This is a genomic window from Aeromonas sp. FDAARGOS 1403 (assembly GCF_019047325.1).
In the GTDB taxonomy this organism is placed as follows: domain Bacteria; phylum Pseudomonadota; class Gammaproteobacteria; order Enterobacterales; family Aeromonadaceae; genus Aeromonas; species Aeromonas dhakensis.
Genome location: NZ_CP077249.1, coordinates 3,048,673 through 3,106,343 on the forward strand (window position 1 = coordinate 3,048,673; position 57,671 = coordinate 3,106,343).

45 protein-coding genes (2 of these 45 only partly in view) are annotated in these 57,671 nt (G+C 61.7%); 22 read left to right on the forward strand and 23 right to left on the reverse strand.

Going from position 1 to position 57,671, the window contains the following annotated elements; translation table 11 throughout:
- Together I6L33_RS14360 and I6L33_RS14365 are read left to right on the forward strand one after the other, a co-directional pair.
- On the forward strand, positions 1-466 hold the 3' portion of the coding sequence (locus tag I6L33_RS14360) for an FRG domain-containing protein (RefSeq protein ID WP_216972759.1). The gene continues 224 nt to the left of window position 1, outside the view; 466 of the gene's 690 nt are visible here — the last part of the coding sequence; its start codon lies off the left edge, out of view; the stop codon is at positions 464-466.
- 78 nt (positions 467-544) lie between these two features.
- Positions 545-1,678, forward strand: coding sequence for a PIN domain-containing protein (locus I6L33_RS14365; RefSeq protein ID WP_216972760.1), 1,134 nt, complete (start codon positions 545-547; stop codon positions 1,676-1,678).
- 462 nt (positions 1,679-2,140) lie between these two features.
- Here the strand turns inward: I6L33_RS14365 and I6L33_RS14370 are convergent, their stop codons facing one another.
- Entirely contained in the window at positions 2,141-2,968 is an 828-nt protein-coding gene (locus tag I6L33_RS14370; protein WP_216972761.1) for a bifunctional transcriptional activator/DNA repair enzyme AdaA, read from the reverse strand.
- A 51-nt stretch (positions 2,969-3,019) separates the two neighbouring features.
- A complete protein-coding gene (locus I6L33_RS14375) occupies positions 3,020-3,784 on the reverse strand; it encodes an SDR family oxidoreductase (protein WP_216972762.1) in 765 nt (254 codons plus the stop codon).
- 311 nt (positions 3,785-4,095) lie between these two features.
- Between I6L33_RS14375 and I6L33_RS14380 the strand changes: the two genes are divergently transcribed.
- Entirely contained in the window at positions 4,096-5,445 is a 1,350-nt protein-coding gene (locus I6L33_RS14380; protein WP_216972763.1) for a leucine-rich repeat-containing protein kinase family protein, read from the forward strand.
- 216 nt (positions 5,446-5,661) lie between these two features.
- Positions 5,662-6,315: a thiopurine S-methyltransferase gene (locus I6L33_RS14385; protein WP_019839998.1), complete on the forward strand. Its 654-nt coding sequence runs from the start codon at positions 5,662-5,664 to the stop codon at positions 6,313-6,315.
- Between the two features lie 308 nt (positions 6,316-6,623).
- Here I6L33_RS14385 and I6L33_RS14390 read toward each other — a convergent pair whose 3' ends face one another.
- Positions 6,624-9,398 carry an insulinase family protein gene (locus I6L33_RS14390; protein ID WP_216972764.1) on the reverse strand — a complete coding sequence of 925 codons (2,775 nt, stop codon included), beginning with the start codon at positions 9,396-9,398 and terminating at the stop codon, positions 6,624-6,626.
- Positions 9,399-9,560: 162 nt separating this feature from the next.
- On the opposite strand from I6L33_RS14390, the gene sixA reads away from it, so the two are divergent.
- The 3 genes from sixA (at position 9,561) to I6L33_RS14405 (ending at position 11,487) form a co-directional block, all read left to right on the forward strand.
- A complete protein-coding gene (gene sixA / locus I6L33_RS14395; protein WP_216972765.1) occupies positions 9,561-10,028 on the forward strand; it encodes a phosphohistidine phosphatase SixA in 468 nt (155 codons plus the stop codon).
- Positions 10,029-10,161: 133 nt separating this feature from the next.
- Positions 10,162-10,368, forward strand: a complete 207-nt coding sequence (locus tag I6L33_RS14400) for a DUF1107 domain-containing protein (RefSeq protein WP_005301545.1) — start codon at positions 10,162-10,164, stop codon at positions 10,366-10,368.
- A 201-nt stretch (positions 10,369-10,569) separates the two neighbouring features.
- Positions 10,570-11,487 carry a DMT family transporter gene (locus tag I6L33_RS14405; RefSeq protein ID WP_216972766.1) on the forward strand — a complete coding sequence of 306 codons (918 nt, stop codon included), beginning with the start codon at positions 10,570-10,572 and terminating at the stop codon, positions 11,485-11,487.
- A 47-nt stretch (positions 11,488-11,534) separates the two neighbouring features.
- Here I6L33_RS14405 and I6L33_RS14410 read toward each other — a convergent pair whose 3' ends face one another.
- On the reverse strand, positions 11,535-13,151 hold the full coding sequence (locus tag I6L33_RS14410) for a peptide ABC transporter substrate-binding protein (protein WP_216972767.1): 1,617 nt from the start codon (positions 13,149-13,151) through the stop codon (positions 11,535-11,537).
- Between the two features lie 384 nt (positions 13,152-13,535).
- Between I6L33_RS14410 and fbp the strand changes: the two genes are divergently transcribed.
- Entirely contained in the window at positions 13,536-14,570 is a 1,035-nt protein-coding gene (gene fbp / locus I6L33_RS14415; RefSeq protein ID WP_017764306.1) for a class 1 fructose-bisphosphatase, read from the forward strand.
- Between the two features lie 86 nt (positions 14,571-14,656).
- On the opposite strand, the gene mfd is transcribed toward fbp, so the two are convergent.
- Entirely contained in the window at positions 14,657-18,121 is a 3,465-nt protein-coding gene (mfd, locus tag I6L33_RS14420; protein ID WP_216972768.1) for a transcription-repair coupling factor, read from the reverse strand.
- 9 nt (positions 18,122-18,130) lie between these two features.
- Positions 18,131-18,706 carry a hypothetical protein gene (locus I6L33_RS14425; RefSeq protein WP_010633791.1) on the reverse strand — a complete coding sequence of 192 codons (576 nt, stop codon included), beginning with the start codon at positions 18,704-18,706 and terminating at the stop codon, positions 18,131-18,133.
- 76 nt (positions 18,707-18,782) lie between these two features.
- Between I6L33_RS14425 and I6L33_RS14430 the strand changes: the two genes are divergently transcribed.
- The 3 genes from I6L33_RS14430 to lolE are packed head-to-tail and all read left to right on the forward strand — an operon-like array spanning position 18,783 to position 21,998.
- Positions 18,783-20,018, forward strand: coding sequence for a lipoprotein-releasing ABC transporter permease subunit (locus I6L33_RS14430; protein WP_005301533.1), 1,236 nt, complete (start codon positions 18,783-18,785; stop codon positions 20,016-20,018).
- 40 nt (positions 20,019-20,058) lie between these two features.
- Positions 20,059-20,757 (forward strand): lipoprotein-releasing ABC transporter ATP-binding protein LolD, encoded by a 699-nt coding sequence (gene lolD, locus I6L33_RS14435; RefSeq protein ID WP_026141609.1) that lies wholly within the window; start codon positions 20,059-20,061, stop codon positions 20,755-20,757.
- Positions 20,757-21,998 (forward strand): lipoprotein-releasing ABC transporter permease subunit LolE, encoded by a 1,242-nt coding sequence (gene lolE, locus I6L33_RS14440; RefSeq protein ID WP_216972769.1) that lies wholly within the window; start codon positions 20,757-20,759, stop codon positions 21,996-21,998. Before lolD ends, lolE begins: the two co-directional genes overlap by 1 nt.
- 86 nt (positions 21,999-22,084) lie before the next feature.
- On the opposite strand, the gene yfbR is transcribed toward lolE, so the two are convergent.
- Both yfbR and I6L33_RS14450 read right to left on the reverse strand, forming a co-directional pair.
- A complete protein-coding gene (gene yfbR, locus I6L33_RS14445; protein ID WP_195878514.1) occupies positions 22,085-22,675 on the reverse strand; it encodes a 5'-deoxynucleotidase in 591 nt (196 codons plus the stop codon).
- A gap of 72 nt (positions 22,676-22,747) precedes the next feature.
- Positions 22,748-23,182 (reverse strand): YccF domain-containing protein, encoded by a 435-nt coding sequence (locus I6L33_RS14450; protein WP_017764310.1) that lies wholly within the window; start codon positions 23,180-23,182, stop codon positions 22,748-22,750.
- Between the two features lie 428 nt (positions 23,183-23,610).
- On the opposite strand from I6L33_RS14450, the gene tig reads away from it, so the two are divergent.
- The 6 genes from tig (at position 23,611) to ppiD (ending at position 32,126) form a co-directional block, all read left to right on the forward strand.
- Entirely contained in the window at positions 23,611-24,921 is a 1,311-nt protein-coding gene (gene tig / locus I6L33_RS14455) for a trigger factor (protein WP_017764311.1), read from the forward strand.
- Between the two features lie 86 nt (positions 24,922-25,007).
- The gene (gene clpP, locus I6L33_RS14460) at positions 25,008-25,631 is read left to right on the forward strand and encodes an ATP-dependent Clp endopeptidase proteolytic subunit ClpP (RefSeq protein WP_005301526.1); all 624 of its coding nucleotides are present in this window, start codon (positions 25,008-25,010) and stop codon (positions 25,629-25,631) included.
- A gap of 146 nt (positions 25,632-25,777) precedes the next feature.
- Entirely contained in the window at positions 25,778-27,052 is a 1,275-nt protein-coding gene (gene clpX, locus I6L33_RS14465) for an ATP-dependent protease ATP-binding subunit ClpX (RefSeq protein ID WP_005301524.1), read from the forward strand.
- 141 nt (positions 27,053-27,193) lie between these two features.
- The gene (gene lon / locus I6L33_RS14470) at positions 27,194-29,548 is read left to right on the forward strand and encodes an endopeptidase La (protein ID WP_005301522.1); all 2,355 of its coding nucleotides are present in this window, start codon (positions 27,194-27,196) and stop codon (positions 29,546-29,548) included.
- Positions 29,549-29,788: 240 nt separating this feature from the next.
- The gene (gene hupB / locus I6L33_RS14475; protein WP_005315375.1) at positions 29,789-30,061 is read left to right on the forward strand and encodes a nucleoid-associated protein HU-beta; all 273 of its coding nucleotides are present in this window, start codon (positions 29,789-29,791) and stop codon (positions 30,059-30,061) included.
- A 151-nt stretch (positions 30,062-30,212) separates the two neighbouring features.
- Positions 30,213-32,126, forward strand: a complete 1,914-nt coding sequence (gene ppiD, locus I6L33_RS14480; RefSeq protein ID WP_162518922.1) for a peptidylprolyl isomerase — start codon at positions 30,213-30,215, stop codon at positions 32,124-32,126.
- A gap of 249 nt (positions 32,127-32,375) precedes the next feature.
- On the opposite strand, the gene I6L33_RS14485 is transcribed toward ppiD, so the two are convergent.
- The 5 genes from I6L33_RS14485 to I6L33_RS14505 form a co-directional block, all read right to left on the reverse strand.
- Positions 32,376-33,968, reverse strand: a complete 1,593-nt coding sequence (locus I6L33_RS14485; protein WP_010633798.1) for an ABC-F family ATPase — start codon at positions 33,966-33,968, stop codon at positions 32,376-32,378.
- A gap of 235 nt (positions 33,969-34,203) precedes the next feature.
- Entirely contained in the window at positions 34,204-35,859 is a 1,656-nt protein-coding gene (locus I6L33_RS14490) for a cation acetate symporter (protein ID WP_216972770.1), read from the reverse strand.
- Positions 35,856-36,167, reverse strand: a complete 312-nt coding sequence (locus I6L33_RS14495) for a DUF485 domain-containing protein (protein ID WP_005301514.1) — start codon at positions 36,165-36,167, stop codon at positions 35,856-35,858. The genes I6L33_RS14490 and I6L33_RS14495 overlap by 4 nt, the downstream gene beginning before the upstream one ends.
- A gap of 109 nt (positions 36,168-36,276) precedes the next feature.
- On the reverse strand, positions 36,277-36,903 hold the full coding sequence (locus tag I6L33_RS14500) for a 3'-5' exonuclease (protein WP_216972771.1): 627 nt from the start codon (positions 36,901-36,903) through the stop codon (positions 36,277-36,279).
- 1 nt (position 36,904) lies between these two features.
- Positions 36,905-38,692: a putative nucleotidyltransferase substrate binding domain-containing protein gene (locus tag I6L33_RS14505; protein ID WP_216972772.1), complete on the reverse strand. Its 1,788-nt coding sequence runs from the start codon at positions 38,690-38,692 to the stop codon at positions 36,905-36,907.
- Positions 38,693-38,859: 167 nt separating this feature from the next.
- Between I6L33_RS14505 and I6L33_RS14510 the strand changes: the two genes are divergently transcribed.
- Complete coding sequence (locus tag I6L33_RS14510) at positions 38,860-39,666, forward strand: crotonase/enoyl-CoA hydratase family protein (RefSeq protein ID WP_216972773.1); 807 nt, start codon at positions 38,860-38,862, stop codon at positions 39,664-39,666.
- Positions 39,667-39,732: 66 nt separating this feature from the next.
- Here the strand turns inward: I6L33_RS14510 and I6L33_RS14515 are convergent, their stop codons facing one another.
- On the reverse strand, positions 39,733-41,232 hold the full coding sequence (locus tag I6L33_RS14515; RefSeq protein WP_017764317.1) for a sodium:alanine symporter family protein: 1,500 nt from the start codon (positions 41,230-41,232) through the stop codon (positions 39,733-39,735).
- Positions 41,233-41,548: 316 nt separating this feature from the next.
- Between I6L33_RS14515 and I6L33_RS14520 the strand changes: the two genes are divergently transcribed.
- Together I6L33_RS14520 and I6L33_RS14525 are read left to right on the forward strand one after the other, a co-directional pair.
- A complete protein-coding gene (locus I6L33_RS14520; RefSeq protein ID WP_042051650.1) occupies positions 41,549-41,986 on the forward strand; it encodes a GNAT family N-acetyltransferase in 438 nt (145 codons plus the stop codon).
- An 18-nt stretch (positions 41,987-42,004) separates the two neighbouring features.
- Positions 42,005-42,814: a zinc-dependent peptidase gene (locus I6L33_RS14525; RefSeq protein ID WP_042051652.1), complete on the forward strand. Its 810-nt coding sequence runs from the start codon at positions 42,005-42,007 to the stop codon at positions 42,812-42,814.
- 82 nt (positions 42,815-42,896) lie between these two features.
- Here I6L33_RS14525 and I6L33_RS14530 read toward each other — a convergent pair whose 3' ends face one another.
- From I6L33_RS14530 to I6L33_RS14570, 9 genes are all read right to left on the reverse strand, one after another.
- Positions 42,897-43,493, reverse strand: a complete 597-nt coding sequence (locus I6L33_RS14530) for a GPR1/FUN34/YaaH family transporter (protein ID WP_010633807.1) — start codon at positions 43,491-43,493, stop codon at positions 42,897-42,899.
- A gap of 661 nt (positions 43,494-44,154) precedes the next feature.
- On the reverse strand, positions 44,155-47,055 hold the full coding sequence (locus tag I6L33_RS14535; protein ID WP_216972774.1) for a DUF748 domain-containing protein: 2,901 nt from the start codon (positions 47,053-47,055) through the stop codon (positions 44,155-44,157).
- Positions 47,056-47,103: 48 nt separating this feature from the next.
- Positions 47,104-47,865 carry an ABC transporter substrate-binding protein gene (locus I6L33_RS14540; RefSeq protein WP_216972775.1) on the reverse strand — a complete coding sequence of 254 codons (762 nt, stop codon included), beginning with the start codon at positions 47,863-47,865 and terminating at the stop codon, positions 47,104-47,106.
- A gap of 38 nt (positions 47,866-47,903) precedes the next feature.
- Positions 47,904-48,326 carry a MerR family DNA-binding transcriptional regulator gene (locus I6L33_RS14545; RefSeq protein ID WP_005301493.1) on the reverse strand — a complete coding sequence of 141 codons (423 nt, stop codon included), beginning with the start codon at positions 48,324-48,326 and terminating at the stop codon, positions 47,904-47,906.
- 11 nt (positions 48,327-48,337) lie between these two features.
- Positions 48,338-49,306, reverse strand: coding sequence for a hydroxymethylglutaryl-CoA lyase (locus I6L33_RS14550; protein ID WP_216972776.1), 969 nt, complete (start codon positions 49,304-49,306; stop codon positions 48,338-48,340).
- Positions 49,303-51,267 carry a biotin carboxylase N-terminal domain-containing protein gene (locus I6L33_RS14555; protein ID WP_216972777.1) on the reverse strand — a complete coding sequence of 655 codons (1,965 nt, stop codon included), beginning with the start codon at positions 51,265-51,267 and terminating at the stop codon, positions 49,303-49,305. Before I6L33_RS14555 ends, I6L33_RS14550 begins: the two co-directional genes overlap by 4 nt.
- A complete protein-coding gene (locus tag I6L33_RS14560; RefSeq protein ID WP_216972778.1) occupies positions 51,264-52,103 on the reverse strand; it encodes an enoyl-CoA hydratase-related protein in 840 nt (279 codons plus the stop codon). The genes I6L33_RS14555 and I6L33_RS14560 overlap by 4 nt, the downstream gene beginning before the upstream one ends.
- Positions 52,104-52,112: 9 nt before the next feature.
- Positions 52,113-53,714: a carboxyl transferase domain-containing protein gene (locus tag I6L33_RS14565; RefSeq protein WP_216972779.1), complete on the reverse strand. Its 1,602-nt coding sequence runs from the start codon at positions 53,712-53,714 to the stop codon at positions 52,113-52,115.
- The gene (locus I6L33_RS14570; RefSeq protein WP_216972780.1) at positions 53,711-54,859 is read right to left on the reverse strand and encodes an isovaleryl-CoA dehydrogenase; all 1,149 of its coding nucleotides are present in this window, start codon (positions 54,857-54,859) and stop codon (positions 53,711-53,713) included. The genes I6L33_RS14565 and I6L33_RS14570 overlap by 4 nt, the downstream gene beginning before the upstream one ends.
- A 246-nt stretch (positions 54,860-55,105) precedes the next feature.
- Here I6L33_RS14570 and I6L33_RS14575 point away from each other — a divergent pair, with 246 nt between their 5' ends.
- Both I6L33_RS14575 and I6L33_RS14580 read left to right on the forward strand, forming a co-directional pair.
- The gene (locus I6L33_RS14575) at positions 55,106-56,617 is read left to right on the forward strand and encodes a CoA-acylating methylmalonate-semialdehyde dehydrogenase (RefSeq protein ID WP_211050209.1); all 1,512 of its coding nucleotides are present in this window, start codon (positions 55,106-55,108) and stop codon (positions 56,615-56,617) included.
- 65 nt (positions 56,618-56,682) lie between these two features.
- Positions 56,683-57,671, forward strand: partial view of an acyl-CoA dehydrogenase family protein gene (locus tag I6L33_RS14580; RefSeq protein WP_216972781.1) — the 5' portion only. It continues 169 nt past the right edge of the window; only the first 989 of its 1,158 coding nucleotides appear in the window; the start codon lies at positions 56,683-56,685; its stop codon lies off the right edge, out of view.

Sequence of the window (57,671 nt, forward strand, 5' to 3'; positions counted from 1 at the left end):
AGATTGGGATTTACTTGTGGTGGCTCAGCACTTTGGATTAAGAACCCGTTTGTTGGATTGGTCGAGTAACCCTTTAGCTGCTTTGTGGTTTGCTTGTTCAGACCCTAGAGAAGGGGATGTATATGTATATGTTCTGTATGCTGATAAATTTTTACAGAGTGCTAAAAAAGGGCCTTTCAATGCAGGGCCTACAAGAGTATTCAGACCAACATTGAACAATCCTCGTATTATTGCACAGCATGGATGGTTCACATGTCATAAGTATTCCTCGGAAAGTGAAATATTTGTTGCACTCGAAAAAAATAAAAAGATAAGAAATTATATTTTTGAAATTAATGTTCCAGAAGACACCAGAGGAACAATGCTCAAGGCGTTAGACAGACATGGTATAAATAGTCATACCTTGTTTCCAGATTTAGAGGGACTTTGTAAATATCTGAATTGGCGTCACAATATATCATTGTGAGGTATTGTTACGGACAACAGCCTTGCGAATATTCTTAATTTTTCACAGCGTACCATTATATTATTTAAAGAGAATGGAATGAAAATAAAATATATTGTATTAGATGCTAATATATTAATTAAAAATTATAATTTTGACTCTGAGGATTTAATTCAACTCATAAAAATGAAAGACTTTTTTGGAGCTAAATTATGCTTGCCTAAAGTTGTATATGATGAATGTATAGGTAACTACTCGAAAGATATTAACGAATGTCATAATTCATTGAAGTCAAGTCTTCTAAAATATAAAAATGTTTTAGTTGATATAAAGAAGACAAAGTTTGAAACCGAAAATATTTTAAATTCATTATCGAAGATGTCAGTTTATTACAAGACAGCCTTAGATCTATTTATTAAAAATAACAATATTGAGTTAATTGATTACCCAAATGTTTCCCATCAGGATGTCGTTAATAAAATATATAAAAGGACATTGCCTTTTGGAAAAGATAAATGTTCTGAAAAAGGTTATAAAGACTATCTTATTTTATGTTCTATTAAAAATCTTCAGGGAAAAACGTCTCCGGATGAAAGTGTTATTATCTATACGAAAAATCTATCTGACTTCCTTAATGGCAACGCAAAAAATATAAACGATAGAATGCCGCATATAGAAAGAGAATGTGAGTTAGAAAATGTATACGTTACATCTAAAGTTGATTTAATATTAAGTGAGTTCTCTAAAAACTTAAAATTAAAGAATCATAATGATTTGATTAAAGATACTCAGAAGCTAGCAGACTTGATTGGTGATGCTATATTGGGTGAGTCAATAATAAATGATGAAATTTATGGGGATACGCTTTTTCAGCCAAAAAATATTAGAAAAAAGATATCAACACTATCTGATTTCTGTGTCAACATTGATGAGGATGCAAATTTTTTGGAGCTGACAGGGAAATGTAAAATTCAATTTCTATGTGACTTTGAATTGAATAGTTTTTTTGATGTTCATAACAATGAAGAGTTTGTTTTTTATGATAAAGTTGCAAGTCTTATAAAAGGTAAAAATTATTTAGAAGATGATTTTTGGGAGTTTGAGTTCAGTGACTTTTCATATTGTCGTACATTCTATTTTACATATGCAGACTATGATTTCAAGAAAGATAAAGAACTTGATAATTTAAATGACGGATTGATTATGATAAGTAGAAGCGATATTGTTGAATAAGCTGAAAAATATTTTTTATATCATATGCAAACCTAGTTTGTACAGACCTGCTTATCACCTGACGCCGGCCTAAAACCGGTGTTTTTTTATTCTGTGGTAGAGCGCGGTTTGTTTGGCGTTAGTCTCAATCTTCTTCTGAATATAATATAGAGTGCCCTGCCTTCAAATTATCTTTGCTGACAATCGTGTGGCTGATATAGTTGTTTAAGCATGTATGTCATTGTTACACTAGCGCGTCTCTCCAAATATTGTCTCTATAATAGATTTTATATATATGTTGCAAATATCCTTGGGCATTTCCGTGAAGAAGGTATCAATCGTCATCAGTTTCCAGTCGTAGTTAACCTCTATCTACTATCTCTATATTGCTGAGTGGCTAATTAGATATAGTCTGATGTGTGTTGCATCGTAGCCAGGTTGGCTATGCTTTCCCTCTCAGGCCGAGGCAACACAGACCTTATCTCACTCATACCTCGCCGCTTCCCAGGCGTGTATCGCCTGTTTGCGGGTCTCGCCCCAGTGATAGCCGCCGAGCCTGCCGTTTTGCTGGATGACTCTGTGGCAGGGGATCATGAAGGCGACGGGGTTGGCGCCCACCGCCAGCCCCACGGCGCGGGCGGCCTTGGGGTTGCCGACGGCGCTCGCCACCTGGGCGTAGCTCACCACCTTGGCGGGGGGGATCTGCAGCAGCGCCCGCCAGACGCTGATCTGAAAGTTGGTACCGCTCACGTGCAAGGAGATGGGGCGATCCGGTGCCTTGCTGCTGTCGAACATGGTGTGGATGACCCCCCGGGTGCGTGATGGCGCCTCCCTCAGTTTTGCCTCTGGCCAGCTCTGGGCGAGGGCGCTCAGCGGCGTCTGTGGGGCCTGGTCATCGAGAAACGAGAAGTTGCATACCCCCCGCGGGGTCAGGGCGACGAATGCCTGACCGAAGGGGGTGTCGTGCACCCCGTGATCGATGACCAGCCCGGCCCCGCGCTGCTTGTACTCGCCCGGCGTCACCGCTTCGAGCTGCACAAAGTGATCGTAGAGCCGCGAGCCGCTGCTAAGGCCCAGGGTATCGGCCACCTCCAGCAGCGGGCGCGACTCCTGCAGCAGCGCCTTGGCCCGCTCCAGGGTCAGTACCTGCAGATAGCGTTTGGGCGTCACCCCGGCCCAGCGGCTGAACAGCCGCTGGAAGTGAAAGGGGCTCAAGTGAACGTGCGCCGCTATCTCGTCCAGAGTGGGCTGGCGCGTCACCTGGCTTGCGATAAAACGGATGGCATCGGCGATGCGGGCGTAATCGGACATAAGGCGCTCTCACGATAAGTTGGCTGCCGCAGGGTGTTGGGTGCGACAAGGTCATGTGCGACAAATAGATACCCCACCATCGGCCAGCAGGGCAATGCCGGTGGTAAAGCTGGATGCATCGGACGCGAGATAAAGGGCCGAGCGGGCGATCTCCTCCGGTTGGGCCAGCCGTTTGAGGGCATGCATATTCTGCACAAAGGCGAGACTCTCCGGCGTATTGGTAAAGGCCCGTCCCATGGGGGTGTCGGTGCCCCCCGGCAGCAGGGCGTTGACCCGCACCCCTTGTGCCCCATATTCGGCGGCCAGCACCTGGGTCAGGCCGATGAGGCCGGCCTTGCTCGCGGCATAGGCCGCCATGCCGGGTAACCCCAAGGTATGGCCGACGAAGGTGGAGGTAAAGATAAGCGAGCCACCGCCGCGTGCCTGCATGGCGGGGATCTGGTACTTGGCCCCCACAAAGGCGCTGGTGAGGTTGGTATCCAGGGTCTCTTGCCACTGCGCCAGTTCAAGCGCCGGCACGCTGCCCGGTGTCCCCGTGGTGCCGGCGTTGTTGAAGGCGATATCGAGCCCGCCGAAACGGGTCAGCGCGAGATCCACCAGGGCGCGGGCGTAAGATTCGCTTTTCACATCCCCCGCCAGGCTCACCGCCTGTCCCCCCTCGTGGCGGATCTCCTCTACCAGCAGATCCAGCTCGGGCTGGCGGCGGGCGCCGACGACGACGCTGGCTCCTTCCCGGGCAAACAGGATGGCGCTGGCGCGGCCGATGCCGGAGCTGGCGCCGGTGATGATGGCGACCTTGTTGGACAGTAATGACATGGCAGTTCCCTCGCAGGTGTGTTGTGCGGGCGCACAGGGTTGGTAATGGATTCGACCCTCAATAGGCTCGACCCCACTCTGGTTCGGCTCCACTATGGCAACCGGCCCTCGCAGACACGACCCGGATCTTGCTCTCTTTGCCCCCCTATCACGGCACCGTGCGCTGGTGCAGAGCCTCGCGGCAACAAAACAGGGGATCTTCGGCCGTCATTCTCTATAATGCCCCCTCTTTTTTGACTGCCGGTTTGACTGCGGGTCCATACCGACAGCGCCGTTGGCCGCGAGCCGGCCACCCCGATAGAGACGATGTCATGCATACCCTGGAACAGCTGCGCGCAGGTGAACTCTGCGGCGCTCGCCACCTCAAACTCGCCGAAAACCTGACGGAGTTCCCGCCCGAGATCCTGGCTCTCAAAGAGACGCTGGAGGTGCTGGATCTCACTGGCAACCAGTTGAGTCGGCTGCCCGACGAGCTGGCCGGGTTTAGCAAGCTGCGCATCATTTTCTGCTCCGAGAACCGCTTTACCGAGCTGCCCGAAGTGCTGGGACGCTGCCCGGCGCTCACCATGATGGGCTTCAAGGCCAACCGGATCGGCACGGTTCCCGCCAAGTCGCTGCCGGCGGGGCTGCGCTGGTTGATCCTGACCGACAACGCCATCGAGCAGCTGCCCGATGAGCTGGGTCAGTGCGAGGCCCTGCAAAAGCTGATGCTCTCGGGCAACCGCCTGCGCGAGCTGCCGGCAACCCTGGCCAACTGCCAGCGTCTGGAGCTGGTGCGCATCGCCGCCAACCGGCTCGACGCGCTCCCGCATTGGCTGGTGAGGCTGCCGCGCCTTGCCTGGCTGGCGTATGCAGGCAACCCCTTCAGCGACAGGCAGGAGCAGCGGCTGGGTCAGTGCGCCTCGGTGGCCGACATCCCGTGGGCTGAACTCAAGGTGGGCGAGCTGCTGGGGCAGGGGGCATCCGGTGTCATCCATCGCGCCGAGCTGGCAACGCCGGCGGGGCCGCGGGCGGTAGCGGTCAAGTGCTTCAAGGGGGCCGTGACCAGTGATGGGCTGCCCCGCTGCGAGCTGGCGGTGTCGCTGGCGGCCGGTCGTCATCCCCATCTGGTCGGGGTCGAGGGGCGGGTGGGCGATCACCCCTCCGGCATTCCGGCGCTGGTGATGGCGCTGATAGACCCTGATTTTATCAACCTGGCGGGGCCGCCGAGCCTGGACTCCTGTACACGTGACATCTACCCGGCCGATGTCCGCTTTACCCCGGCTGCGCTGCTGGCCATGGCGCAGGGGGTGGCGAGCGCCGCGCTGCATCTGCACGGGCGCGGCATCCTGCACGGCGATCTCTACGCCCACAACATGCTGCACTCCTTGCAAGATGAGGGGCGGTTGCTGCTCGGGGATTTCGGTGCCGCCTCCTGTTACGAGCGAACCGACGGTGAGCTGGCCGGCTTGCTGGAGCGACTGGAAGTGAGGGCCTTCGGCTGCCTGCTGGAAGAGCTGCTGGCCCGCTGTGCCCCCTGGGATGACAGGCTGGATGCCCTGCATGTGCTGGTGGATGACTGTCTTGCCGAGGAGGTAGCGGCGCGCCCAGATTTTACCGAGATTGCTGCCAGGCTTGCTGCGGTGGCGGCGGTCAGATGCGCCGAGCCAGTTTTGCTCTGATCCGGCTCGCCCTGACGTCGCGGTAGCAAGCGGGCGCAAAGCAGGCGAAGAAGAGCAGGAGTGGATGACAAAAAGATGTCAAAAGGGGGCCTTGGGGCCCTTTTTTGTTTTGCTGTGCTTTTTTGGGCAAAAGTTGCGGCTGCCGCCTTGTTGGTGCTTGCGTGTGCCGGGCTAAGTTGTGATATTGAGGCATCTTTACATGACAGGGGTTACTGGATGGAAGCGGCATTTTGGCATCAGCGTTGGGAAGAGAACCGGATCGGCTTTCATCAGGCGGATTTCAATCGCTGGCTGCAATCCTGGTGGTCGGCCCAGCAGCAGGGCGAGCCCGTGCTGGTGCCCCTGTGCGGCAAGTCCCGCGACATGCTCTGGCTGAGCGGGCAGGGCCATCCGGTCGACGGGTTCGAGCTCTCGTCCGTCGCCATCAACAGCTTTTTCAGCGAGAACAAACTGAGTGAAACTGTGAGTGCCGAGGGGCCCTATCAGAGCCATCAGCACGACAGCCTGCGCATCTATGAGGGGGATTTTTTCGCCGCCCCCGAACTTGGCCGTCGCTATCGGTTGGCTTACGACAGGGCCGCTCTCATTGCCCTGCCGACCGCCATGCGCCGTCAATATGCCGAGCTGATGAGCCGGCTTATCGAGGCGGGCGGTCAGATCCTGCTGGTGACTTTGGAGTATCAGCCGGAGCAGCAGCGCCAGCCGCCGTTCTCGGTGGGGGAGATGGAGGTGCGCACCCTGTTCGAGCGCCACTTCCAGGTCGAGGTGCTGGGGCGAGCGGCGGAGCTCGATCACCCCAGGGTGCTGTCGGGCCAGCTCTCCTACTTCGACGAGGTGGCCTACCGGCTGGTACGCCGTCCAGAGGCTTGACCAAAAGCGTGAGCTGAGGCCATAAAACTGGCCATAAAGCTGCAGCTGGTTGACTCTTTATTACCTCCTTTGACATAGATCAACGTGACAAGGGAGGGGAGTGCCTAAGATGAGCCTGTTTCTCAATCACTGTTGTCATCGGCAGGCGCGCTCTGGTTTGGGACTGCCCGCCGACCATCAACTCAGTGTCTGATTTTCACGCTCATGTTCACTTTTGGCGGCTCTGGTCGCAATTGATTATGGTTTTTCCAGCCGACCCCACGGGGTCGGCTTTTTATTGGCGGCAAGAAGGGGAACAGGAGGCCTGATCAGGCCTCGAAGGTGGCGGCGTTGAGCCGGAATGCCCGCGGGTCGTCGATGAACTGGCCGGTGATGCGCTCGTCGTGCTCGTGGCCTTGACCATAGCTGCAGAGGATCAGCCGATCCGATGTTCTCGATCTCAGCTGGGTGATAAAGCGTACCAGATCGGCGCGGCTCAGGTTGCCCACCTCCTCGCACACCCTTTCGCGCTGATCAAAGCCCAGATCCTTGTTGCCGATGCTGACCCACAGCCGCTGGCCCCGACTGCGCAGGTTGGCATCCCGCTCGCTCAGCTGGGCCTGCAGGCCCGCCTTGCTGTCCTGCCACTGCTGGGCGGTGAGCTCGAGCATGGCCAGCGGAAACAGGTCGATGAACTCCTCCACTGCATCCAGCAGGATCTGCGGCCCGGCCACCGGCGACTGGATATAGAAGATGAGGCCGGGATGGCGATTGAGGGGCAGGTTGCCGGCCCCCACCACATAGCCGAGCTGCTGACGAGTGCGCAGCTCGTGAAAGAAGGTGGAGGACATGATGTGGTTGGCCAGGGTGAAGCAGGCCAGATCCCGCGCCCGGGTGGTGCGCGACTGGTAGTAGACCAGCAGGGCCGAGTCTTCATGCTCGCAGCCCTGTTCGCGAATGAGGGTGCCCCTGTCCTGGATGGAGATGAGCGGGCGACGGGTCTCGGCACTGGGCTGGCTGTTGACGCCGAGGTGGCGCTCCAGCAGGGCGGCGAGCTCGAGGGCCTCGGCGGCGGTCCAGTCGCCGTGCACCAGGGTCTCTACGTGCACCTCGGCAAAGAGGCTCGCCACGAAGGCGGGCATTTCGCCGAGCTCGACACTGCGCAGGTGGCGCAGCAACTGCTCGAACGGCGGGTTGTTGGGCTGCAGCAGGCTGGTGAGCTGGTTGAACAGCTGGGAGATGGGGCGCGCCTTGGACTGGTTGTCCCAGTTGCGGATGAGCTGCTCCTTGATTTCGGCAAATCGGGCCGGATCCGGGTAACCCAGGGTGCGGTTGCCGAGGATCATGTCGAGCAGCAGCGGCTGCTTGTCGGCAAAGCCGCTCAGGTTGATGGTAAAGCCGCCCTGGTGGGCATAGATCTGATAGCCGAGCCCCGCCAGCTCCGCCGGGTAGGTGAGGGCGTTGAGGTGGTCGGTGAGCAGCTCCACCGCGAGGCGTGCCATGGCGATGTGGCGCGGGCTCTTGACCGCGTGCTCGCTGTCGATGGAGATGTAGAGGTTGCCCTTGGGCACGCTGAACTGATGCTCATGCAGGTGCCAGAGCCGAAAGCCGGGCCGATCGATGAGGCAGGCGGGCATGTCGGCGGCAAGCTCGGGCGTGCGCACGTCGAGCCGGTTGCTGATAAAGGGGTTGGGCTGCGGCAGGGCCAGCGCCGGATCCGGTTCGCTCTGCTGCCAGCGGATCTTCTCCGCCTCGGTGATGATGGAGACGCTATAAGGGGTCTGATACCAGCGGGCCAGCCGGTCCGTGCCGAGCTCCGGCGCCGTGACGGTCATGCGCAGGTTGTGGGGGGTGAGCTTGGCGAGCAGGCGGCGAATGAGCGGCTCGTCGTATGCGCGCATCATGTAGTCGCCGTAGAGCAGGTCGTCGGGAGCGTAGCTGAACAGGTTCAGCACCAGCCCGGAGACGGTGTCGAGTGCCCGGCCCCGCTCCTGGAAGCGGAAGGCTGATTCGAGCACGGTGCGCTTCTCGTCATAGCGCCAGGCTTCCACTCCGCCGCGCTCGATGAGCTTCAAGTAACCGAACAGGGCCGTCACTATCTCGTTGACGTGTTCGAGCCCGAGCGGGGTTAGCCCGAAGTTGACGCCAAAATCCTTGAAGTTGGCGCCGCTGATGCCACCGCCGGCGGAGAGCTGGTTGACCCAACCCTTCGCTTTCAGCAGAGAGAGCAGGCTGCCGTCTCCTTCGTAGCCGATGAGGTGGCTCAGGAAGGTGAGGGGCTTCTTGTCGTAATACTCATCCACGTTGGGCAGCGGGAAGGTGAGCGCGAGCTTGCGGGTCTCCTTGACCGGGTTGATCTGGATGCGAATGCCCAGGTCATCGAGCCGGTAGAGGGGCATGTCTAGGGTCGGCGTTCCCAGATTGCGATTCAAAATGGGAGCGAAAAAGCGATCGCACCAACCCAGCTGGGTCTCGATGGCGGCAGGAGAGATCATCACCAACGCCATGCGATCCGCGCTGTAGTGGGTTTCGTAAAACCGGATAAGGTCGGAGCGCAGATCCCGGCCCGGCAGATCGGCCAGGGTATCCAGGTTGCCCACCGAGAATTTGGCGAAGGGGTGGGCGGGATTGACCGTCTCTTTGTGCACCTGGTAGCTGCGGCGCACGTCGTCCTGCAGCTTGAGACGGTATTCGGAGTCGACCGCGTTGCGCTCCTTGTCCACCCACTCGGGATCGAAGGTGGGGCAGATGAAGAACTGGGAGAAGCGATCCAGCCCGGCCTCGAAGAAGCCGTTGTCGATCTCGAAGAAGAAGTTGGTGAACTCGGTGCCGGTCCAGGCGTTGTTGCTGCCGCCATGACGGCTCATAAATTGCTGGTATTCACCAGGTTTGGGATAGGTGCAGGTGCCAAGGAACAGCATATGCTCAAGGAAATGAGCCATCCCCTGCCGGTCCGCCGGATCGTCGAAGTGGCCAGTGTTGACGGCCAGGGAGGCGGCAGACTTGTCGGTGTCGGGATCGCAGATCAACAAGACCCTGAGCCGGTTTGCCAGCTCCAGATAGTGGTACTGCCGATGGTCGTTGGGACTGGCATATGGGCTCATTGGCGCGTGACTCTTGTTGGATTTATTTGAATTTAAACATGATTATCGACCCCGCTACCCGGTGAGGCAAACCCTTTTCTGAGAGGTAGCGCAATTGTTTCCCCCGGCATGGCGGGGTAAGATCCCCCCGCTATCAAAACAGGCCCGTTGGGCGAGGTTGTAATGAAAATCTACATCATGCGTCATGGCCAGGCTGGCATGAATGCGAAAACAGATGAACAGCGTCCACTGACCGAGCAGGGAATCGAAGAGTCCATCCACATGGCCCGCTGGCTGGCCCCCCAGCTTGGCGACAAGCTGGATCGGGTGATCCACAGCAACTATCTGCGCGCCAGACAAACCTGGCAGAGCATATGCAGTGAATTACCCAAGGCAGGGGCCGTCGAAGAGAGCGGTGACATCACCCCTTATGGCGATCCGGCCTTCGTGGCAAGTTACCTCACCGCGCTGGCGGCCAAGCATGACAGCATCCTGATGGTGAGTCACCTGCCGCTGGTGGGATACCTGGTGCAGAGCCTCTGTCCGGCGGCGGGTGCCCCCATGTTTGCCACCTCGGGCCTGGCCTGTATCGAGTGGCAGGATGGCAAGGGGGCCTTGCTCTGGTTGGAAGGACCACATACAATACGCTAAAAGTTAATAAAAAGTTATAGATTGGTTTTTTGGGGAAGAGAGTTGCGATTTTTCCGGATTTTTATACAGATTTGACGGAATTATTTCGCAGAAGCTGCTGTCATACGGATACAACTGCAAGAGGTTGCAAACGATGAGAGTATTCAAGAAGTACCTGCCACTAATGGTGGCAAAACATGTCAAAACCTTCTTCAAGGGGCGGATTTACATCCACGGCAGAGGACGCTTCGACTTCCAGTCCGGCTTGCTGATGATGCCCACGTCGGCGGACATTCCCCACCGCCAGACCGTGGTCGAGGTCAACGCGTTGATCTCGAGACTGCACATGGATGCGGCGTGATTGCTTCGTCACCTCGCTGATCCGCGTCATGCCCGCCACCGTGCGGGCATGATTGTTTTTGGAGCAATTCCGGCCTCTTTGGCGCTGTTCGGTTCCCCTTTTTGTCAGGCAATCCACCCCGGACTGTGTGGCGCTTGCTAATCCTGTCGGCCTCCCTATACTCCCGCCTGAAATACCCGCTGGCTTTTTCTGGATATAGCGATGCCCCTTGCCTTCTTGTTTCCCTTCTCCTGCATGGCCATCTGGGCCGGCAACGCCATCGTCAGCAAATTGGCGGTGGGGGTGCTCTCGCCGGTGGCCCTGGCCTGGTCACGCTGGATGGTGGCCGCCATCGTGTTGACCCCGTTTCTGGCCCATCGGGCCTGGCGCGAGCGAGCCAAACTGCGGGCCGGCTTCTATCAGCTGGCGGCGCTGGCCCTGCTCGGCATGGTGCTCAACCAGACCTTCGGCTACTACGCGGCGCAGACCCTGGGGGCCACCGAGATCGGCCTGATGATGGGGCTGACGCCGTTGATGACTGTGCTGCTCAGCATCTGGCTGCTGCGCGAACGTCCCACCTGGGGTACGCTGCTAGGCGGCGTCATCTCCATTCTGGGACTGGCCATTTTGCTGGGGCAGGGGGATCCCGCTCGCCTCTTTACCCAGGGCATCCACATCGGCTCCGTCTACATGCTGCTGTCGGCGGGCACCTATGCGCTCTACAGCGTGCTGCTCAAGAAGTGGGATCTGGGGCTCGACAACTGGTCCATGCTCTACGGCCAGGTGCTCTGCAGCCTGCTGTTTCTCACCCCGTTTTATCTGCTAGTGGACGGGCACTGGCCGGACGGGCGGGCGCTCTGGCTGATCCTCTACGCGGGGATCCCGACCTCGGCTCTGTCCCCCTGGCTCTGGATGCAGGGCATCGCCCTGCTGGGGGCAAGCCGCACCGCCATCTTCATGAACCTGCTGCCGGTGATGACAGCGGGCCTAGCCATCAGCTGGCTCGGCGAGAGATTGACCAGCTATCACCTGATCGGCGGCGGCATGACCCTGTTTGGGGTCTTGCTGGCCCAGCTGCTGGTGCAACCTGTGGTGCTGCGCCGGCGCAGGGTGGCGCTGGCCACCTGCCGGGAGGATTGAAAAAAAGACCGCCGAATGGCGGTCTTTTTTATGCGGGATAGCTAGCCTCACTGCGCGGTGAGGTAGAGGTCCTTCGAGTAGACCAGATCCTGCGGATTCTGGTAGGGGTAGCCCTTGATGTTGGGCTTGAGCAGGCGGGACTTGACGTAGAAGTAGACAGGCGCGATGGGGGCGTCGGCCTCGATCACCGCTTCCGCCTGTTGATAGAGGCGGTTGCGCTCGGCGCCATCCTGCGAGTCGTGGGCCTTGCTCAGCAGGGCGTCGTACTCCTTGTTGAACCACTTGCCGCTGTTGGCGCTGCTGCTGGAGGTCAGGATATCGAGGAAGGTGGAGGCGTCGTTGTAGTCCCCGTTCCAGGAGTAGCGGCTGACCCCGAAATCCCCTTCGTTGAGGGCCGAGACCATAGTTTTCCACTCCATGTTGTTGAGTTTGGCCTGGACACCCAGGTTGTGCTTCCACATGGAGGAGATGGCCAGCGCTATCTTCTTGTGCCCCTCGTTGGTGTTGTAGAGGATGTCCACCGTCAGCGGCTTGTCCGGGCCGTAGCCCGCCTCGCCGAGCAGCGCCTTGGCCTGCTTGATCCGCTCCTCCTTGCTCATCAGCTCGCTGGCCGGTCGCTTGAGCTCGAAGCCGTCGACGATGGGCGGGGTCAGGCTGAAGGCGGAGATCTGACCCTGTCCCAGGATCTTCTCTGTGATGGTGTCCCGGTCGATGGCAAGCGACAGCGCCTTGCGCACCTTGGGGTCATCGAACGGTTTGCGCTGGGTGTTGAACACGTAGTAGTAGGTGGCCAGGGTCGGCACGCTCACCAGCTCCTGCGGGCTCTGCTGCTTGAGCTGCTTGTACTGCTCGAGCGGGTAGCTGGTGTAGTGCAGCTCGCCGGCGCGGTAGCGGTTGTAGGCGGCGGTGTCGGAGACGATCTCCAGATAGAACACCTTGTTCAGCACCGTATTCTTGTTGTCCCAGTAATGGGGGTTGCGCTCGGCGATGAGGCGCTCGTTGGGGGTCCACTCCTTGAGCACGAAGGCGCCGTTGGAGACGATGTTGCCCGGCTTGACCCACTCATGACCGAACTTCTCGATGGTCGCTTTGGGCGCCGGGAAGGTGGTGTAGTGGGAGAGGGTCTTCAGGAAGAAGGGGACCGGGTTTTTCAGGGTGATCTGCAGGGTATGGGCATCGATCGCCTTGATGCCCAGCGTATCCGGGCTCTGCTTGCCCTGGATGACCTCGGCGGCATTGGTGACACCGGTCAGCTCGATGAACCAGGCATAGTTGGAGGCGTTCTTGGGATCCGCCGCCCGCTGCCAGCCATAGACATAATCGGCTGCCGTCACCGGCTCACCGTTGGACCACTTGGCATCGGGTCTGAGCTTGAAGGTGTAGACGGTGCCGGTGGGATCGAGCTGGTAACCCAGGGCGCCGGCAGGCTGCAGCTTGCCGTCCCCATCCAGGGTGTAGAGCCCCTCGAACAGATCGTTGACGATTTCGCTGCCCGCGCTCTCTTCCACCATCTGGGGATCGATGGAGGCGGGTTCGGTACCTATGTTGCGGATGAAGGTTTGCTGTTCTGCGGGTAACAGCTTGGTACCGGCCGGTACCTGGGCCGCCAGGACGGGGAGTGCGAACAGAGCGGCCACCGTGCCGGCAATGAGAGTCCTTTTCATTGAATATCCTTATGTTTTTTTGCTTCCAAAGCCTGGCCAGTGTGCGGGATTGATGGCGAGATCTCAAGAGGCAGGCCGGTCTCCTTTGGCATGCGCCCCAGATAGGGGGCAGAGCGGGGATCTTGGCGCCTTCATGGCAACATCTTCGTGATTTTTTGCCACGAATTAACATTCGAAAAGTTACCGATTGAAACCACTTTATGGCGAGTGCCGGACAGAAAAAATGGCGGGAATGCGCATTTATCAAGCGGCTTAATTCGCTGCAAAAACAAAAAACAGACGTTACATTAGGTTACAAAACAACGCTGCCGAGGATCGGCACTTTTTTTGCTGATGCTTGCAAACGTTTTCAATGCCAACGGAAACGATCTTAAAGGAACCATAATGCGAAACATGATCACCATGGGCGAGTTCATCGTCAAAAAGCAGGCGGATTATCCCACTGCGACCGGCGAGCTGACCTCCCTGCTCAGCTCCATTCGCCTGGCTGCCAAGGTGGTGAACCGGGAGATCAACAAGGCGGGGCTGGCGGACATCATCGGCTCCATGGGGGCTGAAAACGTGCAGGGCGAGGTGCAGCAGAAGCTGGACGTCTACGCCAACGAGCGCTTCAAGGCGGCGCTGGAAGCCCGTGGTGAAGTGTGCGGCATGGCCTCCGAAGAGGAGGAGGATTTCGTCTCCTTCGATTCCGAGCTCTCCCGTCACTCCAAGTACGTGGTGCTGATAGATCCCCTCGACGGCTCCTCCAACATCGACGTCAACGTCTCCGTCGGGACCATCTTCTCCATCTATCGCCGGGTCAGCAAGCCGGGTGCCGGCGTCACCCTGGAAGACTTTCTGCAGCCGGGCAACCGCCAGGTCGCCGCCGGTTACGTGGTCTATGGCTCCTCCACCATGCTGGTCTACACCACCGGCTTTGGCGTCAACGGCTTTACCTACGACCCCTCCATCGGCTGCTTCTGCCTCTCCCACGAGAACATCCGCATTCCGGAGGAGGGCAAGATCTACTCCATCAACGAGGGCAACTACATCAAGTTCCCGGACGGGGTGAAGAAGTACCTCAAATATTGCCAGGAGCGGGACGAGGCGACCCACCGTCCTTACACCTCCCGCTATATCGGTTCTCTGGTCTCCGATTTTCACCGCAACCTGCTCAAGGGTGGCATCTACATCTATCCGTCCGGCACCAACTCGCCGAACGGCAAGCTGCGCCTGCTCTATGAGTGCAACCCCATGGCGTTTCTGGTGGAGCAGGCGGGTGGCAGAGCCTCCGACGGCTTCAACCGCATCATGGATATCCAGCCCACCGCACTGCACCAGCGCACCCCCTATTTCGTGGGCTCCACCAAGATGGTGGAGCGTGCCGAGGCCTTCATGCGGGAGTTCTCCGCGCACGAGAACCCGGCCGAGCAATCTTGACGGCCAGCGTCACGGGATAAAAAACGGGAGCCAATATGGCTCCCGTTTTATTTGGGTGAGTGGCTAGCCGCTCAAGGAATGCCACCTCAGGGGCTGGCGTGGCTGGCGAGATCCGCCAGCAGGCCATCCACCAGCTTGAGGCGCATGGCCCGCTCCTGGGTTGGCACCTGGAAGCGCAGCCGGGTCGGCCCGTCCATCTTGTAGATGCGCGGCTGCTCGGAGAGCAGCTTGACCAGATAGGCCGGGTTGACCTTGGTTTCCTGGGTAAAGTCCAGGTAACCGCCGCGCTCGCTCATCTCCACCCGGCGAATGCCCAGCGCCGTGGCGCGCTGGCGGAAGGCGGCCAGCTCCATCAGGGTTTTGGTCGCCTCCGGCAACAGGCCAAAGCGGTCGATCAGCTCCACTTTGAGTTCGCGCAGCTCCTGCTCGTCCGCCGCGCTGGCGATCCGCTTGTACATGGAGAGCCGCATGTTGACGTCCGGGATGTAGTCGTCCGGGAGCAAGGCCGGCAGGCGCAGCTCCACCTCGGTGTGTTGGCTCATGAGCTGTTCCAGCGACGGCTCCTTGCCATGTTTGAGCGCCTCCACCGCCTGCTCCAGCATCTCCATGTAGAGGGTGAAGCCGACCGATTCGATCTGTCCGCTCTGATCGTCGCCCAGCAGCTCGCCGGCGCCGCGGATCTCCAGATCGTGGGTGGCCAGCGCAAAGCCGGCGCCGAGATCTTCCAGCGACGCGATGGCCTCCAGCCGCTTGGCCGCATCCTTGGTCATCAGCTTGGGATGGGGGGTGAGCAGGTAGGCATAGGCCTGGTGGTGGGAGCGGCCGACCCGGCCCCGCAACTGGTGCAGTTGGGCCAGGCCCAGATGATCCGCCCGGTCCATGATGATGGTGTTGGCGCTCGGTACGTCGATGCCGGTCTCGATGATGGTGGTGCAGACCAGCAGGTTGAAACGCTGGTGGTAGAAGTCCGACATCACCCGCTCGAGCTCGCGCTCGCGCATCTGGCCGTGGGCGATGCCGATGCGCGCCTCCGGCACCAGCTCGGCAAGATCCGCCGCACACTTCTCTATGCTCTCCACGTCGTTGTGCAGGTAGTAGACCTGGCCGCCACGCTTCAATTCCCGCAGCACCGCCTCGCGCACCACCGCCGGCTCATGCTGGCGCACGAAGGTCTTGATGGCCAGGCGCTTGGCGGGCGGGGTGGCGATGATGGAGAGATCCCGCATGCCGGACATCGCCATGTTGAGGGTACGCGGAATGGGGGTGGCGGTGAGGGTGAGGATATCCACGTCGGCGCGCAGCGCCTTGATCTTCTCCTTCTGGCGCACCCCGAAGCGGTGCTCCTCGTCGACGATGAGCAGGCCGAGATCCTTGAAGGTGAGCTCGGCGCCCAGCAGCTTGTGGGTGCCGATGATGATGTCCACCTTGCCCTCGGCCATCTCCTTCATCACCGCGCTCTGCTCCTTGGCGGAGCGGAAGCGGCTCAGCACCTCCACCCGCACCGGCCAGTTGGCGAAGCGGTCGCGGAAGTTGTCGTAGTGCTGCTGGGCGAGCAGGGTAGTGGGCACCAGCACGGCCACCTGCTTGCCGCCGTGCACGGCCACAAAGGCCGCCCGCATCGCCACCTCGGTCTTGCCAAAGCCCACGTCGCCGCACACCAGCCGATCCATGCTCTTGGCCTGGCACATGTCGCCGAGCACGGCGTTGATGGCGTTGAGCTGATCCTCGGTCTCCTCGAACGGGAAGCCGGCGGCAAACTGGCGATAGGCCTCACGGTCGTGCTTGAAGGCAAAGCCGGCGCGGGCCGCGCGGTGGGCATAGACATCGAGCAGCTCGGCCGCCACGTCGCGCACCTTCTCGGCCGCCTTGCGCCGCGCCTTGACCCAGGCCTCGCCGCCGAGCTTGTGGCTGGGCGGGTTGTCGGATCCTGTATAGCGGCTGATGAGGTGCAGGCTGGTGACCGGCACGAACAGCTTGTCGCCACCGGCGTATTCGAGGGTCAGAAACTCGGTGGGCAGGCCGCCGGCGTCTATGGTCTCCAGCCCCAGATAGCGGCCGACCCCGTGATCCAGATGCACCACCGGCTGACCCTGGGTCAGCTCGCCAAGGTTTCGGATCACCGCATCGGAGCTTAAATTCTTGCTCTTTTCCCGTTGCCGTTTGCTGCGGATCTTGCCGCCCAGCAGTTCGGTCTCGGTGATGAGCGCCAGCTCCTCTTGCCCCGGTTCTCGCAGCAAGAAGCCGCGCTCGAGCGGTGCCACCAGCAGGCCGTGGCGAGCCTTGCTGGTGATGAAGGCATCGAGCGAGGTGAACTCCTTGGGCTGCAGCGCGATGCGCGCCAGCAGGTCCCCCAGCACCTCGCGCCGTCCTTCGGACTCCACCGCAAACAGGGTACGGCCGGCAAAATCTTGCAGGAACTGGCTGAGGGCCAGCAGCGGCCGCTCCTTGCTGTGATCGAGCTGAAGGTCCGGTAGCGCCGAGAGAGGCAGGTCATGCTGGCCGGCATCGCCGGCGGTGGGGGCCTCCTGCAGCCGTACGGCCGCGTACTGACCCAGAGCAGCAAACAGCTGCTCCACCGGCAGGTAGATCTGCTGGGGTGGCAGCAGGGGACGGGTATTGTCCCAGCGCCTGTCTTCATAGCGCTGGCCGATGTCGTTCCAGAAGCGCTGGGCGGCGGGGTAGATCTCCCCCACGGTCAGCAGCAGGGTGTTGTCCGGCAGGTGATCAAACAGGCTGGCGGTCTGCTGGAAGAAGAGCGGCAGATAGTATTCGATGCCCGCCGGCCAGCGTCCCTTGCTCACCTCCTGATAGATAGAGCCCTCGGCGCGGGAGATCTCGAACTGTTCGCGATACTGGCCGCGAAACAGCTCGATGGCGGCTTCATCGGTGGGAAACTCCCGGGCCGGCAACAGGCTGACGCTCTTGACCGGCTCGCTGGATCGCTGGGTCTCGGGGTCGAACGGGCGGATGGAGTCCACTTCGTCGTCGAAAAAATCGATGCGATAGGGGCTGCTGCTGCCCATGGGGAAGAGATCGAGCAGGGAGCCGCGGGCGGCAAATTCGCCGTGCTCCAGCACCTGTTCTACCGCCACATAGCCCGCCTCGGCGAGACGCGCGCGCAGCTGCTGCAGATTGAGGCGCTGGCCGCTCTTCACCATCAGGCTGTATTTGTCGAGATAGACCCGGGGCGCCGTGCGCAGCATCAGGGTGGAGATGGGCACGATCAACACCCCGCTGCTCATCTGCGGCAGCTTGTAGAGGGTCTCGAGCCGCTGGGAGATGATGTCCTGATGGGGGGAGAAGGTGTCGTAGGGCAGGGTTTCCCAATCCGGGAACAGCAGCACCGGGCAGCCCTTGTCGGCCAAGAGGTACTGCAGTTCCTGTTCGAGGCGCAGGGCACTCGGGGTATCGGCGGTCACCAGCAGGACGGGGCGATGAGCCTCCTCTGTGAGGCGGGCGGCCATCAGCGAGAGGCTGCTGCCTGTCAGCTGGCCGAGCGTTAACTTTTGGCCCGCCTTGGCGGGCAAGGCGGGGAGCTTTATTGGCATCATTCGATTCTTTTAACGTTGACGGTCTTGCGCACGAAGTTTGAGTTGTTTGGACTGGATATGCAGGCTGGCGCGTACCAGCAGTTCGCGGTCATCCTCGCGGATCCGCACATAGTCGAGCACCACCTGGGTGCCGTGCTCGCTCGGCTCCAGCTGTTTGACCTGGCCATAGCAGTAGATGGCGGAGGCCTCTTCGCGCAGGAAGATCTTGAGCCGCACTATCTGGTGCAGGTGCGGTGCCTCGCCGTGGCCCTGGCGCGGATGCAGATAGGTGAGCTGGCCGGCCCCAAAGCGCAGGGTGTGAAAGCGGTGCTCCGGGTGATCCTGCACCGACAGCACATAGCCCATGATCATGTCGATCTTGCGCGACTGCTGGTTGATGATCTCCACCAGATCGTGCATCGACTCACTCTGGTTGCGGAGCAGGCGGCTGGTCACCATGTCGATGGAAGTGATGGAGGAGGCGATGCGAAAGGGTTCGGGCAGCTCGGCTTCCAGTGCCTCCAGCGAGGGCAGGTGAAAATCGCCGGGCATGGGGATCACATTGACCGGCGTGGCATGGGTGACACTGAAGAACTGTTCCTGCATGGAGGCTATCCCTTGTTGTCATAGACGGTTTCCCTTTATTATCCGGTATCTTATTTTGTTGGCAACGTAGATATCCTTGAAGACTGGACTTTTTCAGCCACTGTCGCTGGCCATCGGCCTGCGTTATGCAGGCTCGCGACGCAGCAATCGCTTCGTGTCATTTATCTCCCTGTTTTCCACTTTCGGCATTGCCATCGGGGTCGCGGCCCTGATGGTGGTCATCTCGGTGATGAACGGTTTTGAAGGGCAGCTCAAGGGGCGCATCCTCGGGGTGATCCCCCATGTGGTGGTGACCAGCCCGGCGGGGCGCATCGACGCCGCGCCGCAGGGGCTGCCGGACTTGGCCAGGTTGCCCCACGTGATCGCCCATGCTCCCATGCTAGACAGCGAAGGCATGTTGCAAAGCCCCGGTCAGCTCACCGGCGTGAGCGTGCAGGGGATCGATCCCGCCCAGTGGCCCAAGGATGACATCCTGCACGCCCAGATGCAGATGGGGCGTCTGGACAGCCTGCAAGCCGGTGAATACCACATAGTGCTGGGGCAGGGGGTGGCCAATCGTCTCAAGGTCTCCATGGGCGACCAGGTCCGTCTGATCCTGACCGAAGGCACCCGCTTCACCCCGTTTGGCCGGGTGCCGGCCCAGCGCCTCTTCACCGTCTCCGGCATCTTCGGGGTCGGCGCCGACGTGGACAGCCAGGTTGCCCTGATTGCGCTGGGAGATGCCCAGCGTCTGCTGCGCCTGCCTGCGGACAAGGTAGGCGGCATTCGCCTCTGGCTGGATGATCCCTTCGCCGCCGACGAGGTGGTGAAGACGGCGCTGCCTGACGGGCTGGAGTGGCAGGACTGGCGCCGCGAGCGCGGCGAGCTGTTCCAGGCGGTGGCCATGGAGAAGCGGATGATGGGGCTGATGCTGGTGCTGATCATCGCGGTCGCCACCTTCAACATCCTCTCCGCCCTGGTGATGGTGGTGACCGACAAGGAAGGGGAGGTCGCCATCCTGCGCACCATGGGCATGAGCGAGTCTGGCATCGTCAAGATCTTCATGGTGCTGGGGGCGTCCAGCGGCGTCATCGGCGCCCTGTTCGGGGGGCTGGCGGGGCTGGCACTCTCCATGGGGCTCAACCCCCTGCTCAATGCGGTGGGGCTCAACCTTTATATGACGGCCGGCGGCTCGGGCCTGCCGGTCATCGTCGAACCCGCCCAGGTCGTGACCATTTTGCTGGGCGCCGTGCTGCTCAGCTTCAGCGCTACCCTCTACCCGGCGGCCCGTGCGGCCCGGGTCAAACCGGCGGAGGCGCTGCGCTATGAATAATTCATCTTCTGTTGTTACTGGTGCAAGTGGAGCCCCCTTTATGAATCAATCCGTCTCCTGCGAGCCGCTGCTGCGCTGTCAGGCCCTCAATCATGTCTACAAAGAGGGCGATCTGGAGACCCAGGTACTCAAGGGCATCGATCTTAGCGTGGCGCCCGGCGAGATGCTGGCGGTGGTGGGCAGCTCGGGCTCCGGCAAGACCACCCTGCTGCACCTGATGGGGGCGCTCGACAACCCCTCCAGCGGCGCTGTGCTGTTCAAGGGGCAGGATATCCACCGCTGGGACAGCCGCACCCAGGCGAAGTTTCGCAACCAGGAGCTGGGGTTTGTCTACCAGTTCCACCACCTGCTCTCCGAATTCAGTGCGCTGGAAAATGCCGCCATGCCGCTGCTGATCGCCGGCGAGTCGGTGGCGAGCGCCACCGAGAAGGCGAGCAAGATGCTGGGGCGGGTGGGACTCTCCCATCGTTTGCACCACAGACCGTCCGAGCTCTCCGGTGGTGAGCGCCAGCGGGTGGCCATCGCCCGCGCCCTGGTCAACGAACCCAGCCTGGTGCTGGCGGACGAGCCCACCGGCAACCTGGATCACGCCAGCGCCACCGCCGTCTATGAGCTGCTCTGCGAGCTCAACCGCGAGCTCGGCACCGCGTTCGTGGTGGTGACCCACGACTTGAGCCTGGCGGCCAAGCTCCATCGCCGGGTGACCCTGGTGAGCGGCGTAATGGCGGAGGTCGCCTGATGTTCAAACCGCTGCCCCTGTTTCTGGGCCTGCGTTACAGCCGCTCCCGTCGTCGCAACGGCTTCATCGCCTTTATCTCCGCCTCCTCCCTCATCGGCATTGCCCTCGGGGTGATGGCGCTGATCCTGGGGCTCTCCGCCATGAACGGTTTTGAGCGGGAGCTCAAAAACCGGGTGCTCTCCGTGGTGCCCCACGGCGAGCTGATGGGGATGGAGGCGCCGCTCCCCAACTGGCCCAAGCTGCGGGATTACCTGCTGGCCCAGCCCGGAGTGGAGGCTGCCGCCCCGGTGATCCGGCTCGACGGCCTGCTGGAGCACGGCAGCGCCCTCAAGGGGCTGCAGGTGCGCGCCGTGCTGCCGGAGCTCGAGGCCAATCTCTCCGATGCGGGCAACTACATGACGGGGCGCGGCCTGCGCGAACTGCAAGCCGGCGAGCACGGCCTCATCCTCGGCAAGACCATCGCCGACAAGCTGGGGGTCAGGATAGGGGACACCGTCACCCTGCTGCAGCCTCAGGGGGGCGATGCCACCGGCATCAAGAACCCGAAGCGGGAGACCCTCAAGGTGGTGGGGCTGCTCGAGATCGGTGGCCAGCTCGATGGGGTGCTCGGCTTCATGCATCTGGCCGATGCCCAGGCCATCACCGGCATGGGTAGCGCGGTAGAGGGCTTCAGTCTCAAGGTGAACGACGTGCTCAAGGCGCAGTCCATCACGGTGGCGGCCGCCCAGAAGTTTCCGCACTACGTCTACATCAGCAGCTGGATGAGCCGCCAGGGCTATCTCTATCAGGACATCCAGATGGTGCGCACCGTGATGTACGTGGTGATGCTGATGGTGGTGGCGGTGGCCTGTTTCAACATCGTCTCCACCCTGGTGATGGCGGTGAACGAGAAGCGCAGCGAGATCGCCATCTTGAAGACCATGGGGGCGAGCCCGGGCCAGATCCGGCTCACCTTCGTCATTCAGGGGATGGTGAACGGGGTGGCAGGGGCTCTGCTCGGCGCCCTGCTGGGCGGCCTGCTCTCCAGCAAGCTGACCCAGATCCTGAGCGCCATCGAAGGGGTGATCGGCCACCGTTTCCTCAATCCGGACATCTACTTCATCGACTTTCTGCCGACCGAGCTGCACATGCAGGACTTGCTCATCGTGACCGGCGCCGCCATCCTGATGAGCCTGGTGGCGACCCTTTACCCCGCCTGGCGGGCGAGCGGGCTGGTGCCGTCGCGCGAGCTGGGGCACTGATACGCGGCATCTTGTCTGCTGAGAAAAACGAAAGACCCGCCGGCGCAAACCGGCGGGTCTTTCTGTTTTGAGGGGAGCTGGCTGGTTTAATGGGCGTTGAGTTCATCGAGTGGCAGGGAGAAGCTCGCCACGAAGATGTCGATGAAGTAGCGCATCTCGTCGCTCATCCGGGCGGCCAGCATCTGCTCGAGGCGCTTGCGCGCCGGCTCGAACTCCCGGTTGCCGGCGTTGATCTCCTCCAGGCACTTGGTATAGGCGCAGAGGGTGTCGGCATCCTTCACCAGCTTGGCCAGCTCCCCGTCCTGGGCACCCGAGTCCAGCAGCGGGCGAAAATCCTCCACCAGCTCAGGCGGCAACATGCCGAGCAGGCGCTGCTCGGCCGCCAACTCAATCTTCTTGTATTCGCGGGCAATCTCGGGATTGAAGTACTTGACCGGGGTGGGCAGATCGCCGGTCAGCACCTCGCTGCTGTCGTGATAAAGGGCCATCACGGCGGCGCGATCGGCATCCACACTGCCGCCAAAGAGCCGGTTTTTGATGAGGCCGAGGGCGTGGGCCACCATGGCCACCTGCAGGCTGTGCTCGGCGATGTTCTCGGGCTGGATGTTGCGCATCAGCGGCCAGCGGTAGATGAGTTTCATGCGGGCGAGATTGGCGAAGAAGTGGCTGGGCAGCATGGGGTACCTCAAGATGGCAATGAAAAAGGGCAGACCCTAGTCTGCCCTTTTTTGCGGTCGGCGGCATCGCCCTTAACGAATATAGCGACCGGATTCGGCTTCCTGATTGGTGACGATCATCTGGCCGATGGGGGCCAGGCTGATGAGCGCCAGCTTGAGGTGCTGAATGCCGAACGGGATGCCAACGATGGTGACGAAGCAGGCCAGCGCCGAGGCGATGTGGCCGATGGCCAGCCAGATCCCGATCAGCACGAACCAGATGATGTTGCCAATCAGCCCCATGGTGCCGGTGCCCATGTCGCTCAGCCCCGTCATGGTCTTGCGGTTGACTGCCTGCTTGCCAAACGGGAAGAAGGTGAAGGTGCCGATGACGAAGCAGGCGCGTCCCCAGGGGATGCCGATGAGGGAGATGAAACAGAGCAGTCCGGCCAGCCACCAGGCCAGCCCCATGAAGACGCCTCCCAGTACGAACCAGAGCAGATTGAACAAGAAGCGGAAAAAGGCCATGTCGGTGACTCCAGACTTATCAAGATGGCTGCCACCATAACGAGCGATGGTCATGGACGCAATGGTTGAAGGGGCGGGGCGGACAATTTGGGTCGCAGCCTGCACGCCGTGGCCGGTCTGCCGGCTGATGAGCTGAAAAAGTAGGCTCTTGCACGAAAAAAGGTGAGCAAGTGCAAATTCTTGCAGTCTGCATCCTTGAAGTCGGGCTCGGTTTTCCCCATATAAGGGGCAGTTTTGCGCGAATTGTGCCATTGCCAGCCCGGTTTGGGGACGTGTGGCTCGACTCGATCAAAGTGCGCCGCTATAATGTCGCGTCATATTTTCTCATCACAAAGACAGTCGTTGTCTTTATAAACAGGAAGACTCCGGGCTTTGCCCAGGGGCAATAAAGGGTCAGCACGCAGTGCTGAGTTGAACGAGGTAGAAGAATGCAAGTTTCTGTAGAGACAACCCAGGGTCTGGAACGCCGTCTTACCATCACCGTACCGGCCGCTACCGTTGACGCCGCCGTGCGCAAAGAATTGAACGGCCTGGCCAAAACCCGTCGCATCGACGGTTTCCGTCCTGGCAAGGCTCCGGTTGCCATCATCAAGAAAATGTTCGGCGCCATGGCTCATGCTCGCGTTGCTGACGAAATGATGCAGAGCAACTTCATCAAGGCCATCATCGACAACAAACTGAGCCCGGCCGGTGCCCCGACCATGGATCCGAAAGAGATCAAAGAAGGTCAGGATTTCGAATTCACCGCCACTTTCGAAGTGTATCCGGAGTTCGAAGTTGCCGGTCTGGAGACCATCAAGGTCGAGAAGCCGGTTGCTACAGTGAAGGATGAAGATCTGGCCAACATGATCGACACCCTGCGCAAGCAGCACGCTACCTGGAGTGACGTGGACGCCGCCGCTGCCGATGGCATGCGTGTGACCATGGACTTCGTCGGTTCCATCGACGGTGAAGAGTTCGACGGCGGCAAGGCTGAAGGCTTCAACCTGGTGCTGGGCGCCGGCCGCATGATCCCTGGCTTCGAAGACGCCATCATGGGCAAGAAAGCAGGCGACGAGTTCACCATCGACGTGACCTTCCCGGCTGACTACCACGCTGAAAACCTGAAAGGCAAAGCTGCCAAGTTCGCTTCCAAGCTGAACAAGGTGGAAGAGCAGATCCTGCCTGAGCTGACCGAAGAGTTCGTCAAGCGTTTCGGCATCGAGAGCGGCAGCGTTGAAGAGCTGAAAGCCGAAGTGCGCAAGAACATGGAGCGCGAACTGGCTCAAGCCCTGAAAAACAGCGTGAAAGAGCAGGTGCTGAACGGCCTGGTTGAAGCCAACCAGATCGATCTGCCGAAGGCTGCCGTTGCTCAGGAAATCGATGCACTGCGTCAACAGGCGCTGCAGCGTTTCGGCGGCTTCCAGGGCGGCAACGCACCTGAACTGCCGGCCGAGCTGTTCCAGGCCCAGGCCGAGCGTCGCGTACGCGTAGGTCTGCTGCTGGGTGACGTGATCCGTACCAACGAGATCAAGGCTGACGACGCCCGCGTCAACAGCATCATCGAATCCATGGCCACTGCCTACGAAGATCCGAAGGAAGTGATCGAGTACTACCAGAAGAACGAGCAGATGCTGAACGGCGTTCGCAACCTGGCGGTAGAAGATCAAGCCATCGACCTGATCCTCTCCAAGGCCCAGGTGACCGAGAAAGAAGTTGCATTTGACGAAGTGATCAACAAGTCCGGTGCCGCTGCCTAAGAACATTTGACTTAAGGTCAAGACTGTTAAGTATAATGGCTCGTGTGATCTCCACTCGGGCCATTTTATTTTAGGGACAATGCCTTATGTACAAGAACTATAACGATGTGACTGAATCCCCACGCAATGCGCTCATCCCGATGGTGGTAGAGCAAACCGCGAAAGGGGAGCGTTCCTACGACATCTATTCTCGTCTGCTGAAGGAGCGGGTGATCTTCTTGACCGGTCAGGTCGAAGATCACATGGCGAATCTGGTGGTGGCTCAGCTGCTGTTCCTGGAGTCCGAAAATCCGGATCAGGACATCAGCATCTACATCAACTCTCCGGGTGGGGCCGTCACGGCCGGCATGTCCATTTATGACACCATGCAGTTCATCAAGCCGGACGTCAGCACTGTGTGCATGGGGCAGGCCTGCTCCATGGGCGCCTTCCTGCTGGCCGGTGGTGCCAAGGGCAAGCGCTTCTGCCTGCCCAATGCCCGGGTGATGATCCACCAGCCGCTGGGCGGTTTCCAGGGCCAGGCATCTGACATCCAGATCCACGCCCAGGAGATCCTGAAGATCAAGAATACCCTGAACGAGCGTCTTGCCTTCCATACCGGACAGGACATGGCCACCATCGAGCGTGACACCGACCGTGACAACTTCATGTCCGCCGAGCAGGCCGTGGCCTATGGTCTGGTTGACGGTGTCCTGAGCCGCCGCGGCTGAGCCACGAGCTAGCCCGTACCATCATTGAGGACATCATCTGATTTGGTGATGCCCTCAATCGGCAGATCAGGCATGGGCAGGGTGTTCCGGACTGTTGTAAACTCAACAGGACAATCCATCCTCTATTGATAAAACGAGGTTGCTGAATGACAGAAAAACGCAAGGGTGAGGGTGATAAGCTGCTCTACTGCTCTTTTTGCGGCAAAAGCCAGCATGAAGTGCGCAAGCTGATCGCTGGCCCTTCCGTCTACATATGTGATGAGTGCGTCGAGCTGTGCAACGACATCATCCGCGAGGAGATCCGCGAGATCTCGCCCAAGCGCGATGGTAGCGAGCTGCCGACCCCTCATGAAATCCGCGCTCATCTGGATGACTATGTGATCGGGCAGGAGTACGCCAAGAAGGTGCTGGCGGTAGCCGTCTACAACCACTACAAGCGGCTGCGCAGCGGCAGCGAGTCCGGTGGTGTGGAGCTGGGCAAATCCAACATCCTGCTGATCGGTCCGACCGGCAGCGGCAAGACCCTGCTGGCCGAAACCCTGGCTCGTCTGCTGGATGTGCCGTTCACCATGGCCGACGCCACCACATTGACCGAAGCCGGTTACGTGGGCGAGGACGTGGAGAACATCATCCAGAAGCTGCTGCAAAAGTGCGACTACGACGTGGAGAAGGCCCAGCGCGGCATCGTCTACATCGACGAGATCGACAAGATCTCCCGCAAGTCGGACAACCCCTCCATCACCCGCGATGTATCCGGGGAAGGGGTGCAGCAGGCCCTGCTCAAGCTGATCGAAGGGACCATCGCTTCCGTGCCGCCGCAAGGTGGTCGCAAGCACCCGCAGCAGGAGTTCTTGCAGGTTGATACCTCCAAGATCCTGTTCATCTGTGGTGGCGCCTTCGCCGGCCTGGACAAGGTGATCGAGCAGCGCTCCGTCAAGGGCACCGGCATCGGCTTTGGTGCCGAGGTCAAGTCCAAGAGCGCCAAGGCGACCCTGAGCGAGAGCTTTGCCAAGGTGGAGCCGGAAGATCTGATCAAATACGGTCTGATCCCCGAGTTCATCGGTCGTCTGCCGGTGGTCGCGACCCTGACCGAGCTGGACGAGGCTGCCCTCATCCAGATCCTGAAAGAGCCGAAGAACGCGCTGACCAAGCAGTATGCCGCGCTGTTCGATCTGGAAGGGGTGGAGCTGGAGTTCCGTGACGACGCCTTGAACGCCATTGCCCGCAAGGCGATGGAGCGCAAAACCGGCGCTCGCGGTCTACGTTCCATCGTGGAAGCCGTGCTGCTGGATACCATGTATGACCTGCCGTCGCTGGACGGTGTCAGCAAGGTGGTGATCGACGAGACCGTGATCAAGGGGGACTCCGCGCCCTTGATGATCTACGAAAATCCCGAGACCCAGGCCGCCGCATCAGAGTAAATGTCTGATTTTTAATCAAATGAAAGGGGCTTTTTGCCCCTTTCATGCTTTTTGCGGTTTCGGCGATTGAATCTCATCTAAGCGCCCCCATATACTCAGCCAAGCGCTTTGCCAACGGTATAACAAGCCGAGAGGACATATATGAACCTAGAGCGTTCAGAACGCATCGAGATTCCCGTCCTGCCTCTTCGTGACGTGGTGGTTTATCCCCACATGGTCATTCCACTCTTTGTGGGGCGGGAAAAATCCATTCGCTGTCTGGAAGCGGCCATGGAGCAGGACAAGAAAGTTCTGCTGGTGGCCCAGAAGGATGCGTCAACCGATGAGCCGACGGTGGAGGAGATCTTCTCCGTCGGGACAGTGGCCAATATTCTGCAGATGCTCAAGCTGCCCGACGGCACCGTCAAGGTGCTGGTGGAAGGGGGCCAGCGTGCCCGTCTTGAGCGGATGATCGACGACCGGGACTTCTTCGTTGGCGAGGCGCAGTACATCGCCTCCAAGGCGATCGACGAGAAGGATCAGGACGTGCTGGTACGTTCTGCCATCGGTCAGTTTGAAGGTTACATCAAGCTCAACAAGAAGATCCCGCCCGAGGTGCTCACCTCGATTTCGGCGATCGACGATGCGGCGCGCCTGGCCGATACCATGGCTGCCCACATGCCGCTCAAGCTCGAAGACAAGCAGAAGGTGCTGGAAATCGCTTCTGTGTCCGAGCGCATCGAGTTTCTGATGGCCATGATGGAGTCGGAGATCGACCTGCTGCAGGTCGAGAAGCGCATCCGCTCCCGGGTCAAGAAGCAGATGGAGAAGAGCCAGCGCGAGTATTATCTCAACGAGCAGATGAAGGCCATCCAGAAAGAGCTGGGTGAGCTGGAAGACAGTCCGGATGAGTTCGAGGCCCTCAATCGCAAGATTGAAGAGGCCGGCATGCCGGAAGATGCCCGTGAGAAGGCGCAGGCCGAGCTTGCCAAGCTGAAGATGATGTCCCCCATGTCGGCGGAAGCCACCGTGGTGCGCAGCTACGTCGACTGGATGGTGCAGGTGCCGTGGAAGGCGCGTTCCAAGGTCAAGAAAGACCTGGGCAAGGCGCAAGAGGTGCTGGATGCCGATCACTATGGCCTGGAGAAGGTCAAGGATCGCATCCTCGAGTATCTGGCGGTGCAGGCACGGGTGAACAAGCTCAAGGGCCCCATCCTTTGTCTGGTTGGGCCTCCCGGTGTGGGCAAGACCTCGCTTGGTCAGTCCATCGCCAAGGCGACCGGTCGCAAATATGTGCGCATGGCGCTGGGCGGCGTGCGTGACGAGGCGGAGATCCGCGGTCACCGTCGTACCTACATCGGCTCCATGCCCGGCAAGCTCATCCAGAAGATGGCTAAAGTCGGCGTGAAGAACCCGCTGTTCCTGCTCGACGAGATCGACAAGATGAGCTCGGACATGCGTGGCGATCCCGCCTCCGCCCTGCTGGAAGTGCTGGATCCCGAGCAGAACAACAGCTTCAACGATCACTACCTGGAAGTGGATTATGACCTGTCGGACGTGATGTTCGTGGCTACCTCCAACTCCATGAACATCCCGGGTCCGCTGCTGGACCGGATGGAAGTGATCCGTCTGTCCGGTTACACCGAAGACGAGAAGCTCAACATCGCCAAGCAGCACCTGGTCTCCAAGCAGATCCAGCGCAACGGCCTGAAAGAGTCCGAGATCACCATCGAGGATTCCGCCCTGGTCGGGGTGATCCGCTACTACACCCGCGAGGCGGGGGTGCGTAGCCTGGAGCGCGAGATCTCCAAGATTTGTCGCAAAGCGGTCAAGCGCATCCTGCTGGACAAGAGCATCAAGCATGTTCAGGTCAATCAGGCCAACCTCAAGGAGTTCCTCGGGGTACAGCGCTTTGACTACGGCAAGGCGACCGACCAGAACCAGGTGGGTCAGGTCTGTGGTCTGGCGTGGACCGAAGTGGGGGGCGATCTGCTCACCATCGAGACCACCAACATGCCGGGCAAGGGCAAGCTCACCTATACAGGCTCCCTCGGTGACGTGATGCAGGAGTCCATCCAGGCGGCCATGACGGTGGTGCGGGCCCGTGCCGAGAAGCTGCGCATCAATGCGGACTTCTACGAGAAGCGCGACATCCACGTGCACGTACCGGAAGGGGCCACCCCCAAAGATGGTCCGAGCGCCGGTATCGCCATGTGTACCGCCCTGGTCTCCAGCTTGACCGGTAATCCGGTTCGTGCTGATGTGGCCATGACGGGGGAAATCACCTTGCGCGGCGAAGTGCTGCCCATCGGCGGTCTCAAAGAGAAGCTGCTGGCGGCTCATCGTGGTGGCATCAAGCGTGTGCTGATCCCGAAAGAGAACGAGCGGGACCTCGAGGAGATCCCGGACAACGTCAAACAAGACCTTGAAATTCATCCGGTTCGCTGGATTGATGAGGTGCTGGAACTGGCGTTGCAGGACAATCCGCAAGGGTTTGAGCGCGTTTCTGTCGTATAAATGTTGATGCGCCGCAAATTTGGCGCATTCGGGCGGTGGTTAAGGCTTGCATGCTCCGGATAACGGAAGTAGCCTTGACCACCGATCGGGAACTCATGATGAGTCGCAAGGCGTGATGTGGCGCGGGTTTGCGCCAGATTGTCACTTGCAACTGATCAGGAGGCTTGCTATAAAACCTCCACTTGTTGTGGCCAGGGAAATCGGCGCCGCAGCGATGTTCGATAAAAGGGGAATATAAGAGTGAATAAATCTCAACTGATTGACAAGATTGCAGACGGTGCTGATATCTCCAAAGCCGCTGCTGGCCGTGCGCTGGATGCTTTCATTGACGCCGTCGGTGAAGCTCTGAAAGAGGGTGACCAGGTTGCTCTGGTTGGTTTCGGTACTTTCGCCGTGCGCGAACGTGCTGCCCGTTCTGGCCGTAACCCGCAAACTGGCGCGACCATCGAAATCGCCGCTGGTAAAGTTCCTGCCTTCAAAGCTGGTAAGGCCCTGAAAGACGCGGTCAACTAAGCCGGGCGCTGATTCTACATCGGCTACCGTCCTTGGTCATAGACCAGACAAGTGAGAGGGCTCTCCCTCATACTGATTGACCAAGGCGCATCGCAATCGGTGCGCCTTTTCATTATTTACGCCCATCGAGTTCGGGAGCATAAGTACAAACATGATGTTGGATAAACTACGCGAAGGGGCGCAGGGCAAGGTGGCCAAGGTTATCTTGGGCCTGATCATCCTCTCCTTTGCCTTGGCCGGTGTAGGTAGCTATCTGAACGGTCCGGCCCGTACCGCCCCCGCCACCGTCAACGGCACGGATATCACTGCCGCGGCACTGGAAAATGCCTACCGCAACGAGCGCGCCCGCATGGAGTCCCAAATGGGGGAGTCCTTCAATCAGCTGGCCGCCAATCCCGATTACATGAAACAGTTCCGTCGCGGCGTACTGGACCGTCTGATCGATCAGGCCCTGTTTGACAGCAAGGCCCGTGAACTGGGTCTGCGGGTCAGCGATGAGCAGATCAAGCAGGCCATCGTCGCCATGCCCGAGTTTGCCGAAGAGGGCAAGTTCAACAACGATCGCTACCTGCAGCTGATCCGCCGTGCCGGCATGACCCCCGAGATGTTCCGTGACTCCCTGCGCCAGGACATGGTGCGTCAGCAACTGATGGGCGCCCTGCTGGGCACCGAATTTGCGCTCAAGGGTGAAGCCGAGCAACTGGACAAGCTCTACAACCAGACTCGCGATCTGCGTCTGGTGCGCCTGGCCGCCTCCGCCTATCTGGGTGACGTGAAAGTCTCCGATGAAGAGGTGGAGCAATACTACAAGGCCAACAGCAACCGCTTCATGAACGACGAGCAGGTCAAGGTCGACTATCTGCTGCTGGACGCCGCCACCCTTGGCAAAGACGTCAAGGTGAGCGAGCAGGATGCCCAGGACTACTACGATCAGCACCAGGATCTGTTCCAGCGTGCCGAGCGTCGCCACGTGGCTCACATCCTGATCCCGTTTGGCAAGGACGAGAAAGCCGCCGAGCAGAAGGCTGAAGCCGTACTGGCCAAAGCCAAGGCGGGTGACGACTTCGCCGCCCTGGCCAAGGCCGACTCCTCCGATACCTTCTCCGCCAAGAAGGGTGGCGAGCTGGACTGGTTCGAGAAAGGGGTGATGGATCCGGCCTTCGAGAAGGCGGCCTTTGCCCTGACCAAGGCAGGCGATCTCTCCGCCGTCGTCAAGAGCCCGTTCGGCTTCCACGTCATCAAGCTGCTGGGGGTTGAACCGGCCCAGACCAAGCCGTTTGCCGACGTGAAGGCAGAGACCATCAGCCGTCTGCAGAGCGACAAGGCCAAGGAGCTGTTCTTTGCCGAGCAGCAGAAGATGGCCGACAGCAGCTTCGAGAACCCGGACTCGCTGGACTTGACCGCCGAGACCATGGGCCTCAAGGTGCAGTCCACCGGTTACTTCAGCCAGGCTGATGCCCCGGCACCGCTGAACGATCCCAAGGCGCTCTCTGCGGCCTTCTCCGAGCAGCTGCGCGATGACAACACCAACTCCGACGTGATCGAACTGGCTGACGGCAAGGCGCTGGTGATGCACATCACCGGTCACCAGCCGAAAGCGGCCAAGCCGCTGGCGGAGGTGAAAGAGCAGGTGATTGCCGCCATCAAGCACGACAAGGCCAGTGAAGTGGCCCGTGGCAAGGCACAGGGTCTGCTGGACAAGCTCAAGGCCGGTGAGAACATCCAGCCTGAGCTGACTGCACTGGGTCTGAAGGTGGAGAGCCACGATGGCGTAGCCCGTTTCGCCCAGGATCTGGATCAGAATCTGGTGGCACAGGCCTTCCGCATGCCTCATCCGGTCGATGGCAAGCCGAGCGTCGAGCTGGTGACCGAAGCCAATGGCGACCGCGTGGTGGTGGCCCTGGACAAGGTGACCGTCGCCAAGGAGCCGTCCGGCATGGCCAAGCTGCTGCAAGGCCAGCTGGGTCAGGGCAAGGCTCAGGTGAGCTACAAGTCTCTCATCGACGAGCTGCGCAAGTCTGCCAAGATCGAGTACTTCACCGACGTGGAAGCCACGGTCGAATAAGTCGAACCGATCCCAGTCGATATGAGAACGGCCCCTTGATGGGGCCGTTTTTTTATCTGCACGCGGCAGAGGGGGCGGGATGTGCTGCCCCTTCTGACCGAAATAAGCTGCCTGGCCGAAGATAAGCTGCGGGAGCCAAACCCTTGGCTCTTCTGGTCTGCATCCCAAGAGGGAGTCTTGCCAACAGGCATAAAAAAACCGGCACTCAGGTGCCGGTTTTCATTGACGGGATATGCGGGCAGGAGGGCGTTACACCACGCCCTGAGTGCGCAGGTAATCCTCGTAGGTGCCGCCGAAGTCGCGGATGCCGTTCTCGGTCAGCTCCAGGATTCGGGTCGCCAGGGAGGAGACAAACTCACGGTCGTGGGAGACGAAGATCAGGGTGCCCTTGTACATCTCCAGCGCCAGGTTCAAGGATTCGATGGATTCCATGTCCAGGTGGTTGGTCGGTTCATCCATGATCAGGATGTTGGGGCGCTGCATCATCAGCTTGCCGAACAGCATGCGGCCCTGTTCACCACCGGAGAGCACCTTGACCGGCTTCTTGATGTCGTCCTGGGAGAACAGCAGACGGCCCAGCACGGAGCGTACGGCCTGCTCGTCTTCGTTCTCCTGTTTCCACTGGGCCATCCAGTCGAACACATTGAGGTCGGTGTCGAAGTCCTCGGCGTGATCCTGGGCGTAGTAGCCGATCTGGGCGTTTTCGGACCACTTGATGGTGCCGGTATCCGGTGCCAGTGCCCCAACGAGGGTCTTGATCAGGGTGGATTTACCGATACCGTTGGTACCCAGAATGGCGACCTTCTCGCCCACTTCCAGCATCATGTTGAGCCCCTTGAACAGGGGGCCGTCGCCATAACCCTTGGAAACGCCTTCGATCTCCAGGATGTTGCGGTAGAGCTTCTTCTCCTGCTCGAAGCGGATGAAGGGGTTCTGGCGGCTGGAGACCTTCACTTCCTCAATCTTGATCTTGTCGATCTGCTTGAGGCGAGAGGTGGCCTGGCTGGACTTGGAGGCGTTGGCGCTGAAACGCGACACGAAGGATTGCAGATCGGCGATCTGGGCCTTCTTCTTAGCGTTGTCGGCCAGCAGCCGCTCACGGGCCTGGGTAGCGGCGGTCATGTACTCGTCGTAGTTGCCCGGGTAGACGCGCAGCTCGCCGTAGTCCAGATCCGCCATGTGGGTGCAGACGGAGTTCAGGAAGTGACGGTCGTGAGAGATGATGATCATGGTGCTCTCGCGATCGTTGAGCACCTGTTCCAGCCAGCGAATGGTGTTGATGTCCAGGTTGTTGGTCGGTTCGTCCAGCAGCAGGATGTCGGGGTTGGAGAACAGCGCCTGTGCCAGCAGCACCCGCAGTTTCCAGCCCGGTGCCACTTCGCTCATCGGGCCGTTGTGCTGCTCGATGGGAATGCCGGCACCCAGCAACAGCTCGCCTGCGCGCGCTTCGGCGGTATAGCCGTCATACTCGGCGACCAGGCCTTCCAGCTCGGCAGCCTTCATATAGTCATCGTCGGTCGCTTCCAGATTGGCGTAGATGGCGTCGCGCTCGGCGATGGCGGCCCACAGCTCGGTGTGACCCATCATGACCACGTCCAGTACGCGCATCTCTTCGTAGGCGAACTGATCCTGACGCAGCTTACCGATCCGCTCGTTGACGTCCAGGCTCACATTGCCGCCAGTGGGCTCCAGATCGCCGCCGAGGATCTTCATGAAGGTGGACTTGCCACAGCCGTTGGCGCCGATAAGGCCGTAGCGGTTGCCGCCGCCAAACTTGACGCTGATGTTCTCAAACAGCGGCTTGGCGCCGAACTGCATGGTGATGTTGTTGCTTGAAAGCACTGGAATGTCCCGGTTGATCTGTCAAATGGCGCGCATTATGGCACAGATCCCCCGAAAGTTTTAGCAAGAACTGTGATCCGGGTCTATTGCAGGGGGGATTTGGATGGTGGTGCTGGGCACTCGCGCACCCTGGCGGCCATGGCCGCATCGATCGGACTGCAACGGGCGCTAACCGTAGCTTGTCGGCATGAAAAAAGCCGGCCCTGAGGCCGGCTTGCACCTGTTAATGGAAGGCTCAGTGGGAGCTGGCGCTGGCGGCGCCAAGCCCGGTCTGGGAGCGGACGAACTGCGGGAAGAACTTGGCGTGCTCGTCGGCGGCATTTTGTGACTTGTCGGTCACCGAGAAGAACCAGATCCCGACAAACGCCAGCCCCATTGAGAAGAGGGCGGGGTACTCGTAGGGGAAGATGGCCTGGGCGTGACCCAGCACCTTCACCCACACGGTCGGGCCCAGGATCATCAGGCTGACTGCACTCACCAGCCCCAGCCAGCCGCCATAGACGGCGCCGCGGGTGGTCAGGCGTGACCAGAACATGGAGAGGAACAGCACCGGGAAGTTGCAGCTGGCGGCGATGGAGAAGGCCAGTCCCACCATGAAGGCGATGTTCTGCTTCTCGAACAGGATGCCCAGCCCGATGGCCACCACACCCAGCACTATGGTGGTGAGCTTGGAGACGCGCAGCTCGTCGGCTTCGTTGGCCTTGCCCTTCTTGATGACGCTGGCATAGAGGTCGTGGGAGACCGCAGAGGCACCGGCCAGGGTCAGCCCGGCCACCACCGCCAGTATGGTGGCAAACGCCACGGCGGAGATGAAGCCTAGGAACAGGCTGCCACCTACCGCATCGGCCAGGTGAATGGCGGCCATGTTGGTGCCGCCCAGCAGGGCGCCGGTGGCATCCTTGAAGTCCGGGTTGGTGCTGACCAGCAGGATGGCGCCAAAGCCGATGATGAAGGTGAGGATATAGAAGTAGCCGATGAAGCCGGTGGCATAGAACACCGACTTGCGGGCCTCTTTGGCGTCACTCACGGTGAAGAAGCGCATCAGGATGTGGGGCAGGCCGGCGGTGCCGAACATCAGGGCGAGACCCAGCGAGATGGCGGAGATGGGATCGGCGACCAGGCCGCCTGGGCTCATGATGGCGATGCCCTTCTCGTGCACCTTGACCGCTTCACTGAACAGGGTGCCGATGTCGAAGTTGACCGACTTCATCACCATGATGGCCATGAAGCTGGCACCGGAGAGCAGCATCACCGCCTTGATGATCTGCACCCAGGTGGTGGCCAGCATGCCGCCGAACAGCACGTAGAGCACCATCAGGATGCCGACCAGCACCACGGCCACATGGTATTGCAGGCCGAACAGCAACTCGATGAGTTTGCCGGCACCGACCATCTGGGCGATCAGGTAGAGGGCGACCACCACCAGCGAGCCGCTGGCGGAGAGAGTGCGTACCTCGGTCTGCTTGAGGCGATAGGAGGCCACGTCGGCAAAGGTGTACTTGCCGAGGTTGCGCAGCCGTTCGGCGATCAGGAACAGGATGATGGGCCAGCCCACCAGAAAGCCGATGGAGTAGATGAGACCGTCGTAGCCGGAGGTGTAGACCAGCGCCGAGATGCCGAGGAAGGAGGCGGCAGACATGTAGTCACCGGCAATGGCCAAACCGTTCTGGAAGCCGGTGATGCGCCCGCCGGCGGCGTAGTAGTCGGCGGCCGAGCGGTTGTGCTTGGAGGCCCAGTAGGTGATGAACAGGGTCGCCGCCACGAAGACCACGAACATGATGATGGCCGGGATGTTGAGGGGCTGGCGATGCACTTCGCCGGTCAGCGCATCGGCTGCCAGCAGGGGGAACGATGCCAGCAGGGCCGGCAGCAGCAGAAACTTGCCTTTCATGATTTCACTCCCTTGAGGATCTTCTGGTTCAGTTCGTCAAACTCGCCGTTGGCCCGAAACACGTAGACACCGGTCAGCACGAAGGCGGACAGAATGAGACCTATTCCGACCGGGATGCCGCGGGTGACGGAAGATCCTTCGCTCAAGGGGGTGCCAAGCCAGCCGGGGGCAAAGGCGATGAGCAGGATGAACGCCAGGTAGAGCCCCAGCATCAGGATGGAGAGGGACCAGGCAAAGCGCTGGCGCTTGGCGACCAGCGCCTGGAAGTTGGGATCTTGCTGGATCCGAAGATACGGTTGCTGTTCCATTGCAGTGCTCCATGACGTTGAGTGTCAGCGGTGGATGAGGGAGTTCCCTACCGGGCAGCCTAAGCTGCCCATGTAACCAAAATGTGAATCAAATGTTATTTGTGGACAATTAGACTTTGGGATAAGCCAGTGGCCCGCCCTGATGCAAGCGCAGGAAGATGAGGCCCGCGGTGATGGCGTCGCTGAGGGCGTCGTGGGCGGGCAGGGGGGGAAGCGCCAGATGGCGGCAGATCGCCGCGAGATGAAGATCGATGACGGCCTCAGGATAGCGGCGATAGAGCTGATCGTGGTAAAGCCGGCTCACTTCTATGCCCCGCTGCACCAGGGTCAGCCCCCACAACTTGCGGCAGGCCAGGTTGAGGATGCGCAGATCATAGGCGATGTGATACCCCACCAGTTCACGGGGGCCGATGAAGGCAAGCAGCTGATGCAGCGCGGCTTCCAGCGGCATGCCCTGTTGCAGATCCTGATGGCGAAGACCGTGGATCACCACCGACTCGGCGGTGAGGTTGTCGGGTGGCAACACCCGCAGGGAGAGCGCTTCACCGGTCAGCAGCCGGTTGCCCCGAATGCGCACCGCCCCGATGGCGACGATCTCGGCCCGGTCGGGATCCAGGCTGGTGGTCTCGAAGTCGAGGGCCACCCACTCGTCGGCCGGGGGGGCGGCAAAGAGCGGCGCGAACGCCGAGGCGTGAAAGCGGCGGCCAAGCCAGTGACGACGCAGGCGGCTCAACACGCTATTGTCTCAGACGAAAGTGCAAGGTGAGCCACTGCTGGAATTTCTTCACCTGATGCAGCGCCTGGCGCAGCAGGTCCCGCTCGCCATGGCTGAGATCATTGACCTGCACCCGGCTCTCCCCCTCCTTGAGCTGGCTGCGCAACCTGAGCCGCACGAACAGTCTGAACGCCTCCGCCAGATCGGCGCCAAAGCTGGCGCTGAGCCGCTCTGCCGTCACCAGCGCCTCGATCCGCCCCAGGGTGGAGGTCTCCAGGATGGTAGCTTCCAGCGCCAGCATGCGGATGCCGTGCACCAGCGGGAAGAGGCCGCCACGTTTCAGATCCAGCCCCTCCGGTGCCCGTTCCAGCCGGCCAAACAGGGTGAGGGGGGTGTGAAAGGCGACCGCCGGTCGCACCATCTCCGCCAGCAGATCTCCCCGCTCGGCCAGCTGCTCGCGCAACTTGCGGGCAACGGGGGGAAGGAGGGCGCGATCGCCCGCGATGGGGTGGGCGTCGGCCAGGGTGGCCAGCCAGAGCAGATCCGCTTCACTGGCTTCGACGCAGGCCCGCTCGATCTCCTGCAGCCAGCCGTCGAGGGATTTGACCCAGGCGGGGTTGTTGACCATCACCCGGCCGGGGCAGGGCGGGTAGCCAAGCCTGGCCAGCAGCTCGCTGAAGGTGGCCAGATCGGCCTGCTGGGTTGGCCAGTGCAGGTCGGCGGGCAGGATCAGGGCATTGTCCTGATCGGTTTTGAGGATCTGCTCGCCGCGCCCCTCCGAGCCCAGCATCAGCAGGCAGACCCGCTCCTGCACCTCGGGCGGGATCACCAGCGCGAAGGCCTTGGCGATCAGCTGCTCGTTGATGGTGGCGATGAGCTTCATCAAGAAGGCGGTGTGGATCCCCTGGGCGAACAGGGAGCGGGTCAGCTGCTGCTGTTCACGGGCCACCGCCTCCAGCGCCGGGAGGGTGTCGGCGCGGGCGATGCGCAGGGTCAGCACGTGGGAGTGGGTGGAGAAGAGGCCGAGCACCTGGGTCAGGTGCAGGATCCCCGCTACCTCCTGTCCCTGCCAGACAACCAGCCGCTTGATGCGGTGGCGGGTCATCAGCAGCAGGGCATCGAACAGATAGCTGCCCTGGGCCAGCCCGATCAGCGAGGTGGGGGTCAGCACTGCCAGCGGCGCCGTCAGCGGCAATCCCTTGAGGGTGAGGGCGTGCAGCAGGGTCTTGCGGGTCGCCAGGCTCAGGCTGCCGTCCGTGGCGGGGTAGAGCAGGCAGTCGGTGCCCCTGGCCACCATGGCCTCGGTGGCGACCAGGAGCGACAGGCGGCTGTCGACGATGAGCGGCGGCTGCAGATGGCCGGGTTCGATGCGGGTCAGGATGAACTCCGCCAGATTCTTCTGACCCAACTGGGCGCGCTGTTCCTGCAGCTGCTGCCGCTGTGCCAGGCTGGCGGTGAAGTAGCGGGCGAAGGTGTCGTTGCCTTCACACAAGGCCAGGAAGGTATCGCGGGGGATCAGCTGGCAGAGCAGATCTTCCAGCGCGTTGAACTGGTGGCGACAGTGGCCGTCGAACTGGGCGCGCACGTCGAACATGTCCCCCTCGCCGTAGTCGCCAAACTGATGGTGGGCGGTCGACTCCTCCACCGCCCCCTTGATGATGAGGTAGAGGCCGGGCGGGGCGTCGCCGGCCTTTAACACCGGCTGGCCGGCGCGAAAGTAGCAGATGGAGAGGGCCTGCCCCAGTTGTTGGCGCTCAGGTTCGCTCAGACACTCAAACGGCGGACGGGCAAAGTTGAACAGGGTGGTCATGGCAATCCTTGGCCGGTGGCGTCAAATCAGTCTGACAAAGCGGCGTGCTGCCGGCCAGCCGACTTTAGTCGCACGGCCAGCCGATCCCATGGGCCGCTGTACCTGATGATAACACTCTGATAACGTTGTGGTATGACCAGTGTGAGCTCAGGAGAGGACAGGGGAAAATGGAAAAACCAAGGGTCAAATGCGAGATCCGGGACGGCATCGCCGAGGTGATGCTGGCGCGGGGCGACAAGCTCAATGCGCTGGACAGGGCCATGTTCAGCGCCATCGACGGGGTACTCGAGCAGCTGCGCCAGCACAAGGGGTTGCGGGCGGTGATCCTGCGCGGGGAGGGGCGGGCCTTTTGCGCCGGGCTGGATGTGAAATCCATGCTCAAGCAGCCGGTGGCGGCGCTCGAGATTTTAAAACGCGAGGCGGACGAAGCCACCAACCTGGCCCAGCGGGTGGCCTATGGCTGGCATCAGCTGCCGGTGCCGGTGATCGCCGTGACCCAGGGGGTCTGCTTTGGCGGCGGGCTGCAGATCGCCCTTGGCGCCGACTTTAGGTTCAGCACCCCCGATTGCCGCTTCTCGGTGATGGAGATCAAGTGGGGCATCATCCCCGACATGAGCGGCAGCGTCACCATGCGCAACCTGATGGGGGTGGATACCGCCATGGAGCTGGCCATGAGCGGGCGCGAGCTGGCGGCGCCGGAGGCCAAGTCTCTCGGGCTGGTGAGCCGGGTCTGCGACGATCCGCTGGCCCAGGCGCGGGAGTTCGCGAGAACTCTCATCACCAAGTCGCCGGACGCGCTGGCGGGGATCAAGCAGCTCTACAACCAGGCCTGGGCCCGCAGCGACGAGGCAATGCTCAAAGAGGAGACCCGGTTGCAAAAGCAGATCCTCGGGCGCCCCAACCAGTGGCGCGCCACCCTCAACAGCCTGTTTCGCTGGCGCCTGCCGTTCGGGCCGCGCCGCAACGCGCTCTGAGAGACAGGAATGAACAAAAGAAATGGCAGCCGAGGCTGCCATTTTTGTTGGGTGAGTCTTAAGCGATCAGGAGATCTTGCGATCCTGATCCGGCTCGAACGAGTGACCGGATTTCTCCTGCTCCAGGTTGTCTTCGGAGCGGTGACCAGACCAGTAGTCGGCGTTCTTGATGCCGAGTTTCTCCGGGTGGAACACCGGATCCAGCCCTTGGGCCTGCTGGGCCTCGTAGTCTTTCAGACAGGTGAAGGCGGTCTTTTGCAGCAGCAGGATGGCGATGATGTTGAGCCAGGCCATCAGGCCGACCCCGATGTCACCCATGCCCCAGGCCAGATCGGCGGTCTTGACGGTGCCGTAGACAGTGGCGGCCATCAGGGCAATCTTCAGCAAGAAGGTGAGCCAGGGGCGATTCATCTTGCGGTTGATGTAGGCGATGTTGGTCTCGGCGATATAGTAGTAGGCAACGATGGTGGTGAACGCGAAGAAGAACAGCGCGATGGCCACGAACATGCTGCCAAAGCCAGGCATCATGCTCTCCATGGCGGTCTGCACATAGCCCGGGCCCGCAGCCACGCCGGCAATGCCGGTATAGAGCGCCGCGCCATCCGGTCCCTGCACGTTGTAGAGGCCGGTGATGAGCAGCATAAAGCCGGTGGCGGAGCAGACGAACAGGGTGTCGATGTAGACGGAGAACGCCTGCACCAGGCCCTGTTTGGCCGGGTGGCTTACCGCGGCGGCGGAGGAGGCGTGCGGACCGGTACCCTGGCCTGCTTCGTTGGAGTAGACCCCGCGTTTGACCCCCCACATGATGGCCAGACCCAGAATGGCACCGAAGCCGGCATCCATCCCGAACGCGCTCTTCCAGATCAGCAGGATCACGCCCGGCAGCGCATGGATGTTGAGGGCGATGATGACGCAGGCGACGATGATGTAGCCCAGCGCCATGAAGGGCACCACGGTACTGGCGAAGCTGGCGATACGCTTGACGCCACCGAAGATGATGAAGCCGAGCAGCAGTGCCAGAGCGGCGGCGGTGACGTTCGGATCGATATCAAACGCGTTTTGCAGGCTGGCGCCGATGGAGTTGGCCTGCACCCCTGGCAGCAGCACGCCGCAGGCAAACACGGTGGCAATGGCGAAGGTCCAGGCGTACCACTTCATGCCAAGCCCTTTCTCGATGTAGAAGGCCGGGCCGCCGCGGTATTCGCCGTTGATCTTCTCCTTGTAGACCTGACCCAGGGTGGACTCCACGAAGGCGGAGCTGGCGCCGAGGAAGGCTACCATCCACATCCAGAACAGGGCGCCCGGGCCACCGAAGGTGATGGCGGTGGCGACCCCGGCGATGTTGCCGGTACCGACGCGACCGGCCAGGGTCATGGCCAGCGCCTGGAAGGAGGAGACCCCCGCATCCGTGCTCTTGCCATCAAACATCAAGCGGATCATCTCCTTGATGTGACGCAGTTGCAAAAAGCGGCTGCGCAGGGAGAAGTAGAGGCCTACCCCCAGACACAGGTAGATGAGCGCAGGGCTCCAAATCACACCATTGATGGCATTGACGATCTCATTCATGTACAACAACTCCTTTGTTGTGCTGTCTTGTTGGCGGGGTCTCTGCCCCGCTCCCTTAAATTTCAGGTGACCCTGGAGTCACTCGTTATGATTGGGGACCGGTCGGTGGCGGAAGTTTCCACTGGCCAGTCCGCGGGTTTTAACATATCGATTTGTGCAAGGGCTTCCTAGCGAAATATGTTGTCACCTTGTTAATTTGTGAATTGACATTAACAAATCGTGATGTGGTTGGACAAAATGCGGTGTCAACCCGGTATCATCTCCTCTTTCATCGGCATGCCCGTGGGGGAGAAGCAGAGCAAAATCGAGGCCAAGGATGCAAACAGAGAGAGAGACGGCGGTGATCCGCCCGGCCTGCGCCGGGGATGTGGCCGCCATGGCCGACTTGTTTGGCCAGCTGGGCTACCCGGTCAGCCCACAGGAGCTGGAGGAGCGCTGGCTGACGCCGGATCCGGCCCGCGAGGTGCTGGTGGCCTGCCTGGATGAGGGGATCGCAGGCGTCTTGGTGTGGCACTGCCTGAACCCGCTACACGTTGCACCAGAGTGGGGCCTGATCTCGGCGCTGGTTGTCGATGAGGGTGCAAGGGGAAGCGGAGTGGGGGCCGCCCTGCTGGCCGTGGCAGAGAGCCATGCACAGGCGCGGGGGTGCAGCCAGCTGGAGCTCTCCAGCAGCCTCAAGCGGGAAGGGGCCCATCGCTTCTATCTGGCGCAGGGGTATGTCGAGCGTCCGAAACGGTTTGTGAAAACAGTCTGATCAGCAAGAGGAGTCTGCGTGTTCTGGTCTCGCTTACGAAGTGTGTTTGGTGGTGCGTCCCGGCAAGATGAGCAGGGGCCGGATGCCCTGGAGTGGCAGCAGGCCCTGGCCGCGGTGCCCATTTTGCAGGGCTTTTCCCGGGAGGAGGAGGAGACCCTGATCGGGTTGGCGCAGCAACTGCTGGCCCGCAAGACCCTCACCCAGATCGGGGTGACGCTTACCCCCCGTCAGCAGGCGGTGCTGGCCCTGCAGGCGGCGCTGCCCATTCTGCATCTGGGGCTCGACTGGTATCGGGGCTTTCACGAAATCATCCTGATCCCCGAGCCTGTGGTGCGCCGCCAGCAGGTACAGGACGAGTTCGGGCTGGTGAGCGAGGTGGAAGAGGAGAACGCCGGCGAATCCTGGCCCCAGGGGCCGCTGGTACTGGCCTGGAGCGAGCTGCAGCAGGACGGTGACTGGGACGGCTTCAATCTGGTGATCCACGAGCTGACCCACAAGCTCGACATGCTGGGAGGGGAGGCCGACGGGGCGCCGCCGCTGCCGGCAGGCATGGATCCGCGCCAGTGGACGAGTGCGCTGCAGGCAGCATTCGATGCCATGCAGGCGCAACTGGATCGCCATGAGCCTACCGCCATCGACCCTTACGCCGCCTCGCACCCGGCCGAGTTTTTTGCGGTGTGCAGCGAGAGCTTTTTTACCGATCCGCTGCGCCTGCGCGACACCTATCCGGCGGTGTACCAGCAGTTCACCCGCTTCTTCGGCCAGCAGCCGGCGACGCGTTTTCCGGCGACCCGACTGCTGGCGGGTGAGCCCGAGTATCACGGCTAGTCGGGTGAACCTGGCAAATCGCGCCCAACAAAAAGGCACCCCGCGGGGTGCCTTTTTCGTGACAGCTGTGTCGGCCGGGTGCTTAGGCAGCGGCTTTGAGCTGAACGGCGGCGGCTTTCTTGTGATCGCCGATCGGCAGCACGGTGCGGCCGAACTGCTCGTTCAGCACGGTGGCCATGGCCAGATAGATGGCGCTGGCGCCGCAGATGATGCCTTCGAAACCGGCGATGGTGCCGATCAGGGTGCTGCCGGTGAAGTCACGGGCGGCCAGCAGGAAGAACAGCACGGTCAGGGAGGCGAACACGAACTGCTTCACGCGCGGGTAGTTGACGGTCCCGATCAGCATGAACAGGGTGAACATGCCCCACATCAGCAGGTACCAGCCCATGTAGGCGTGCGGAGTGGCTTCGGCCAGACCCATGGTCGGCATCACCAGCAGGAACACCAGGCTCCACCAGAAGGTGCCGTAGGAGATGAAGGCAGTCACACCGAAGGTGTTGCCGCGCTTGTACTCCATGATACCGGCGATGATCTGGGCCAGACCGCCATAGCACAGGCCCATGGCCAGGATCATGGCGCTGATGGGGAAGAAACCTGCGTTATGGATGTTCAGCAGAATGGTGGTCATACCGAAACCCATCAGACCCAGAGGGGCAGGGTTGGCCAATTTTTCGCTCACGTGGCGTTCTCCAAAAATAGAGGTGGGGGTTGATAAAAGACGCGCGATTTTAGGCAGGCTATTGGCCTCGGGCAAGAGGCGGAAGGGACGAAACAGTAAAAAAATAACGGAATTTTTTACCCGGCTGACCATTCGTGCGATCCAGGTAGACGGCTGGTGAATGAATGGTGCGGACAAGGTTGATAAATTGTATTGAGCAGAACGTTTCTGAAAGTTTCATACAGTTCGAGACGATGGTTGAGCCGCGCTGTCTACCATATTTTCATCGCCAAACCTGAGCACACCTGAGGCCAAAAAATATGCTCATATGCCATCAGACAAGAGGCGTCAATGACCGGTTCAATACAAACGACCTGACTGCCTGTCCGCGGCTTCGGCATGGTTGAGCAAGGGGCATTGCGCCGGGCGAGTGAGCTGACGAGGTGGATATCTGAAACAAGGGGTCAGGATGGGGGTGATAAAGTGTTGAACGCGAGCTTGGGTTCTGCAGTTGGCCTTATGCAGTGACGCAGATTGTTGCTGGATAGCCGAGAGGGCTGGCCGGATGAAGGGGGAAAGAAGGAACGCGGGCATGTGCTCGGCAACAGCCCTCGAAAGAAGGGCTCAATCCCAAAGAAGAGGGGGGGAATAGCATCCCCCTCATCCTGCTGATGTCACCGGCTCAATCGTCCAGGGTCAGTACCACCTTGGCCTCCTTGTCGGCCTCCCTGACCTGGCTGTCCAGCACAAACAGCCGCTCCGGCGCGATCCCCTGGCGGTCCACCAGAAACTCCTTGGTGTTCTGGGCACGGCGCATGGCCAGATTGCGCAGGGACTTGGCGGTGATGAGCTGCTGATCCCGCAGCAGGAGCACCGCCTGGGCGCGCAGGGCCGGACTCGCCTCATCGAGCTTCAGCCGATCGGCCAGATCCCCGAGATCTTCGTTGAAGCGCGCCTCATAGGCCTCTGCCAGTGCCGATTGCATGGCGGGGTCCTGCTCCAGCAGATCGAGATCCACCGGGTTGCCGGTGATCTTGGCCAGCACCCGTTCGAGCTTCTGGCGCTGCAGTATGGGGCGCTCCTCGTTGAAGTTGACCTTGCCGCGAATGTTCATGCTGAGCTTGGGTCTGTCCTTGAGGGCTTGTGCCAGCTTGGTCAGCTTCTCCTGCTGAGTGGGAGTGAGATCCGGCTCACCGGGCAGGAAGGGCAGCTCGTCCAGATCCTCGCTGCCACCCGCCAGGGAGGCGAGCAGCGAGAAGGGGGAGGTGACCGCCTTGCGCAGGGTGTTGCCAAGCACGTCCCAGAAGATGTTGCCGAGGCTGAAGTCAGGCTGATCCAGATTGCCCTTCACTTTCAGGTTCATCTGGATGACGCCGTTGGCATCGCTCAGCAGGGCAACCGCCAGCCCCAGCGGCAGATCCTTGGCTTGCTCGCTCTTGACCTTTTCCCCCAGCTGCAGCTTCTTGATGGTGATGTCGTTGTCCCCCTCCAGCCGGTTGCCGTGCAACTGGTAGTTGAGCTTCATGGAGAGCTGGCCCTTGTCGATGGCGTAACCGGCGTAGGTGCTGGAGTAGGGGGTGAAGGTGGTGAGCTCCAGGTTGTTGAAGGTGACGGCCACATCCAGCACCGGCTGCTCGATCAGCAGGTTGGTGCCGCCGCGAATGGTTACCGGGGCATAGCGGTCCACCTTGCCGTTGAAGGCCAGCTCGGAGCGCTGGCCCGGGATGTTGCTGATGTGACGGCTCTGGCCGCTGAGGGAAGCGATGTCCACCACGAATTCCGGGCTCAGGCTGCGATCGGCAAAGCGCAGGTTGCCCTGTTCGGTGCGCACCTGGGCGATGCTGACGCGGGGGGCCGGCCCGCTGCTGGCGGGCTTGGCCGTGGCCGGTTGCGGCAGCAGCAGTTGCTGCACGTTGGTGACCCTGTCCTCGTTGATCTCGATGCGGGCGAAGGGTTTGCGCAGCAGGATGTCGTCGATCTTCATCTGCTGGCTGATGCCGTCGTAGTGCAGGCCGCTCAGTTGCAGTTGCTCAATTTGCAACAGGCGCTGGTTGTCGGCCCGATCCAGTACGTTGAGCCGATCGATGTCGAGCCCGCCGCTCAGCTCCAGCTTGCTCAATGTCCCCTTGGCATCGGTGGCCAGCGCTAGCTTGGTGCGGCTGGCAAGCTGGCCGTCGCGCACACTGATGCGCAGCAGATCTTGCAGGTAGGGCTGGGCCCAGCTGAGCGGCAGACCCTGTTGCTTGATCTCGCCGTTGAGGCTGAAGGGCGCCAGGGCGAGGTCGCCGTCAAAGTCCAGTTTTGCCTGGTTGTTGAGCGCCCCGCTCAAGGTGAGCGGGCTGCTCTGTCCGCTCTGACTGCCCAACGGACCCAGGGCCAGCGTCAGGGCGGAGAGCTCTCGCAGCAGCGGCTTGCCGCTGCTCGATTCGGTCAGCTTGAGCTGGCCCTGTTCGATGCGGGTCTGCTTGAGGCTCCAGCGCCAGGGTTTGGCCGGGGCGGCCGGTTTGGCGGCTTTACTGGTTTTGACCGGCGGCTGGGGGATCAGCAGGGTCGCCAGATCCAGCTGCTGGTTGGCATCGAGTATCGCGCTGACGGCCGGCGCCTGGAGCGTCACCCGGTCGATCTGCAGCGCCTGCTTGTTGCCATCGAGCGCGATGCCGGTCAGCGCCAGCTGCTTGAAGCGGGCAAATTCGCCGCCCTTGCGGCGCTGGAGCTGCCAGTCATTGAGGGTCAGCTTGCCCTTGGAGAGTTGCCAGCCCAGCCCCTGCTTGCCCTCGGCTATCTGGTAGGCCAGCTCGGCGTTGGCCTCGCCCTTGGCCAGCTTGACGTCGAGATAGGGGGCCCAGAGCGGGGCGAAGGGGGTGAGGGCCAGTTTGCCGAGGCTGATCTTACCCTTGCCGGCGCCGCTCATGATGTCGAGCTCGCCGCTCGCCTTGAGTGGGCTCTGCTTATTGAGGGTGGCTCCTAGCACGAAAGGGTTGGCACGGCCCGGAGCGGTGGAAAAGCGTGGCAGTTGCAGGTCGAGCCCGCTCAGGGCCAGGGTGGGCACCCAGCCGGGGCTGCTCTGCTTGCGGCTGTCCTGATAGGTGATGTGACCCTGCTCGGCCGCCAGCCGGTTGACTTGCACCAGCAGGGGGGCGCCGCTGTCGGTGGTCGCGGCGTTACTCGGCGCGAGCAGGCTGGCCAGCGCCTCGGTCAGGTTGAAGCGAACGTCTTGGCCGCGATCCGCCAGTCGCACCAGATTGACCGTCGGCTTGACCAGCAGTGCCTCATCGAGGATCAGGGCGCGCTGGCGCCAGCTTTCCCCTATCAGGGGGGTGAGCTGCAGGCGATCGAAGGCGACGAGGGGCTGCTGCTGGTCATCAAACAGGGTGGTGGGGCCGATGGCGAGGGAGGGGTGGCGCAGGCCGACGTCAATCTCCCCCAGGGTCAGGTGCAGACCGTAGTGTTTGGCCAGCCAGGCCGGCAGGTGGCGCTGGGTGAGGGCGGGGGCTTGCCATAACAGAATGAGCAGAGAACAGAGCAGGGCGGCGCAGAAGTAGAGAGCGTAGCGCAGCAGGCGGGCACGCAGGGGCTTGGGCATGAGGGTCTCCAATTGATGCGCATAGGGTAACAAACTTTCAGGTCATTATCATGGTGCCACTTGATTCTGTACGCCGTACCTTGTCCAGAGGCTTGCCAGTTTTCCGCTCTTTTCCAGCGCATCCAGCCACAGCTCCAGCTGCTGCACCGAGACCCTGCCATCCGGGCTGAGCAGGGCTCGCAGCGCGTATTGCTGATCCCATTTGTCCGATCGCAGCAGTCGTGCGGCCTGTTCCGGCTGTTTTTTCTCGAACTGGTTGAGGTAGGAGAGGTTGATGATGGCCACCTCGCCGCGCCCCTTGAACAGCCCCTGCAGGGCGCTGACGTTGTCCTTGACCAGGGTGATGTTGAAGCGTCGCTTCATGTTGCCCGGTGTCGCGTCGAAATCGGCGATGCCGTAGTGATAGCCGCTGACCCCGATCAGCTGGCGTCGCTCCAGATGATCAAAGAAGGATTGATCCCGCTCCGGCGCCTTGAGCGCAACATAGATCTCCCCACCCAGCAGCAGCGGACGGGTCATCAGCACCTCATCGGCATGCCAGTCCCAATGGATGTCTTCAAACAGGATCAGGGAGAAACGACCGAGGGCCAGCGCCTGGTAGCGGTGAGTGGCGGAGGTGGGCACGAAGACGAAACGCACGTCCCGCTGGATGTCGTTGAGCTGGGCGATAAGATCCAGGGTCAGCCCGTGATAGCCGTCGTTCGCATCCTTGATCACAAAAGGGGCATAGGGGTAGCCGCCGACCCGGATCACAGGGTGGCCCCATGCCCCGCAGCAGAGCAGCAACAACAACCAGCACCAGCGTTTCATCGGGGCTCCCGGGAGGGGGTAAATAACCCCAGATTCGGTTAATCTGCGCCAGTTTTCAAGCCGTTAAGGGAATTTACGCAGCGCTGCTCGGCCGCCTCCAGCTCGGCCATCACCATCTGGATATCCTCCAGCTGCTGGCGCAGGGAGTGGCGCTTGGTTTCGATGAGCTGGATCATGGAGTTGAGCTGGGTCTTGCTGGAGCGGTCGGTGTCATACATGTCGAACAGCTCGCGGATCTCCGCCAGGCTGAAGCCGAGGCGTTTGCCGCGCAGGGTCAGCTTGAGGCGGATCTTGTCCTTGTGGCTGTAGATGCGGGTCTGCCCCTCCCGGGTCGGGGTGATGAGCCCCTCGTCCTCGTAGTAGCGGATGGTGCGCGGGGTGATGTCAAACTCGTGAGCCAGCTCGGAGATGCTGTAGGTCACCTCCTTGCCGGCGAGTCCGTGGGCGAGGGTGTTGGGCATGGCGGGGCTCCTTAGTGTGGGGATGAGTGCGGGGATGGTTGGCACAGCCGCGTGCGCAGCCGCTCGGCGTTGGCGTGCAGGGCCCGGCCGACCCGAGAACCGTTGGGGCGGCCGAGCTGCTCGCTCACCCACTGGCCGGTGGCCGCCAGTTTGTCGAGATCGACACCTGTGCTCATGCCAAGGCCGTGCAGCAGGTAGACCACCTCTTCAGATGCCACATTACCGGAGGCGCCCGGGGCATAGGGGCAGCCGCCGAGCCCGGCCACCGAGCTGTCGATGGTGCGAATGCCGCGCTCCAGCGCCGGCAGCAGGTTGGCCAGCCCCTGGCCATAGGTGTCGTGAAAATGGACCGCCAGCCGGCCGGCCGGGATCTCGTGCAGCACCGCATCCAGCATGGGGGCCACCGTGCCCGGGGTGCCGACGCCTATGGTGTCGCCGAGGGATATCTCGTGGCAGCCCAGATCCAGCAGTCGCTCAGCCATGGCGGCGACCCGCTTGGGCCGGGTCGGGCCGTCGAACGGGCAGGCGATGACGGTGGAGAGGTAGCCGCGCACCTTGATGCCGAGGCGGCGTGCCTCCTGCACCAGGGGGGCGAAGCGCACCAGCGACTCCTCCACGCTGATGCCGATGTTGGCCCGGGTAAAGCCGTCCGAGCAGGCGGTGAAGAGGCCTATCTCGTCGGCGCGGGCGGCGATGGCGGCCTGCAGCCCCTGCAGATTGGGTACCAGGGCGCCGTAACGGGTTGCAACCTTGCGCGGCAGGGCGTCGAACAGTGCGGCGGAATCCGCCATCTGCGGCACCTTTTTGGGGGAGACGAAGGCGCCCACCTCGATGCGCTGCAGCCCGCTCTCGGCCAGCCGGGCGATGAGCTCCAGCCGCTGCACCAGCGAGAGGGTCGCAGTTTCATTTTGCAGGCCGTCCCGCGGCCCCATCTCCACCAGGCTGACCTTGTCGTCCCGGTTCTCCTGTGCTCGGTTCATGAGCGTATCTCCTGCTCGGTCTGCTCTTCGGCAAAGCGCACCAGCACGGCGCCCTGACTCACCTGTTCGCCCTGGCGGCACTGCAGCGCTTCGATCACCCCATCCCGGTCGGCCTTGAGGACGTGCTCCATCTTCATCGCCTCCAGCACCAGCAGGGGTTGCCCCTTGCTGACCGGCTGGCCGGCCTCGACCTGCAGCGCCACCACTATGCCGTGCATGGGGGCCAGGATGCCGGCGCCGCCGCCCATCTCGTGATCATGGTGCAGCTGATGATGCTGATCATCGGCCGAGAAGCGGATGCGTCTGCCCGCCAGTTGCAGCAGATAGTCGCCCTCGCCGAGGGACTGCAGCGGGTAGCGCAGCCAGTTGCAGTCCTGCTGCAGGCGAATATGATCCGGCCCGAGCTCGAACGGGATCTGTTCACCCTGCCAGAGCAGGGCGCCGGCTCGCTCGGTGAGGGTCAGCACGCGGGCCTCCTCGTCGATGCGCACCGCTGCGCTGAAGCTGCGGCTGGGGCCGAGCCGAAAGCCTGTTGCCTGCTGCCAGGGGGAGGCATCGCGCTGGCGAGTGGCGAGCCAGAGGACAGCGAGTGGCCAGGCGAGCGCCGGAACGGGCAGGGCGTCGGTGGGAATGGGCCACTGGGTGTGGTGGCCCATGGCCAATACCTCTGGCTCTTCGCACAGGCGCAGCAGCAGCGGACCGTTGTGCACCAGGGGGCCGAGTTCCAGCGCCGCCAGCGCGTCGGCCAGGCTGGCAAAGGCCTCGCTGCGGCTCGGTGCATGGGCGATCAGCTTGGCGATCATGGGGTCGTAATAGGGGCTCACCGCATCGCCGGCGCCGACCCCGGTATCGATGCGCACCCCCTTGGGCCAGCTGAGCCACTGGATGGGGCCGCTGGCGGGCAGAAAACCGGCGGCCACGTCCTCGGCGTAGAGGCGCGCCTCCACCGCGTGGCCGCGCAGCACCACCTCCTCCTGGGTGAGCGGCAGCGGCTTGCCTTCGGCCACTGCCAGCTGCCAGGCCACCAGATCCTGGCCGGTGACGGCCTCGGTGACCGGGTGCTCCACCTGCAGCCGGGTGTTCATCTCCATGAAGAAGAACTCCTCCCCGCACAGCAGAAATTCGATGGTGCCAGCCCCTCGATACTTGATGGCCCGAGCGGCGGCGACGGCCGCCTCGCCCATGGCACGACGCAGCGCCGGAGGGATGTCGGGGGCGGGGGCCTCCTCGATCACCTTCTGGTGGCGGCGCTGCAACGAGCAGTCCCGATCCCCCAGATAGATGGCGTTGCCGAGGGTATCGGCAAACACCTGCACCTCCACGTGGCGGGCGCAGGCGAGATAACGCTCCAGCAGCACATGGTCGTCACCGAAGGCAGAACTTGCCTCCCGCTTGACCGCCGCCAGGGCCGCGTCAAAGTCGGCCAGCTGATCGACCCGGCGCATCCCCTTGCCACCGCCGCCACTGGCCGCCTTGATAAGGAGCGGAAAGCCCACCAGGCTCGCCTGATCGCGCAAAAACTCCGGGTGCTGATCCGCGCCGTGATAACCGGGCAGCACCGGCACGCCGGCGGCCTGCATCAGCGCCTTGGCGCCGGACTTGTCGCCCATGGCGAGAATGGCGGCGCCGCTTGGGCCGATGAAGCGCAAGCCCCGCTGCTCGCAGGCGGCGGCAAAGTCGCTGTTCTCGGAGAGAAAACCGTAGCCCGGGTGGATGGCGTCGGCGTTCGCCTCTTTGGCAATCTTCAGCACCTTGCCGGTATCGAGGTAGCTCTCCCGGGCGGGGGCCGGCCCCAGATGCCAGGCTTCGTCGGCTTCGCGCACATGCATGGCGCGGGCGTCGGCGTCCGAGTAGAGGGCGATGGTGTGAATGCCGAGGCGCCGGGCGGTCTTGATGATCCGCACGGCGATTTCGCCACGGTTGGCGATCAGCAGGCGCTTGATGGAGTGGTATTGAGTCATGCTTCGTCCTTGAAACGGGGGCGCCAGCTGGGGGAGCGTTTGTCGAAGAAGGCTTGCATCCCCTCCTGGGCTTCGAGACCGACCCGTACCCGGGCGATGGTCTCGACGGTTTTCTCTTCGTGCAGGCTGGCGCCGTGGCTCTCGAGGGCGGCCAGCAGCCGTTTGGTCTCTTTCATCGCCTCCGGCCCGTTGCGGCACAGACGCAGGGCCTGCGCGCGCCCTTCGGCCAGCAGCTGATCCGGCGGGCAGCGCCGGTGCGCCACGTTGAGCCGGCAGGCGGTGACCGCATCGAACGGTTCGGCGCTGAGCATCAGGGCGCGGGCCTGGCGCATTCCCATGGCGCGCACCACGTAGGGGCTGATCACCGCGGGCACCAGCCCGAGGCTCACCTCGGAGAGGCAGAAGCGGGCGTCATCGGCGGCCAGCACCAGATCGCAGGCGCAGATAAGGCCGAGCGCCCCGCCATAGGCGGCCCCCTGCACCAGCGCCACCGTGGGGAAGGGGAGCTCGTCCAGGGTTTGCATCAACCGGGCCAGTACCCGGGCGTCTTCCCGGTTGTGCTCGAAATCGGCATGGGCCTGGTTGCGCATCCAGTTGAGATCGGCGCCGGCGCAAAAATGCTTGCCTTCGGCCCGCAGCAGCAAGGCGTGGGGGCGGTCGGCGAGGGCCTGGCCGTGGGTGTGGGCCAGCTCGTCGAGGCAGTCGAGCAGCCCCAGCATGAGGTCGGCGTCAAAGGCGTTGTGGCGGGCCGGGCGCGACAGCACCAGCTCGGCCAGCGGGCCGTGTCGCTCCAGCCGAAAACCGGACTGGGTGTCGTGACTGAATGGATCGGACATGTGAACTCCTTACATCCGGAAGATGCCGTACTGTTCCGGGCCTGTCTCGGCCCCCTGACAGGCCGCCAGCGCCAACGCCAGCACGGTGCGGCTCTGGGTCGGGTCGATGACGCCGTCATCCCACAACCGAGCGCTGGCGTAATAGGGGTGGCCCTGACGCTCGTACTGCTCGATCACCGGGGCGCGGATGGCGGCCGCCTCCTGCTCGCTCAACGGCTTGCCCTCGGCGGCCAGCTTGTCCCGGCGCACCTGCACCAGCACCCCGGCCGCCTGCTCGCCGCCCATGACGGAGATGCGGCTGTTGGGCCAGCTGAACAGAAAATCGGGGTCGTAGGCGCGTCCGCACATGCCGTAGTTGCCGGCGCCAAAGCTGCCACCGACGATCAGGGTGATCTTGGGCACCCGGCTGCAGGCCACCGCGGTGACCAGCTTGGCGCCATGCTTGGCGATCCCTTCGCGCTCAGCCGAGCTGCCCACCATAAAGCCGGTGATGTTCTGCAAAAAGAGCAGCGGAATGGCGCGCCGGTTGCAGAGCTGGATGAAGTGGGCTCCCTTCTGGGCGCTGTCGCTGTGCAGCACCCCGTTGTTGGCGAGGATCCCCACCGGCATGCCGCAGATCCGGGCAAAACCGGTCACCAGGGTAGTGCCGAACAGCGCCTTGAATTCGTCAAAGTCCGAGCCATCCACCAGCCGGGCGATCAGCTCCCGCGCGTCATAGGGGCGCTTGAGGCTGGTGCCTACCAGGCCGTAAAGCTCCTCGATGGGGTAGCAGGGGGGCTCATAGCCGGGGTTGGTCTCTACCGGTTCGTTGCCCAGGTGGGTCACCAGGGTGCGGGCGATGGCCAGGGCGTGGGCATCGTCGCGGGCCATGTGATCCGCCACCCCGGAGTGGGCGCAGTGCACTTCGGCCCCGCCCAGCGCCTCGGCGCTGATCTCCTCGCCGGTGGCGGCCTTGACCAGCGGCGGCCCCGCCAGAAAGATGGTGGCCTGCTCCCTGACCATGATGGACTCGTCCGCCATGGCGGGCACGTAGGCGCCGCCGGCGGTGCAGAGCCCCATCACCACCGCCAGCTGGGGGATGTTCTGGGCCGACATGCGGGCCTGGTTGTAGAAGATGCGGCCAAAGTGATCCCGGTCGGGGAACACCTCGTCCTGCATCGGCAAGAAGGCGCCGCCGGAATCCACCAGATAGAGGCAGGGGAGGCGCAGTCGCTCGGCGATGGCCTGGGCGCGCAGGTGTTTTTTCACCGTGAGCGGGTAGTAGGTGCCGCCCTTCACGGTGGCATCGTTCACCACCAGCATGCACAGGCGCCCCGAGACCCTGCCGATGCCGGTGAGGATGCTGGCGGCGGGCACCGGTTCGTCATAGACCTGCCAGCCGGCCAGCGCCGACAGTTCGAGAAAGGGGGAGCCCGGGTCCAGCAGCTGGTTGATGCGCTCGCGGGGCAGCAGCTTGCCGCGGGCCTGATGGCGGGCGTTGTTGGCCGCGCCGCCGCCCAAGGCTATCTCCTCCAGGCGGGCATTGAGATCGTCGACCAGGGCCTGCATGGCGACCCGATTGGCCTCGTAGTCGGGACTGGCGGTGTCAAGGCGGGAGTGGAGCCTGCTCATGCGTTATCTCCCATCAGCTCGCGGCCGATGAGCCAGCGGCGGATCTCCGAGGTGCCGGCGCCTATTTCGTAGAGCTTGGCGTCCCGCAGCAGGCGGCCGGTGGGGTATTCGTTGATGTAACCGTTGCCGCCAAGCAGCTGGATGGCATCGAGCGCCATCTGGGTGGCATTTTCGGCGGCAAACAGGATGGCGGCGGCGCAATCCTTGCGGCTGGTGCGGCCCTGATCGCAGGCGCTCGCCACCGAATAGACCAGCGCCCGGCTGCTGGCGAGGCGGGTATACATGTCGGCGAGCTTGCCCTGCACCAGCTGGAACTCGCCGATGGGCTGGCCGAACTGCTTGCGCTCGCGCACATAGGGCAGCACCACGTCCATGCAGGCCTGCATGATGCCAAGGGGGCCAGCCGCCAGCACCACCCGCTCGTAATCGAGCCCGCTCATCAGCACCTTGACCCCGCCGTGCAGGGGGCCCAGCAGGTTCTCCTGCGGCACCCGGCAGTTGTCGAACACCAGCTCGCAGGTGCTGGAGCCGCGCATGCCGAGCTTGTCGAGCTTCTGGGCGGTGGAAAAACCTGGAGTGCCCGCCTCGACGATAAAGGCAGAAATCCCTTTGGGCCCGGCGGCGGGATCCGTCTTGGCATAGATGACGAAGGTGTCGGCATCGGGCCCGTTGGTGATCCACATCTTGTTGCCGTTCAGCACAAAGTGATCCCCCTCGCGCACTGCGGTAAGGCGCATGCTCACCACGTCAGAGCCGGCGCCCGGTTCGCTCATGGCGAGCGCCCCCACATGCTCGCCGCTCACCAGCGGCGGCAGGTAGCGGGCTTTCTGCGCCGGCGTGCCGTGGCGGTGGATCTGGTTGATGCAGAGGTTGGAGTGGGCGCCGTAGGAGAGGCCGACCGAGGCGCTGGCGCGGCTCACCTGCTCCATCACCAGCACGTGGGCCAGATAGCCGAGGTTCACCCCGTCATACTCCTCCGCCACCGTGATGCCGTGCAGCCCCAGCTCACCCATCTGGGGCCAGAGATCGCGGGGGAAGACGTTGCTCTGATCGATGTCGCCGGCCCGCGGCGCGATCACTTTCTGGCAGAAGGCCTCGACCTGCTCGGTCAGGGCGCACAGGGTCTCGTCCATCACTGCATGCATCCTTGCTCTCCTCATATGAAGGGGGTGACAGCCTGGCGGCCGAGCTGAAACAGGGGGCCAAACTGGTCAGTCCATTTGTAATTTAAGTTTACGTTAGCGTAAACGTAAATTGATTGTTAGTCTAAGGTAAATTTGTTGCGCCATGACGGCAAGGGCGATTGCCCGGTCGTGATGGTCCCCCGTCACAGGAGTGCCCATGGCCCGTCCGCAAACGGCCCATGATGTGCCAGCAAGGAGAGAGTACCCATGAACAACCATCAGACCCGGTTCGGTGACGTGCCGCTGCACATCGGCGGGGAAGCGTACCCTTCCGCGAGCGAACAGTGGATCGAGGTGACCGACCCGGCGGATCAGAGCCTGCTGGCGCGAGTGCCAAAGGCCACCTCGGCGGAAATTGAGCTGGCGGTGCGCACCGCTCACGACGCCTATCTGCTGTGGCGGGAGGTGCCGGCCTCCGAGCGGGCCCGGGTGATGTTCAACTACCAGCATCTGTTGAAGACGCATCACGACGAGCTGGCGGCCCTGCTGGCCCAGGAGACCGGCAAGAACCTGGCGGATGCCAAAGGGGATGTGTGGCGCGGCATCGAGGTGGTGGAGCAGGCCTGCGCCATCGCCAGCCAGACCCTGGGGGAAACCATGGGCAACGTGGCCCGCCGGGTCGACGGCCACTCCTGGGTGCAGCCGCTCGGGGTCTGCCTTGGCATCACCCCCTTCAACTTTCCGGCCATGATCCCGCTCTGGATGTTCCCGCTGGCGGTGGCCTGCGGCAACGGCTTCGTGCTCAAGCCCTCCGAGCAGGATCCGCTCACCCCCATGCGCCTGGCCGAGCTGTTTGCCGAGGCGGGTGCCCCCAGAGGCATTCTGTCGGTGGTGCACGGCGGCGCCGAGCAGGTGGATGCGCTGCTGGCCCATCCCGACATCAAGGCGGTCAGCTTCGTCGGCTCGGCCCGGGTCGGCGGCCACGTCTATCGCAGCGCCACTTCCCAGCTCAAGCGGGCCCAGTGTTTTGTCGGTGCCAAGAACCACATGGTGATCATGCCGGATGCCAACAAGGCGCAGGTGCTGAGCAACCTGGTGGGGGCCGGGGTCGGCGCCGCCGGTCAGCGCTGCATGGCCATCAGCGTGGCTGTGTTCGTGGGGAGTGCCCGGGAGTGGATCCCCGAGCTCGCCGCCGAGTTCGCCAAGGTAAAACCCGGCGTCTGGCACGATCCCGAAGCCGCCTACGGCCCCCTCATCAGCCCGGAGGCCAAAGTCAGGGTGGAGGGGCTTATCGAGGCGGGGATCGCCGAGGGGGCCGAGTGCCTGCTGGACGGCCGCTTCTGCGACGTGCCCGGCTACCCGGTGGGCAACTGGGTGGGGCCGACCCTGTTTCGCGGCGTGACCCCCGAGATGCGTATCTACAAGGAGGAGATCTTCGGACCCGTGCTGGCCTGCCTCGAGGTAGAGAGTCTCGATGAGGCGCTCGCCCTCATCAACGACAACCCCTACGGCAACGGCACCTCCATCTTCACCGGCTGCGGCGCCGCCGCCCGCAAGTTCCGTCACGAGGTGGCGGTGGGCCAGGTGGGGATCAACGTGCCCATTCCGGTGCCGCTGCCGTTCTTCTCCTTCACCGGCTGGCGCGGCTCCTTCTACGGGGATCTGCACGCCTACGGCAAGCAGGCGGTGCGTTTTTACACCGAGACCAAGACGGTGACCGAACGCTGGTTCGACGAAGACATCCCGACCGGCCCCAACATGACCATCCAGCTGCGCTGACGGCAGGTTGCTCGGGCGCACACACTGACAGAAATGGATCGAACAAGTACAAGGAAGCAAACAAGATGGATTTTAACCTGACCCCGGATCAGCAGGCCTATGTGGAGGCCGCCAGCGCTTTTGCCGAGGAGGCGCTCAAGCCCCACGCCGCGCGCTGGGACAAGGAGCACGAATTCCCCATCCCCACCATCAAGCAGGCGGCGGCGCTTGGCTTTTGCGGCCTCTACACCCCGGAGCAGTACGGCGGCCTCGGTCTGCCGAGGCTCGATGCCAGCCTCATCTTCGAGCGCCTCGCCATGGGCTGCACCTCTACCACCGCCTATCTGACCATCCACAACATGGTGAGCTGGATGCTGGGCAGCTGGTTGCCTGCCGAGGTGGCCGAGGAGTGGGTACCGAGGCTGGCCAGCGGCGAGCTGCTGGGCTCTTATTGCCTCACCGAACCGGGGGCCGGCTCCGACGCGGCGGCCCTCAAGACCCGCGCCGTGCGCGATGGCGAGGATTACGTCATCGACGGTAGCAAGGTGTTCATCTCGGGCGCCGGCAGCACAGACGTGCTGGTGGTGATGGCCCGCACCGGTGGCGAGGGGGCGAAGGGGATCTCCGCCTTCATGGTGCCGGCCCAGACCCCCGGCGTGAGTTACGGCAAGGCGGAGGAGAAGATGGGCTGGAACAGCCAGCCGACCCGGGAGGTGAACTTCAGCGCCGTGCGCATTCCCGCTCGTTACCGGCTGGGGCAGGAGGGCGAGGGGTTCAAGTTTGCCATGCAGGCACTCGATGGCGGGCGCATCAACATTGCCACCTGTTCGGTCGGCACCGCCCAGCAGGCCCTCGACGATGCCCTGGCCCATGTGCAGCAGCGCCAGCAATTTGGCCACCCGATCAGCGAATTCCAGAGCGTGCAGTTCCGCCTGGCCGACATGGCCACCGAGCTCGCGGCCGCCCGGCTGCTGGTACGTCAGGCGGCCGCGAGACTCGATGCTGGCGCGCCGGACAAGAGCGCCTGGTGCGCCATGGCCAAGCGCTTTGCCACCGATGTGGGCCACCGCATCTG

What these genes read in the sequence shown, in the direction of transcription:
- I6L33_RS14365 (WP_216972760.1), top strand. Translation starts at nt 545, where the DNA reads ATGAAAATAAAATATATTGTATTAGATGCTAATATATTAATTAAAAAT.
- I6L33_RS14370 (WP_216972761.1), bottom strand. Translation starts at nt 2,968, where the DNA reads ATGTCCGATTACGCCCGCATCGCCGATGCCATCCGTTTTATCGCAAGC.
- I6L33_RS14375 (WP_216972762.1), bottom strand. Translation starts at nt 3,784, where the DNA reads ATGTCATTACTGTCCAACAAGGTCGCCATCATCACCGGCGCCAGCTCC.
- I6L33_RS14380 (WP_216972763.1), top strand. Translation starts at nt 4,096, where the DNA reads ATGCATACCCTGGAACAGCTGCGCGCAGGTGAACTCTGCGGCGCTCGC.
- I6L33_RS14385 (WP_019839998.1), top strand. Translation starts at nt 5,662, where the DNA reads ATGGAAGCGGCATTTTGGCATCAGCGTTGGGAAGAGAACCGGATCGGC.
- I6L33_RS14390 (WP_216972764.1), bottom strand. Translation starts at nt 9,398, where the DNA reads ATGAGCCCATATGCCAGTCCCAACGACCATCGGCAGTACCACTATCTG.
- sixA (WP_216972765.1), top strand. Translation starts at nt 9,561, where the DNA reads ATGAAAATCTACATCATGCGTCATGGCCAGGCTGGCATGAATGCGAAA.
- I6L33_RS14400 (WP_005301545.1), top strand. Translation starts at nt 10,162, where the DNA reads ATGAGAGTATTCAAGAAGTACCTGCCACTAATGGTGGCAAAACATGTC.
- I6L33_RS14405 (WP_216972766.1), top strand. Translation starts at nt 10,570, where the DNA reads ATGCCCCTTGCCTTCTTGTTTCCCTTCTCCTGCATGGCCATCTGGGCC.
- I6L33_RS14410 (WP_216972767.1), bottom strand. Translation starts at nt 13,151, where the DNA reads ATGAAAAGGACTCTCATTGCCGGCACGGTGGCCGCTCTGTTCGCACTC.
- fbp (WP_017764306.1), top strand. Translation starts at nt 13,536, where the DNA reads ATGCGAAACATGATCACCATGGGCGAGTTCATCGTCAAAAAGCAGGCG.
- mfd (WP_216972768.1), bottom strand. Translation starts at nt 18,121, where the DNA reads ATGATGCCAATAAAGCTCCCCGCCTTGCCCGCCAAGGCGGGCCAAAAG.
- I6L33_RS14425 (WP_010633791.1), bottom strand. Translation starts at nt 18,706, where the DNA reads ATGCAGGAACAGTTCTTCAGTGTCACCCATGCCACGCCGGTCAATGTG.
- lolD (WP_026141609.1), top strand. Translation starts at nt 20,059, where the DNA reads ATGAATCAATCCGTCTCCTGCGAGCCGCTGCTGCGCTGTCAGGCCCTC.
- lolE (WP_216972769.1), top strand. Translation starts at nt 20,757, where the DNA reads ATGTTCAAACCGCTGCCCCTGTTTCTGGGCCTGCGTTACAGCCGCTCC.
- yfbR (WP_195878514.1), bottom strand. Translation starts at nt 22,675, where the DNA reads ATGCTGCCCAGCCACTTCTTCGCCAATCTCGCCCGCATGAAACTCATC.
- I6L33_RS14450 (WP_017764310.1), bottom strand. Translation starts at nt 23,182, where the DNA reads ATGGCCTTTTTCCGCTTCTTGTTCAATCTGCTCTGGTTCGTACTGGGA.
- tig (WP_017764311.1), top strand. Translation starts at nt 23,611, where the DNA reads ATGCAAGTTTCTGTAGAGACAACCCAGGGTCTGGAACGCCGTCTTACC.
- clpP (WP_005301526.1), top strand. Translation starts at nt 25,008, where the DNA reads ATGTACAAGAACTATAACGATGTGACTGAATCCCCACGCAATGCGCTC.
- clpX (WP_005301524.1), top strand. Translation starts at nt 25,778, where the DNA reads ATGACAGAAAAACGCAAGGGTGAGGGTGATAAGCTGCTCTACTGCTCT.
- lon (WP_005301522.1), top strand. Translation starts at nt 27,194, where the DNA reads ATGAACCTAGAGCGTTCAGAACGCATCGAGATTCCCGTCCTGCCTCTT.
- ppiD (WP_162518922.1), top strand. Translation starts at nt 30,213, where the DNA reads ATGATGTTGGATAAACTACGCGAAGGGGCGCAGGGCAAGGTGGCCAAG.
- I6L33_RS14490 (WP_216972770.1), bottom strand. Translation starts at nt 35,859, where the DNA reads ATGAAAGGCAAGTTTCTGCTGCTGCCGGCCCTGCTGGCATCGTTCCCC.
- I6L33_RS14495 (WP_005301514.1), bottom strand. Translation starts at nt 36,167, where the DNA reads ATGGAACAGCAACCGTATCTTCGGATCCAGCAAGATCCCAACTTCCAG.
- I6L33_RS14505 (WP_216972772.1), bottom strand. Translation starts at nt 38,692, where the DNA reads ATGACCACCCTGTTCAACTTTGCCCGTCCGCCGTTTGAGTGTCTGAGC.
- I6L33_RS14510 (WP_216972773.1), top strand. Translation starts at nt 38,860, where the DNA reads ATGGAAAAACCAAGGGTCAAATGCGAGATCCGGGACGGCATCGCCGAG.
- I6L33_RS14515 (WP_017764317.1), bottom strand. Translation starts at nt 41,232, where the DNA reads ATGAATGAGATCGTCAATGCCATCAATGGTGTGATTTGGAGCCCTGCG.
- I6L33_RS14520 (WP_042051650.1), top strand. Translation starts at nt 41,549, where the DNA reads ATGCAAACAGAGAGAGAGACGGCGGTGATCCGCCCGGCCTGCGCCGGG.
- I6L33_RS14535 (WP_216972774.1), bottom strand. Translation starts at nt 47,055, where the DNA reads ATGCCCAAGCCCCTGCGTGCCCGCCTGCTGCGCTACGCTCTCTACTTC.
- I6L33_RS14540 (WP_216972775.1), bottom strand. Translation starts at nt 47,865, where the DNA reads ATGAAACGCTGGTGCTGGTTGTTGTTGCTGCTCTGCTGCGGGGCATGG.
- I6L33_RS14545 (WP_005301493.1), bottom strand. Translation starts at nt 48,326, where the DNA reads ATGCCCAACACCCTCGCCCACGGACTCGCCGGCAAGGAGGTGACCTAC.
- I6L33_RS14550 (WP_216972776.1), bottom strand. Translation starts at nt 49,306, where the DNA reads ATGAACCGAGCACAGGAGAACCGGGACGACAAGGTCAGCCTGGTGGAG.
- I6L33_RS14555 (WP_216972777.1), bottom strand. Translation starts at nt 51,267, where the DNA reads ATGACTCAATACCACTCCATCAAGCGCCTGCTGATCGCCAACCGTGGC.
- I6L33_RS14560 (WP_216972778.1), bottom strand. Translation starts at nt 52,103, where the DNA reads ATGTCCGATCCATTCAGTCACGACACCCAGTCCGGTTTTCGGCTGGAG.
- I6L33_RS14565 (WP_216972779.1), bottom strand. Translation starts at nt 53,714, where the DNA reads ATGAGCAGGCTCCACTCCCGCCTTGACACCGCCAGTCCCGACTACGAG.
- I6L33_RS14570 (WP_216972780.1), bottom strand. Translation starts at nt 54,859, where the DNA reads ATGCATGCAGTGATGGACGAGACCCTGTGCGCCCTGACCGAGCAGGTC.
- I6L33_RS14575 (WP_211050209.1), top strand. Translation starts at nt 55,106, where the DNA reads ATGAACAACCATCAGACCCGGTTCGGTGACGTGCCGCTGCACATCGGC.